Here is a 55096-nt window from a genome sequence, read left to right on the forward strand (position 1 = left end):
CTCCGCCCGATCGCTCGCCGACGCGCAGGCGATCGTCGACAACCTCCGCCAGGGGACCCCATGACAGCCTCGGTAGAGACCGACACCACGGTCATCAAGGCACTGCGGAAACTCCGGGTGCCGGCCACGCAGCGCAACCGCGAGCTCGGACTGCTCCTGTTCGCGACGGTCGTGACGACCGTCGCGGTCGTGCTCGTGCAGCTGGGGACGCGCGGCGAGATCGACCCGACCTTCCTCTCGTACTGCGGCGGCCTCGCCGGTCTGGCGCTCGCGCTGCACATCGTGACCCGCATCTGTGCCCGGGATGCGGACCCGTTCGTGCTCCCGATCGCCACCCTCCTCACGGGCATGGGCGTCGCGATGATCTACCGTCTCGACATCGCCGAGGGGCGTCTGGGATGGGGCTCGCTGGGCTTCCGTCAGCTGGTGTGGGCGGCCATCGCGATCGCGGGCGCGATCCTCATCGTGGTCTTCCTCCGCAACTACCGCGTGCTGTTCCGCTACACCTACGTCTTCGGGCTCAGCGGCATCCTGCTGCTGCTCCTGCCGTTCGTGCCGGGCCTGGGCATCAAGGCGGGTGCCGACGTGTGGGTGTCGATCGGCGGCGTCTTCTCGTTCCAGCCCGGTGAGCTCGCGAAGATCTGCCTCGCCGTCTTCTTCGCCGGCTACCTCGTCCGCACCCGCGAGGCCCTCAGCTCGGTCGGGACGAAGTTCCTCGGCATCACCTGGCCCAAGGCACGTCAGCTCGGCCCGCTGCTGATCATCTGGGGCGTCTCGCTGGGGATCATCGTCCTGCAGCGCGACCTGGGTACCGGCATCCTCATCTTCGGCATGTTCATCGCGATGCTCTACGTCGCGACGGGCAAGGCCAGCTGGGCGATCCTCGGACTCCTGCTGGCCGCTGCCGGAGCCCTCGTCGCCTCGCGGGTTCTGCCGTATGTCGGACTCCGCTTCTCGAACTGGCTCGACGCCTTCAACCCGGACTACATCAACGGCAGCAGCTTCCAGCTCGTGTCGGGGATCTTCGGCCTCGCCCACGGCGGGCTGATCGGCACGGGGTGGGGTCTGGGTCGCCCCGACCTGACACCGCTGGCGCACAACGACTACATCCTGCCCAGCCTCGGTGAAGAGCTCGGTCTGGTCGGCGTGTTCGCGATCCTCGCGCTCTACATGGTGTTCGTCAGCCGCGGCATCCGCATCGGCATCGCCGGTCAGGACGACTTCGGCAAACTCCTCGCGACGGGCCTGTCCTTCACGCTTGCCCTGCAGGTGTTCATCATGGTCGGCGGCGTGACCCGCGTCATCCCGCTCACGGGCCTGACGATGCCGTTCCTCGCGGCGGGTGGATCGTCGCTCATCGCGAACTTCCTCATCATCGCGATCCTGCTTCGGATCTCCGACGCGGTTCGCTCCAGGCCCCGGGTGGTGATCGGATGACCAAGCAACTGCGCCGACTGAGCGTCGTCGTGCTCCTCATGTTCCTCAGCCTCTTCGCGGCGACCAGCGTCATCCAGGTCGCTCTCGCCGGACAGCTGAACGAGAACCCGAACAACCGCCGCACCCTGTACGACTCGTACGCGGTGCAGCGCGGCACGATCTTCGCCGGCGGCACGGCGATCGCGTCGTCCGACCCGAGCGACGACGTCTACAGCTGGATCCGCACCTACCCGGATGCCGAGATGTGGGCGCCCGTGACCGGGTTCATCAACCCCGTCCTCCGCTCCTCCACCGGTCTCGAGTACGCGATGAACGCCGCCCTCGCCGGAACCGGCAGCCGGCAGTTCCTCACCCGCTTCGACCAGATCGTGAGCGGCCAGCCGCCGCGCGGGTCGAACGTGCTCCTCTCGCTCGACCCGAAGGTCCAGAAGGTCGCGTACGACGCGCTCGACGGCCTCGAAGGAGCCGTCGTCGCGATGGAACCCGACACCGGCCGGATCCTGGCGATGGCCACGAGCCCCAGCTTCGACACGAACCTCCTCGCGTCTCACAACAGCTCGGCCGTCAACGCGGCCGACCAGAAGCTCGAGGCCGACCCGCTCCGCCCGCTGACCAACCGCGTCACCCGCGAAACCGAGCCCCCCGGATCGACGTTCAAGCTGGTGGTCGCGTCGGCGGCACTCTCGTCGGGCAAGTACACGCCCGAGTCGGAGTTCGACAACCCCGCGACCTTCACGCTCCCGGGCACCGACAGCATCCTGCACAACTTCGACCGCGGCACCTGCGGTCCCGGCGAGAAGACGACCCTCGCGACTGCGCTGCGGCTCAGCTGCAACATCCCGATGGCTGAGCTCGCCCTCGAGCTCGGCACCGACGCGATCCGCGAAGAAGCGCAGAAGTTCGGCTTCAACTCGGCCTTCGAGATCCCGCTGAACGTCGCGGCCTCGAGCTACCCCGAGGGCTTCAACGAACCGCAGACCGCGCTGAGCGGCATCGGGCAGACCGACGTCCGTGCGACCCCGCTGCAGATGGCGATGGTCGCGGCGGGCATCGCCAACGACGGCGTCGTGATGAATCCGCGCATGGTGGACCGCGTCGTCGCTCCCGACCTGACGGTCCAGGACGAGCCCGCCGACACCGAGTTCGGGCGCGCGGTGAGCCCGGAAGTGGCGAAGACGATGACCGATCTGATGATCGCCAATGTCAAAAACGGCGCCGCGTCGGGTGCGAGAATAGACGGCGTCGACGTCGCCGGGAAGACCGGAACGGCGGAGCACAATCCGGGGGACCCGTACACGCTGTGGTTCACCGGGTTCGCGCCCGCTGAAGACCCGAAGGTGGTCGTCACGGTGATGGTGGAGAACGGTGGTGGGCTCGGCCAGAACGGCACGAGCAACGGGATCGCGGCCCCGATCGCGAAGAAAGTGATTGAGGCGGTGCTGAGCGAATGAGACCGACGCAAGGTGTGAGCTTCGGCGGACGGTACGAACTGGACTCGCGGATCGCCATCGGCGGCATGGGCGAGGTCTGGGAGGCCACCGACCACGTCATCGGACGTACGGTCGCGATCAAGATCCTCAAAGACGAGTACATGGGCGACCCCGGCTTCCTCGAGCGCTTCCGCGCCGAGGCGCGCCACGCCGCTCTCGTCAACCACGAGGGCATCGCCAGCGTCTTCGACTACGGCGAGGAGAACGGCTCCGCCTTCCTCGTGATGGAGCTCGTCCCGGGCGAGGCCCTGTCGACCATCCTCGAGCGCGAAGGCGCCCTGTCGACCGACAAGACGCTCGACATCGTCGCCCAGACCGCATCGGCTCTCCAGGCCGCCCACGCCGCAGGGCTCGTCCACCGGGACATCAAGCCGGGTAACCTGCTGATCACTCCCGACGGCCGCGTCAAGATCACCGACTTCGGCATCGCCCGTATCGCCGACCAGGTGCCGCTGACGGCAACCGGTCAGGTCATGGGTACGGTCCAGTACCTGTCGCCCGAGCAGGCGTCGGGGCACGCGGCATCCCCCGCAACCGACATCTACTCCCTCGGCATCGTCGCGTACGAGCTGTTGGCGGGCCGCCGTCCGTTCACGGGCGAGTCGCAGGTCGCGATCGCGATGGCACAGATCAACGACACCCCGCCGCCGCTTCCCGATACGGTCTCCGAGCCCGTGCAGCGCTTCGTGATGAGCATGATCGCGAAGAAGCCCGACGAGCGCCCCGCGTCGACCTCTGCCGTCGCGCGTGCCGCCGGTGCCCTCCGCCGCGGCGACGTCGCCGGCGCAGCCGCGATCGTCCCCGCCATCGCGGGTGCCGCATCCCCCGACGCCTTCACCCAGCTGCTGACCTCGAACACGGGGTCGGATGCCACGACCCGCCTGCTGCCGTCGTCCGGGGCCGCCGCCGCAGGCGCCGCCGCGGGTGTCGGGACCGGCACGGCCGCACTGGCGACGGAGCAGACCGCGTCCGAGCTGAAGGCCAAGAAGAAGCGCAGCCCGTGGACGTGGCCGCTCGTCGCCCTCATCGCGCTGCTCGCCGTCGTGCTCATCGGCACCCTCATCGCCCTCTTCGGCCCGAAGGAGGGGACGCCCGAGCCCGGCCCGGCCAGCTCCGCTCCGGTCCAGTCGTCCGCGCCGCCCTCCTCTCCGGCGCCGCCGCCCTCGTCCGCTCCCCCGGAGACAACGGCGCCGAACCCCGCCTCGCTCGGTCTCGAAGGCAAATCGTGCGATGAGGCGACCCGGATCCTGAACGACAACGGATTCGACAACGTCAAGTGCGAGGACGGCGACCCCGCTCCCACCGACTCGCAGGTCGGGCAGGTCTACCGCGTGAACCCGACAGGGAATGTCGACGCCGGCGACCTGATCACCCTCCTGAGCTACACGAACGCGCAGCAGATGACGACGCCCTCGGCGCCGAGCATTCAGGGCGGCAACGCTGACGGCACAGTCACCGCAGGGTCCACGGTCCGCATCATGTGGGACAGCTACACCTGCCCCGCCGGTGCCCCGAAGGCGACGAGCTACACGATGACGGTCTCGGGCGGCGTGTTCAACAAGAACGGTGAATCGACCGCGAGCTTCGCGATCGGGGACCGGCCCCAGGAAGTCGTCGTGGACGACAACGGCAGCCAGGCGCTGTCGGTCACCTACACCGTGACGTGCAACGGCGACGGCACCGAGCGCGTCTCGGGAGACTCGGCGGAGGCCGCGGCATCCATCGTTCCGGCCCAGGAGCAGACCCCGCCGCCGGCCGACGGCGGGTCCGACGAGTCCGAGGGCTGATCACGACGGCTTTCAGCAGGCTTTCGAACGCGGTCGGATAGGCTGTCCGGGTTCCATTCCGGGGAGTGAAGTGTCCGTTACATCACGTGTGCTGTCGGGCCGCTACCGAGTCGATGACCTCATCGGCCGGGGTGGCATGGCTTCGGTGTACCGCGGGCAGGATCTGACGCTCGGGCGACCCGTCGCGATCAAGATCCTCGAGCCGGATCTCGCGGCGGACGGTGCGTTCCGCACCCGGTTCCGACTCGAGGCGCAGTCGGCTTCGCGCATGTCGCACCCCGCGATCGTCCGCGTCTACGACGCCGGCGAAGAGACCCGGACGGATGCCGCCGGCCGGCCGCATCCCGAGCCGTACATCGTCATGGAGCTCGTCACCGGGCACTTGCTGAAGGACATCATCAGCGCCGGACCGGTTCCCCTCGAGGACGCCCTCCGGTACACCGACGGCATCCTCGAGGCTCTCGAGTACTCGCACCGCGCCGGCGTCGTCCACCGTGACATCAAGCCGGGCAACGTCATGGTGACCGACGCCGGGCAGGTGAAAGTCATGGACTTCGGCATCGCGCGAGCGGTGTCGGACTCGTCCTCGACGGTGGCCGAGACCACCGCCATCATCGGCACAGCGTCGTACTTCTCGCCGGAGATGGCCAAGGGCGACCCGGTCGACGCGCGCGCCGACATCTACTCCGCCGGCATCGTCCTGTACGAGCTCCTCACGGGCCAGCCGCCGTTCCGCGGCGAGAACCCGATCGCCGTCGCGTACCAGCACGTGTCCGAGGCCCCGGTCGCACCGTCCGAGATCGTCGACACCGTTCCGCGCTCCCTGGACGCCCTCGTGCTGCGCGCCCTGGCCAAGGATCCTTTCCAGAGACCGCAGACGGCGGTCGCATTCCGCGATGCCCTCGCCGCTGCGACCGGTCGCAAGGTGCCCAGCAAGCGTCGGGTCGAGTCCCTCAGCAACGAGCTCTACGGTCCCGACCCGAAGCAGGCTGCCGAGACGGCACGCTCCCTTCGACAGCTGACCAGTGACGACACGATGCGTCGCACGCAGGCGGGTCCTCCGGTCGCGTGGGTCTGGGCGGGCATCGCGATGCTCGCCGTCCTGCTGGTCTCGGTCTTCATCTGGGTCAACAGCATCCGCCCCGAGGAAGGGACGGTCACCCCGAACGCTCTCGTGGTGCCCGACGTCGTGACGATGACGTGGGATCGAGCCGACGAGGTGATCGGCAAGGCCAAACTCGAAGCGCAGCAGGTCGACGAGACGAGCGCCGACGTCCCCGAGGGTGCGGTCATCAGGACGGAACCCATTGCGGGCACGACGGTCGCACCCGGTGATCAGGTGACGGTCTATGTCTCCAAGGGGGTCGAGAAGTCCGCGCTCCCCACCCTCGCGAACCTCACGGTTCCGGAGGTCACCACATCCCTCGAAGAATCCGGGCTGAAGCTCGGCTCCATCACCCGGCGGAACGACCCCAACCTCGCGGCCGACGTGGTGATCAGCGGGTCCGTCAACGGCGTCTCCGTCGCCGCGGGCGACGAGATCCCGAAGGGCACCGCCGTCGATCTCGTCGTCGCGACGGGAACGGTCACGGTGGAGGACTTCGCCCTCAACTACACCGTGGACAAAGCGGTGGAGATCCTGAAATCCGACCAGTACGGCCTGAACCCGGTCGTGCAAGAGGATTCGTCGTGCCCCGCGACCGACCCCCGCATGGTGAAGGTCCAGTCCGCGATCGGTGAAGTCCCGGTCGGCTCCGACATCACCCTCACCACCTGCAGCGGCTGACCGGGAGTCACCCCACGGTGCGATGCGGCGAGAGCCGTGCGCCTCGTTGCGCCGCTCCCGTGACACCGACCCCGTCGAGCCACGTCCCGAGCAGGAGGTAACCGCCCTCGGTCAGTACGCTCTCGGGGTGGAACTGCACGCCCTCGATGGGCAACGAGCGATGGGCGATCCCCATGACCGTGCCCGACGAGGTCCGTGCCGTCACGCGGAGATCGGCGGGGAGCGACTCCTCGAGCACGGCGAGCGAGTGGTACCGGGTGGCGGTGAACGGCTGCGGCATGGCCGCGAACACCCCGACCTCGTCGTGGTGCACGAGGGAGGTCCGACCGTGCATGAGATCCGGAGCGTGGGAGACCACACCCCCGAAGGCGGCAGCGATCGCCTGATGCCCCAGGCAGACTCCGAGAAGCGGGGTCCGCGTGTCCGCGCAGCGACGGACGATGTCGATCGACGAACCCGCCTCCTCGGGGGTCCCCGGTCCCGGGGAGATCATCACGCCGTCGGCCGCGTCCACGCCTGTGCCCGCACCCGCGGCATCCGCCTCGACCACATCGACGTCAGCACCCAGTTCGACGAGGTAGCCGATGAGGGTGTGGACGAAACTGTCGTGATTGTCGACGACCAGAATACGGATGCCCGCGGTCACCCGCCGCCGCCGACGGTGGACTCCTCACTCGGCCACACCGTCTGGAAGACCCACGGGAAGGCGTAGAAGTACAGCAGGTACAGGATGACCGCAGCCACCACGAGCAGAATGAGCACCCGCACCCACCAGGGTCCGGGCAGGACTCGCCACAGCGCGGCGTACATCAGGCACCCACCCCGCCGGTCAACGACGCCGGTGGACCGGCGGATGCAGGAGTGAACTCGTCGAACACGGCGTAGGCGATGATGCGCTCCAAGGAGTTGAGTTTCGGTGCGCAGCTCGTCAGCGTCAGGTACCGCCCGTTCGCCGCGACGCCCTCCTGGTTCGGGACCGGCAGCAGCACCTGGACCTGGCTGGGCTGAACGTACTCGAATGAGCGGAACCGGTAGGTGTACCAGCCGGCCTTGGTCTGGATGACGATCGCGTCGCCGATGACCAGCCTGTCGATCGGGTCGAAGGGGGCACCCGAGGTCCAGCGATGCGCAGCGTACGCGGAGTTCCCCACCTCACCCGGCATGGCGGTGTCGGGATAGTGGCCGATCTCGCCGCGATCCATGATGTCGGGGCGGGTCACACCCGAGGCGATCTTGAACTGCCAGTCCTTGCCGAAGCGGGGAACCTTCATGATGCCGAACACCTCGGCGTGCTTCTGCTCACCGAGGACGGGAACCGCCTGCACGGGGTCGGGTCCTTGGGTCGGGGTGGGGTCGGGCGCGGCCTCGGGGGTTTCCTCCGCCTCGTTCGCCCACTGATCCGCCAGCGCCTGAGCCGCCGCATGCTGTTCGCTCTGCACGATCGCATCGCCGATCCACGTATGCCAGGTGACGTAGAGCAACACGACCACGCCGAGCGTCAGCAGGATCTCGCCGAGGACGCTCCAGACGGTGGCGCGGGGGCGTGGGCGGGATCGACGCGTGCGTCGGGTCTGATGCTCCGTGGGCGAGGAGTCGGTCACGATCGGAGTTTAGCCAGCGAAGGCTGAATCGGGGCTGGCAGGTAGACTTCTCGCCATGGCACGTGGAGACAAGGACGAGGACCGGCTGGTCCAGCCCGAGGGCGAAGCCGCCCCCAACCCGGTCTGGTTCAAGCCGATCATGATCGGTCTGATGCTGATCGGGCTCGTGTGGATCATCGTCTTCTACCTGAGCGGCCAGGCCTTCCCGATCCCGCAGATCGGTCCGTGGAACCTCGCGATCGGGTTCGGGATCGCCTTCGTCGGGTTCTTGATGACCACGCGCTGGCGCTGACCGCCGGCATCCCTCACTCGGAATTACACCGGTGTGGTTCATCCCCAGCCTGGGGATGAATCTGTGGATAACTCAGAGGTACAGCAGCGCCGGGACCGTCGCGGTGACCGCGACGAGGCCGACGCCCACCGCGACGAGCAGTGCTGCCTGCAACGGCTGACGCTTCTGCGAGCGGGTCCTCGAGAAGATGAACCCGATGAGCAGACCCACGAGGCCGCCGCCGATGTGGGACTGCCACGAGACGCCCGATCCCACGAACGAGAACACCAGGTTGATCCCGAGCAGGATCGCGATCGGCAGGATGTTCGCGCCGACGTGTCGGCCGATGATGAGCATGGCCGCGAGGAGTCCCCACACGGCGCCCGAGGCGCCGACGACAGCACTTCCCGGTGCGATGAGTGCGACCAGTGCCGAGCCGCCGATCGCGCTCAGCGCGTAGAGCGCGAGGAAACGCGCCTTGCCGAGCAGCGGTTCGAGGCTCCGCCCGAGTGCCCACAGCGCCAGCATGTTGAGCGCGACGTGGAAGGGGAGCGGGGTCGAATGGACGAACGCGACCGTCAGCATCCGCCACGGCTCGTACGGCGCGGGAGTTTCCGGCACCGCGTACGCGGGGACGAAGGCGAGGGCGTCCGTGACCGCGCCACCCACGACGGGGATGAGCTGGATGACGTACATCGCGAGCGTGAAGATCACGATCGCGTAGGTCACGACGGGGCGGTCGCTGCGCATCTTGCGCGCGAAGCGCCCCGGCATCCGCCTGACCTCCGCCGACCGCGCCCCCTTCTGCTGCTCCGCCAGGCACTCCGGGCAGATGACGCCGACAGGAAGCGGCGTCTGGCACTCGGGGCAGATCGTGCGGAGGCATCGCTGGCAGAGGACGAAGCTCTGACGGTCAGGATGCCGGTAGCAGAAGTTGTCCGGATTGGTCCGGGGGTCGGCGGAGGTCACGAACGGGTCAGGCCTCGGCGATGTCGATCGACGAGATCACGACGGGCTCGAGCGGACGATCCTGGGCGCCCGTGGGGACGGCGCTGATCTTGTCGACCACAGCACGCGATGCGTCATCGGCGACCTCGCCGAAGATCGTGTGCTTGCCGTTGAGCCACGGAGTCGGGTCGGTCGTGATGAAGAACTGCGAGCCGTTGGTGCCCTCGGCCTTGCCGGTGATGGCGTTGCGGCGGAGACCCGCGTTCGCCATGGCCAGCAGGTAGGGCTTCGCGAAGGTCAGTTCGGGGCTGATCTCGTCGTCGAAGTTGTACCCGGGACCGCCGACGCCCTGACCGAGCGGGTCGCCGCCCTGGATCATGAAGCCGGGGATGATGCGGTGGAAGATGACGTCGGTGTAGAGGGGACCCTCGCCGGGCTTGCCGGTGGCGGGGTGCGTCCAGGACTGGGATCCGTCGGCCAGACCGGTGAAGTTCTTGACCGTGCGCGGCGCCTGATCGCCGAACAGGTTGACGACGATGTCGCCGTGGGTGGTGTGCAGTGTTGCGACAGCGGAGTGAATCGGCATACTCATCATCCTCTCACTTGCAACCCCCCGCGCCGGCTGAATGCGTCTGGCAGTATGGACCCACTACGTCCCCGGATGAACCCCGAAAAGGGAGGGCCCCGTGAGCCTCAACCGCAAGACCAAGAAGGAACTCCGCAAGCTGCAGAAGCAGGCAGCGAACCTGTGGGAGTCGCAGCAGGTGCTGGTCGGTCAGGCCGGTGACGTCGCCCGCGAGGCGGGTCGCCAGCTCGGCAAGTACAGCCACGACCACGTCGTTCCTGTCGCCAAGCACTCCTATGAGCGTTACGCCGCGCCCTACGTCGACCGCGGCGTCGAGACGGGACGCAAGGTGCTGAACGGTGCGCTCGTTCCCGCCGCCGGCGCCGTCGTCGGAACCGCTCTGTCGGTGTGGGACGTTGCGAACGACCAGCGCCACCGCATCTCGAAGGGCAAGGGTCTCGGCGGGTTCGACGCCGACTCGTTCCGCAAGAACGCCGCCAAGGCGGGCAAGAAGGCCACGAAGAAGCTGGCGGTTCCGCAGAAGAAGAAGGGCCTGGGTGCCGGCGGCGTCCTCGCCATCATCTTCGGCGTCGCGGCAACCGCCGGCGTGCTCTACGCCGCATGGCAGACGCTGCGTGCCGATGACGAGCTGTGGGTGGCGGACGACCCGCTGCGCGCCCCGGATGCCTGAATCCACGCCCGTACCGTCGGAGCGCGTCGCTGAGGCGGCGCGCTCCCGGTCTTTGTCGGTGGAGTTCGTCGCCCGCCCCGCGGCGGGGAGTCTCGAAGAGGCTGCGACGCTGCTCGGGCTCGCGGCATCCGACATCGTCAAGACCCTCGTCGTGAAGCGGAGCGACGATACCTACCTGTTCGCCCTCGTACCCGGTGACCGGGCGATCTCATGGCCGAAGCTCCGTGCGGTCGTTGGCGTGAACAAGCTGCGCCTGCCCGAACCCGAGCTCGCCCTCGCCGCGACGGGGTTCGAACGCGGCACCATCACCCCGATCGGCAGCACGACCGACTGGCCCGTCTACGCAGACGCCTCGATCGTCGGCAAGCAGATCGCGATGGGCGCAGGCGCCCATGGCTTCAGTCTTTTCGTACACGCGGACGACCTCATCCGCGTGTACGACGCGACCGTCGCGGACATCTCGCAGCCCATGGGCGGGGCGTCGGGCACCGTGAAGTCATGACCTCCGCCGTCTCCTCGACGGTGCCGTCGTCCACCCCTGCGAGGACCTGTATGACGACGACTAGGGCTATCTGAAGGGGTACGGGGAGTTCAACGACGCGATACGGAAGCAGTACGGCGAAGACGCTGTGGCGATCATCGTCGAGCCCGCCGTCGAGACGTCCGTCGACCGGTTCACCACGTCTGAGAGGTCGGGCTCATCATCGTCACGAGATGAGCCCCGCCATCCGCATCGCCGTATCGACCAGCCCGACCCGGGTGAGGGAGGCCACCTCGCTGAGAGGGAACCACGCGGCCTCGTCGGTCGAGCCGTCCTCTTCGTTGCGGAGCTCGCCCCCGACGACGTGTGCGCGGTAAACGATGCGAAGCGCCTGGATCGGTCCGCTGCCGTGGAACCGATCCTTCTCGGCGATCACCTGCGAGTCGGTGCCCAGGATCCCGTCGAGTTCCACGTGGAACCCCGTCTCCTCGAGGACCTCTCGGACCGCGGCATCCATCGGGTCCTCACCGGGATCCAGCCCGCCGCCCGGCATCGTCCACGCCGGTCGCGTCGGGCTGTTCCAGTGGGCGAGAAGAATGCGATCATCGTCGATGATGACGGCGTACGCAGCAACGCGGATGTCCACGCGTTCACCCTAGAGGATCGCCGGTCCGAAGGATCGTGATCTCCGCGCGGCGCGACAGGCGACTGCCTGGGACGCAGGATCCCCAACCGTACGTCCCAGGCCGATGTCGCGACCAGGATCCCAAAGATCCCGCCGCCCGCGCGGGACTCCTGCTCATCGCTGGGCCGAAGCTGCGGGTCATCGGCGCCATCGGCGACACAATCATCGTGCTCACCCGAGCGCAAGCGAAGCGCAACGCCGCCTCAAGATTCGCGCAAGATGACCTCAAGATGGAGCTGGAAAGAGGAGAAAGCCGGGATCCATGGGGATTCCGGCTTTCTGACTGTGGAGCCTAGGAGATTCGAACTCCTGACATCCTGCTTGCAAAGCAGGCGCTCTACCAACTGAGCTAAGGCCCCCGGTGCGGTGACGGTGGGGCTACCAGGACTTGAACCTGGGACCTCTTCATTATCAGTGAAGCGCTCTAACCGCCTGAGCTATAGCCCCGTCGTTGCCGGCTCGCGCCTGCAACCTCCAAGACTTTACCCGACGATGGCACTGTTTGACGAATCCGCGCGAGAGGCGAGCCGCCGCATCCCGCGGTTCTGGTTCACTGGGCTCATGAGCACGACCACCCACACCGAGCCGCAGGGCGCCGGCCTCGGACAACGACTGAACTGGTTGCGCGCCGGAGTACTCGGTGCGAACGACGGGATCGTCTCGGTCGCGGCCGTCGCGGTCGGCGTCGCCGGCGCGACGACCGATCTCGGCCCCATCATCACCGCGTCGTCCGCGGCGCTCGTCGGCGGGGCGATCTCCATGGCCCTTGGAGAGTACGTCTCGGTGAGCAGCCAGCGCGACACCGAGCGTGCGCTGATCGAGAAGGAGAAGCGCGAACTCGCCGAGATGCCCGAACAGGAACTCGCGGAGCTCGCAGAGCTGTACCGCGAGAAGGGATTGTCGGAGGAGACCGCGCGCACGGTCGCGGAGGAGCTCACCGCGCATGACGCACTCGGCGCTCACCTCGACATCGAACTGGGCATCGACCCGGACGACCTCACGAGCCCGTGGCAGGCGGCGGTCTCGTCAGCGATAGCGTTCACCCTCGGCGCGCTGCTGCCTTTCCTCGCGATCGTCCTCCCGCCCGAGGAGTGGCGCGTCCCGACGACGTTCGTCGCCGTCCTCATCGCGCTCGCGCTCACCGGAACGATCTCGGCCCGCCTCGGGGGTGCCGGAAAACGTCGCGCCGTCGTCCGCCTGGTCGTCGGCGGGGCGCTCGCCCTCGCCGCGACCTGGGGTCTCGGCTTCCTGCTGGGCACCTCCGTCACCTGACGGGATGCCGCGGCATCCGACTCAGTTCGAGGTGAAGCCGACGAGCAGACCGCCCGTGACCTTGACCATGAGGTTGTAGATGCCGGCCATGACCGCACCCAGAACCGTCACGACGATGAGGTTGAGGATGGCGACGACAGCGGCGAACGCCATGACCTGGGGCAGGTTGATGACGGAACCGAGCGTGAACGAGTTCTCACCGTTGACCGCGCCGAGCAGCTCGTCGACCTGACCGATCAGGTTCGTCGAGCTGATGACCAGGTAGATCAGGAGCGTCGAGACGACCGTGACGATCGCGAGGGCGACCGCAGCGAGGAACGACAGCTTCACGGCCGACCAGAAGTCGACGTAGACGAGGCGGAGGCGTACCTGCTTGGCGGTCGTCCGGCTCGAGGACTTCTTGGCCAGTTTGTCGGCAACAGAGCTCATGCGTCACTCTCTTCGGTGGTCTCAGGGGCCGTAACGGCTGCGGGATCGGCCGGGGCTTCTGCATCGGCCGTGACGTCGGCCAGTCCTCGTTCGCCGTTGCGGGCGATGGCGAGGATCCGGTCGTCGTCGTCAGGCCGGGCGAAGACCACGCCCATCGTGTCGCGGCCCTTGGCGGGCACCTCGGCAACGGCCGAGCGTACCACCTTGCCGCTGGCAAGAACCACGAGGACCTCGTCGTCGGCGCTGACGATCAGACCACCGGCGAGTTCGCCGCGGTCGTCGTGCAGCTTGGCCACCTTGATGCCCAGACCGCCACGACCCTGCACCCGGTACTGGTCGACGGCCGTGCGCTTGGCGTACCCGCCCTGGGTGACGACGAACACGAAGCCCTCGTCGCGGACGACGGATGCCGAGAGCAGGCTGTCGCCGTCGCGGAAGGACATTCCCTTCACGCCTTCGGTCGACCGGCCCATCGGTCGCAGGGATTCGTCGCTCGCCGTGAAGCGCAGCGACATACCGAGCCGCGAAACGAGGAGCAGGTCGTCGGTCGAGTCGACGAGCATCGCGCTGACGAGCTCGTCGCCGTTCTCCTCGTCCTGACCCCGCAGGCGGATCGCGATGATGCCGCCCTGACGGTTGGTGTCGTACTCGGTGAGCGCGGTCTTCTTGATCTTGCCGTCGCGCGTGGCGAGCACGAGGTACTCGGCGGCGGCATAGTCGCGGATGTCGAGGATCTGCGCGACGTCCTCGCCCGGCTGCAGCGCCAGGAGGTTCGCGACGTGCTGACCCTTCGCATCCCGACCGCCCTCGGGAAGCTCGTAGCCCTTCGCGCGATAGACGCGCCCCTTGGTCGTGAAGAACAGGAGCCAGTGGTGGGTGGTCGAGACGAAGAAGTGCTCGACGACGTCGTCGGCGCGCAGCTGCGCACCCTTGACACCCTTTCCGCCGCGGTGCTGCGACCGGTAGTTGTCGCTGCGCGTGCGCTTGACGTAGCCGTTGCGCGTGACGGTGACGACGATCTCCTCTTCGGGGATCAGGTCTTCCATCGACATGTCGCCGTCATAGCCGTGCAGGATGTGCGTGCGGCGCTCGTCGCCGAACTTCGCGACGATCTCCCCGAGCTCGTCGGCGATGATCCCGCTCTGTCGGTCGCGCGAGTCGAGGATGTCGTTCAGGTCGGCGATCTTGATCTCGAGGTCGTTCGCCTCGTCGACGATCTTCTGACGCTCCAGCGCGGCCAGGCGGCGTAGCTGCATCGTGAGGATCGCGTCGGCCTGATCGGCGTCGACGTCGAGAAGCGACTTCAGGCCCTCGCGTGCCTCGTCGACCGTGGGGGAGCGGCGGATGAGGGCGATGACCTCGTCGAGCGCATCGAGCGCCTTGAGGTAGCCGCGCAGGATGTGCATGCGCTTCTCGGCCTCGCGCAGCCGGTACCGGGTGCGGCGGACGATGACCTCGAACTGGTGCGTCAGCCAGTAGCTGATGAAGCCGTCGATCGGCAGGGTGCGGGGCACGCCGTCGACGATCGCGAGCATGTTCGCGCCGAAGTTCTCCTGCAGCTGCGTGTGCTTGTACAGGTTGTTGAGGACGACCTTCGCGACGGCATCCCGCTTCAAGACGATGACGAGTCGCTGACCCGTGCGATCGCTCGTCTCGTCGCGGATGTCGGCGATGCCGCTGAGCTTGCCCTCGCGCACCAGCGCGGTGATCTTCGCGGCGACGTTGTCGGGGTTGACCTGGTACGGGAGCTCCGTGATCACCAAGCAGGTGCGGTTCTGGATCTCCTCGACGTTCACGACGGCGCGCATCGTGATCGAGCCGCGGCCGGTGCGGTAGGCCTCACGGATGCCCTTGGTGCCGAGGATCTGCGCACCGGTGGGGAAGTCGGGCCCGGGGATGCGTTCGATCAACGCATCGAGGAGCTCCTCGCGGGAGGCATCCGGGTTCTGCAGCGCCCACATCACACCGTCCGCGACCTCGCGGAGGTTGTGCGGCGGGATGTTCGTGGCCATACCCACGGCGATGCCGACCGAGCCGTTGACCAGGAGGTTCGGGAAGCGGGAGGGGAGGACGACGGGCTCACGGGTGCGACCGTCGTAGTTGTCCTCGAAGTCGACGGTGTCCTCGTCGATGTCGCGGACCATCTCGAGGGCGAGCTGAGCCATCTTGGTCTCGGTGTACCGGGGCGCTGCGGCGCCCATGTTCCCGGGGGAGCCGAAGTTGCCCTGGCCGTCGGCCAGCGGGTAGCGGAGCGACCACGGCTGCACGAGGCGGACGAGGGCGTCGTAGATCGCGCTGTCACCGTGCGGGTGGTACTGACCCATGACCTCCCCGACGACGCGAGCGCACTTGGAGTAGCTCTTGTCGGGACGGTATCCGCCGTCGTACATGCCGTAGATGACACGACGGTGCACGGGCTTGAGGCCGTCTTCGACGCGCGGCAGCGCGCGGCCCACGATCACGCTCATCGCGTAGTCGAGGTAGCTCCGCTGCATCTCGACCTGGAGGTCGACCTGGTCGATGTTGCCGTGCTGGTAGCCGGCGTTCGGGTCGGGACGCTCTTCGTCAGCCATGTTCTCTCAGTCTTCGTTCGTCGTCGTCGGGGTGCCGGGGAGGGTGCAGTGGACTCAGATGTCCAGGAACCGCACGTCCTTCGCGTTGCGCTGGATGAACCCGCGCCGGGCTTCGACGTCCTCGCCCATCAGCACGGAGAAGATCTCGTCGGCGGCAGCAGCGTCGTCGATGGTCACCTGACGCAGTGTGCGCGTTTCGGGGTCCATCGTCGTCTCCCACAGCTCCTTGGCGTTCATCTCGCCGAGACCCTTGTAGCGCTGCACGCCGTTGTCCTTCGGGATGCGGCGGCCCGCCGCAGCGCCCTCTCGCAGCAGCGCGTCGCGCTCGGCATCGCTGTACACGTACTCGTGCGGCGCGTTCGACCACTTGAGTCGGTACAGCGGCGGCTGCGCGAGGTACACGAAGCCGGCCTCGACGAGTCCGCGCATGTAGCGGAACAGCAGGGTCAGCAGGAGGGTCGTGATGTGCTGGCCGTCCACGTCGGCATCGGCCATCAGGACGACCTTGTGGTAGCGGGCCTTCTCTATGTCGAAGTCCGGACCGATGCCCGCACCGAAGGCCTGGATCATCGCCTGGATCTCGGCGTTGCCGAGGGCACGGTCGAGCCGCGCCTTCTCGACATTGAGGATCTTGCCGCGCAGCGACAGGATCGCCTGACGCTCGGGGTCGCGGCCCGAGACGGCCGAACCACCGGCCGAGTCGCCCTCCACGAGGAAGATCTCGCTGATCGACGGGTCCTTGCTCGTGCAGTCCTTGAGCTTCTCGGGCATGGAGGCCGATTCGAAGACGCTCTTGCGCCGGGCCGTCTCACGCGCCTTGCGGGCAGCCATACGAGCGGTCGCGGCCTCGATCGCCTTCGTGATGATCAGCTTGGCCTGCTGCGGGTTACGGTCGAGCCAGTCCATGAGCTGGTCGCCGACGACCTTCTGCACGAAGGCCTTCGCCTCGGTGTTGCCGAGCTTGGTCTTCGTCTGCCCCTCGAACTGCGGCTCGGACAGCTTCACCGAGATGACAGCGGTCAGGCCCTCGCGGATGTCTTCGCCGGCGAGGTTCTCATCCTTGTCCTTGAGGAGGCCCTTCTCCTTCGCGTAGCGGTTGATGTACATCGTCATCGCCGCACGGAATCCCTCTTCGTGCGTACCGCCCTCGTGCGTGTTGATCGTGTTCGCGAAGGTGAAGACGTTCTCGGTGTAGCCCGAGGTCCACTGCATCGCGAGCTCGAGCGAGATGTGACGGACCGTGTCCTCGGACTCGATCTCGATGATCTCGTCGTTGATCACCTCGGCCTTGCGGACCTTGTTGAGGTATTCGACGTAGTCGACGAGGCCGCGCTCGTACAGGAAGTCGTCGTGACGCTGGGCCGTCTCGGACCCGCCCTCGGGCAGATCGACGACGTCGAGGGCCTCGGGACGCTCGTCGGTGAGGGTGATGCGGAGGCCCTTGTTGAGGAAGGCCGTCTGCTGGAAGCGCGTGCGCAGCGTGTTGTAGTCGAAGTCCGTCGCCTCGAAGATCGACCCGTCGGGCCAGAACGTGATCGTCGTTCCGGTCTTGTCGCTCTCCTCGCCCTTCGCGAGAGGCGCCTCGGGCTTGCCTCCGCCTGAGAAGGTCTGTCGCCAGATGTGACCCTGGCGCGCGATCTCGACCTCGAAGCGCGTCGAGAGTGCGTTGACGACCGACGAACCGACGCCGTGGAGACCGCCGGAGACGGCGTATCCGCCGCCACCGAACTTGCCGCCGGCGTGGAGAACGGTGAGGACGACCTCGACCGTCGACTTACTCGGATCCGAGGAGTGCGGGTCGACCGGGATGCCGCGACCGTTGTCGACCACCCGGAGGCCGCCGTCCTCGAGGATCGTCACGTGGATGGTGTCGCAGTACCCGGCGAGGGCTTCGTCGACGGAGTTGTCGACGATCTCGTAGACGAGGTGGTGCAGGCCGCGTTCACCGGTCGAACCGATGTACATGCCGGGACGCTTGCGGACCGCCTCGAGGCCCTCGAGCACCTGGATCTCGGAGGCACCGTACTCGGCCGGGATCCGGGCTTCGACGGGAGTTTCGGGGTCTTCGGGAACGGAGTCCGGGGTTTCTGACGTCATCGGTTTCGTGCGCTCCACATCCATCGTTCAGGCCTTCCCTCCAGTCTATCGGAAAGGGGGCCGGATGAGCGGCTGAACGGCGCTGTGAGCGCGCGAAAGCTTCTGGAAGGGTGCCGGACGTGCCTTACCCGTAGGTATCGCGAGGGCCGCGCCCTGGAACGGCTCTGGGGCCCCATTTCCACGAGGGGACGTCCGGGCCTACGAAACGCACGGACTCGACACCCGCCTCGGGGAAGCGCCGGACCAGTTCGGTCACGATCGTCGCCCGCATCAGATGCAGGTTCTTCGCCCATGCCGTCGAATCGCACTGAACCGTGAGGACGCCGTCGCTCAGCGCGACGGGGTCGGCGTGACGCGCGGTCTCCTCACCGGCGACCTCGGCCCACTTGAGAACGAGGTCCTCCTTGGCGAGCTGCACGTCCCACCCGGACTGACGCGTGAGGTCGGCGAGCAGGTCTCCGACGCCCTTCGGATCCCGGCCGGACGTGAACGGCTGGTTCTCGTCGTCGTCGTTCCGGCGCCGCTTCCGGCGCTTCTTCGCCGCGGAGGGTTCGAGCCCGCGCAGTCGCATATATGTCGCGACCGTCTCGGGGATGCCGGCGGGATCAGACATCGGCATCCGTCACGATCGTGCCCGCCTCGACGCGGACCGTCCGCACGCGGAGCGTCTCGGGGACGTCGCCTTCGACGGCGGCGGTGACGATCACCTGTTCGAAGTCGGCGACCACCCCTGCCAGACGGGCGCGTCGATCGGCGTCGAGCTCGGCGAAGACGTCATCGAGGATGACGATCGGGTCACCCAATCGCAGCTGATCGCGCAGGAGCTGCGCCGACGACAGCCGCAGCGACAGCGCGGTCGACCACGATTCGCCGTGCGACGCGTACCCCTTCACGGGAAGTCCGCGCAGCCGCAGGAGCAGGTCGTCGCGGTGCGGGCCGACCAGAGTGACGCCGCGGTCCAGTTCCTGCGCGCGTTTCGCCGCGAGACCGGCGCGGAAGGATGCCGCGATCGCGTCGGCTCCGACGGCCGACCCGCTCTGCGTGACTGCGGCGCCGTCGTCCTCCGGGTCGGCACCGTCGACGGTCAGCGTCCACTCCAGCTCCGGGTCGTGATCGGCACCGGCGATCGCCTCGTACGCATCCCGCATCGGCTGCGCGAGATCCTCCGCCAGCCGCAGGCGAGCGAGGATGATCTCCGTGCCGAGGGAGACGAGCTTGTCGTCCCACACGTCGAGCGTCGTGAGCTGTTCGGCCTTGAGGCTCCGAGCCCGCGCGGATTTGAGCAGCGCCGTTCGCTGCTTGAGCACGCGGTCGTAGTCGGCCAGCACCCCGGTCATGCGGGGAGAGCGCTGGACGAGCAGCTGATCGGCGAAACGGCGCCGCGACGACGGGTCCCCTCGGACGATCTGCAGGTCTTCCGGGGCGAACAGCACCACCTGCGCGTAGCGCGGGAGCTCCGAGGTCCGCACCGAAGAGCCGTTCACGCGCGCCTTGTTCGATCCGGACCGGTTCAGTTGCGCCTCGAGCTGGATCCGGCGGTCGCCGTAGCCGAGGCGAGCGCGGACGAACGCGGCATCCGCTCCGTACCGGACCATCGGCGCATCCTGTGAGACGCGGTGCGACCCGAGCGTCGCGAAGTAGCCGATCGCCTCGGCGAGGTTGGTCTTGCCCTGGCCGTTCCGGCCGACGAAGACGTTCGGCCCGGCGACGAGAGTCACATCGGCCGACGCGTAGTTGCGGAAGTCGACGAGACTCAGATGCTCCACGATCATCAGATCACCCTCCTTCGAGGCACCGACACGCCTCGAGGTGGACGGCCGACGGGATCAGCGCAGCAGCAGGTTCGGCTGCAGCAGGTACTTGAACGTTTCGGGCGTACCCGAGGTCTGCGGCGTGATGAGGACCGGGCTGAGCTTGTTCGCGTTCTCGCTCGACGTGAACGTCACGCGCGTAAACTCGCTCTTCACCGCACCGAGCGCTTCGAGCAGATACTGCGGGTTGAGGCCGAGGGTGACGTCCTCGCCGGCCAGGGTCGCATCGACCGATTCGGTCGCGCGAGCCTGCTCGGTGCCCGCGGCATCCATCGACACGCCCTCGGCGGTGAAGGTGAACCGCAGCGGCGCGGACCGGTCGAGCACGAGCGAGACGCGACGCACCGCTTCGGCGAGCTCGGCGGTGTTGACGACGGCGTAGTGCTCGGTCTGCGCGGGGAAAAGTCGCCGGACCGGGGGGAAGTTCCCCTTGATGAGCAAAGATGTGACGGTCTTGTTGCCCGCGGTGAACGCGATGATCTCTCGATCACCCGATCCCGAGAACGACACCTGGATGTCGCCGGCGTGAGCGAACGTCTTGCCGACCTCGGTCAGGGTGCGGGCGGGAACCAGCGCCGTCGTGGCCTCCTCGCGTGCGACGGCGCCGCTGTCGAAGTTGATCTCGCGGAGCGCGACCCGGTAGCGGTCGGTCGCGACGAGGCTGAGCTCGTTGCCGGTCACCTCGAGCTGGACGCCGGTGAGCACCGGCGTGACGTCGTCGCGGGACGCCGCGAAAGCGACCTGCGCGATGGCCGTGGAGAAGTCGTCGCCCGGGACGAGGCCCGAATCGCCCGAGACCTCGGGTATCGCCGGGTATTCCGCGACGGGCATGGCCGCGAGGGTGAATCGCGCCGACCCGCAGGTCAGGAGGATCTCGCCGTCGGCATCCTGCGTGATCTGGATCGGAGCGTTCGGCAGGCGGCTGGCGATCTCGGAGAGGAGCCGGCCGTGCACGAGGATCGTGCCCGGTTCGTCGACGGTCGCGTCGATCCGCGTACGAGCGGATGCCTCGTAGTCGAATGCGGCCAACGAGAGGCCGTCGTCGGTTGCTTCGATGAGCACACCGGCGAGGATCGGCTGCGGGTTCCGCTGCGGGAGCAGCTTCACCACGAACGACACGGCTTCGCTGAATACGTCGCGGTTGACGTGGAACTTCACGGATGCTCCCTTGACGGCGAGATGGGCCCTCTCATGCTAGTGCCCTACCGAAGCCCCTCCGGAAGCGGTGTGCGGGAAACGGGTCGGGGCCGACGTCACTCGTCGGTGTGATCGGATCGGGTTTCCATTAGATAGTTCTCTGTCTTCTTGTTAACAGGTGTGGAAACTGTGGATAAGTCGGTGGATCCCAGTCGCTGAGCCGGAACCACATCCGTGTAACTTGTGCACTGGCTGCGGAAAGACGCGGGAGAACGTGGACCTTCTCGAATCCGTGTTCAGGGCGTCATCCACAGGCCGACGCCGTTCGTTCACATCTGAGGGCCGTCGCCGCACAGTTATCCACAGGCTTTCCACACTGTGGGAAACCGCATTGTGGGGGCGGCTCGCGAGCGTGTCAAGTACGCCCGGACCGTCGGGCGTGTGCGCCCGTCAGCGACCCGAACGGCCCAGCTGCGACGTGATCTCCGACACCTGGTTGTAGATCGAACGACGCTCTTTCATGAGTTCGCTGATCTTCTTGTACGCATACATCACCGTCGTGTGGTCCCGGTTGCCGAAGAGCTGGCCGATCTTCGGCAGGGACAGGCTCGTCCGCTCTCGGCAGAGGTACATCGCGATCTGTCGCGCGGTCGCGACCGACTGCGACCGGCTCGATCCGTACAGGTCGTCGACGGTGAGACGGAAGTACTGCGCCGTCGCCGAGATGATGTCGGTCGGCGAGATGACATTCGCGTCGTCCTGATCGACGATGTCGCGCAGCACCGTCTGCGCCAACGAGATGTCGAGGTTCGACCGGTTGAGGCTCGCGAAGGCGGAGACGCGGATGAGTGCGCCCTCGAGCTCGCGGATGTTGCTGGAGACCTTCGTCGCGATGTACTCGAGGACCTCGTCCGGCACCTGGAGTCGCTCGGACTGTGCCTTCTTGCGGAGGATCGCGATGCGGGTCTCGAGGTCGGGGGCCTGCACATCGGTGATGAGGCCCCACTCGAACCGGCTCCGCATCCGATCCTCGAAGCCGGTGAGGTGCCGCGGCGGCACGTCGCTCGTGATCACGACCTGCTTGTCGTGGTCGTGGAGCTGATTGAAGGTGTGGAAGAAGGCTTCCTGGGTCTCGGCGCGACCCTGGAGGAACTGGATGTCGTCGATCAGGAGGATGTCGACGTCGCGGTAGCGCGCCTGGAATGCCGACGCGCGGTTGTTCACGATCGAGTTGATGAAGTCATTCGTGAACTCCTCGCTCGAGACGTACCGGACCTTGATCCCTGTGTAGAGGTTGATCGCGTAGTCGCCGATCGCGTGCAGGAGGTGGGTCTTCCCGAGGCCCGAGTCGCCGTAGATGAAGAGGGGGTTGTAGGCCTTGGCCGGAGCCTCGGCGACGGCGACCGCGGCGGCATGCGCGAACCGGTTGGACTGGCCGATGACGAAGTTGTCGAAGGTGTACTTCGGGTTCAGCCGGGTGTCGTTGCGGGATGCCGGTGCCGCCTGCTCGCTGTAGTCCTCGGCGTTCGGGCGGACCGGGGCCGTCGGCGTCGGTGCGAGGGCGGACTGCACGGGAACGGGCGCCGTGAGGTGGGCGTCACCGAGCTCGGGATTGACCACGACGCGGAACGTGCTCGCGGCCGGCTCGGCGTCGACCTGGGCGAGTGCTTCCATGATCGGTCCGCGCAGGCGCTTGTTGAACTGTCCGGCGGTCAGATCGTTGGGCACATCGAGATAAAGAGTCCCGCTCATCACGCCCTGGGCGACCGCGAGGTTCACGAATCCGTGCAGCTGCGGGGTGACGCGGTCGTCACGAGCGAGGACGTCGAGCACAGCGGTCCAGACGGGGACATCTGGAAGTTCGTGCTCGGACATGACCCTCCCGGGGGTGTGGACAATGGTGTGTACGGGACTGTGCACAACCTGTGGATAAGTGTCCGGATCACGCTAGTCATCTGGGCAGCGCAAGGCAAAACCCACTGTAGAACCGGCCCGCGTGTCGTCGCCAGCGGCCCTCGGCGAGCGGTGGATAATGGCCGGTCGGTGTGACGAGTTTGGGATCTCAGGAATCTCGACGTATCCTAGGTCGGTTGACTTGCGCCTTTTCGGCGTGGGTCCCCCATGTACCTGTGTCCCCGGTCTCGAGCGTTCGGGTGACCCCGCCTTTCCGGAGTGATCTTCATGAGCAAGCGCACGTTCCAGCCCAACAACCGCCGCCGCGCCAAGAAGCACGGCTTCCGTGCCCGCATGCGCACCCGCGCCGGCCGCGCCATCCTTTCGGCTCGTCGCTCCAAGGGGCGCACCGAGCTCTCGGCCTGACGCCACGCGGTGCTGGCACGCGGGAATCGCATCACCCGCGGGGCGGACTACCGTTCCGTCGTCCGCGGAGGTTCTCGCTGTGCGGCAGCGCACACCGTGACCCATGTGGTCAGCACGTCTGAGCAGCGCCCCCCACGCTTCGGCTTCATTGTGAGCAAGCGCGTGGGGGGCGCTGTCGTGCGCAACACCGTGCGGCGCCGGCTCAAGGCGATCTGCGCTGAGGCCCTGCCGGACGTCCGTCCGGGTGCCGATGTGGTGATCCGCGTGCTGCCCTCTGCGGCATCCGCTGAGTACTCGGCGCTCCGCACCGAGGTCGTCCGGTGTCTCGAGCGGAAGGCCGCCGCGTGAGTTCGGCGCCTCTCCCCTCGTACACACGAGGAGAAGCGGTGTGGGATGCCGCGGCACTGCCGGCATCCCTCCTTCTCGTTCCGCGCAACGCGGTGATCGGTCTCCTCCTCGGATACCGCGCCACCATCTCCCAGACGTACGGCGATGTGTGCAAGTACTATCCCTCGTGTTCGGCCTACGCACTCGGTGCGGTGCAGCAGCACGGCGTCATCAAAGGGTCGGCACTCGCGGCCACCCGTCTCGCGCGATGCCACCCCTGGGCAGCGGGCGGCATCGACGATGTTCCCGCCCACACGCACTTCCGGCACGACTTGACTTCGCACGGCTTCGTCGTGCCCCGCAGAAAGGACTGATCCTTGGTGGATCTCTTCGCCGCCGCGGCGACCCTCCCGCCGCTTCCGAACCCGACGACCCCGAAACCGGGCGGCACGGACTTCTTCAGCGTCATCCTGTGGCCGTTCAAGTTCGTCGTCGAGGCGATCCTCGTCTTCTGGCACTGGATCTTCACGTCCATCGGGATGCAGCCGGATGCCGGCCTGACCTGGGTTTTGTCGATCGTCGGCCTCGTCATCGTGGTGCGCGCCGCGCTGATTCCGCTGTTCGTGCGGCAGATCAAGAGCCAGCGCAAGATGATGGAACTCGCGCCCGAGATGCGCAAGATCCAGGAGCGCTACCGCGGAAAACGGGACCAGCTCTCGCGGGAGGCCATGAGTCGCGAGACCATGGCGATGTACAAGAAGCACGGCACGACGCCGCTGTCGAGTTGTCTGCCGCTCCTGGTGCAGATGCCGATCCTGCTCGGCATGTTCTACACGCTGAGCGAGGTCAAGCGGCACGCCGAGTGGGGTGTGGGTGGAACCGGTCTGCTCAACGCCACACTGACGCGCGAGTTCTACAACGCTGAGCTCTTCGGCGTCGCGCCCCTGCACGTCAACATGATCGATGCGATCAATACGGATCAGACAGCGACGGTCGTGATCCTCGTGATCCTCGTGATCCTGATGATCCTGTCGCAGTTCTTCACCCAGTTGCAGATCATCTCGAAGAACCTGTCCCCCGAGGCGAAGACGGGCCAGGCGTACCAGATGCAGCGCATCATGCTGTACGTCCTCCCCCTCGCCTTCATCTTCTCGGGTGTGTTCTTCCCCCTCGGCGTGGTCATGTACTGGTTCACGTCGAACATCTGGACCATGGTCCAGCAGTTCATCGTCATTCGGAACCTGCCGACCCCCGGGTCGGAGGCGGCGAAGGCGCGTGAGGAGCGTCTCGCGAAGAAGGGCAAGGCGCTCGACGCCACCGGCAAGGTCATCCCGATGGCCAAGTACGAGGCCGAGCAGCAGCGTCTGCTCGAAGAGGCGGAGCGCGCCAAGGCGGCCGCTCCCAAGCGTCAGCAGCCGGTGAGCAAGAACCGCGCCAAGAAGCAGGCTCAGAAGGGCAAGCAGGACAGCTCGTCCTGACGAGGACTGAAGGATTCACGATGACCACCACTGACAACACCGCCGGCGCCCGCCCCGCGCCCACCGTCGACGAGCTCGAGCAGGAAGGCGACATCGCGGCGGACTTCGTCGAGGGGATCCTCGACATCGCCGACATCGATGGCGACCTGACGCTCGACGTCCGTGCCGGTCGTGCCTACGTCTCGGTCGAGAACGAGCAGGCCGACGCACTCTCGCTGCTCGCCGACCCGGACACGGTCCAGGCGCTCCAGGAACTGACCCGGATCGCCGTCCAGACGAAGACCGGTCGCTTCTCGCGGCTCATCCTGGATGTGGGAGGGTCCCGCGACGCGCGTCGCGGCCAGCTGCAGAAATTGGTCGAGCGAGCTCTCGAGCGTCTCGACGACGGTGCCTCGCAGGCATCTCTTCCGCCGATGTCCAGCTACGAGCGGAAGCTCGTCCACGACATCGCTGCGGAGCACGGGCTCGTGTCCGAGTCGTACGGTGAGGGTGCAGACCGCCACACGGTTCTTCGCCGTGGCTGATGTTTCACGTGAAACACCCGAGACGGAGCCGGGATCTGCGGCGTCCGTCTTCGGTGATCGAGTGGACCTTGCACGACGGTTCACCGCCGCGCTGATCGCGCAGGGTGAGGAGCGGGGGCTCATCGGGCCTCTCGAACTCCCCCGGATCTGGACCCGCCACATCCTGAACAGCGCGGTCGCGGCACCTCTGTTCACGGGTGGGTCCCGCGTCGGTGACATCGGTTCGGGTGCGGGATTGCCGGGTCTGGTCCTCGCGATCGCCCGACCCGATGTGAACTGGGTCCTCATCGAGCCCATGGAGCGTCGTGTTGCTTGGCTGACCGAGCAGGCGCAGGATCTTCAGCTCGAGAACGTCGAGATCGTCCGCGGTCGCGGTGAGGAGTGGTCGGAAGGATCGGTTCTGGATGCCGTGACGGCGCGCGCGGTCAGTGCGCTCCGGACCCTGATTCCGATCACCGCGCCCTTGGTCCGTGACGGTGGTGAGCTCATTCTTCTCAAGGGCGCGAACGCTGCGAACGAGATCGCCGCTGCCGAGAAGACCATCCACAGATTCCGCCTCTCGAACGTCCGGGTGGAGCCGATCGGTGAGGGCATGGTCGAGGAGCCCACCCGCGTGATCCGCGCCACGGTTCGCTGATCAACCGTTTCACGTGAAACATCGGATCAGCGAGGCGGACCGCAGACCTGTTTCACGTGAAACATCCACACTGGATACGGCGCTTCGTTTCACGTGAAACATCACGACCGTCCGTCGTCGGGGGAGGCCTCGACTACAGTGGGATGGTCCTCGACACGACAGGAGTAACAGGTGCCGGATTCGGAGAACACGACCTCTCCCGCACCCTTCTCTTTCGACGACAGTCCGATCGCCCGAGAGTTGGCTGATCTGACGTCGCGACGGAAGGCCCTGGCCGCCGTCGAGGTCGAATTCGATGGGACCACCCGCGTTCTGACCGTGTCGAACCAGAAGGGCGGGGTCGGCAAGACCACGACGACGGTGAACCTCGCGGCGGGACTCGCGTCGGTCGGAGCTCGGGTCCTGGTCCTCGACTTGGATCCGCAAGGGAACGCGTCGACGGCTCTCGGCATCCCGCACAGCGCGGACGTGCCGAGTATCTACGACGTACTCATCGACGAAGAGCCGCTCGCCGACGTCATCCAGGTCAGCCCGGAGTCCCCCAACCTGCTCTGCGCGCCCTCGACCATCCACCTGGCCGGCGCTGAGATCGAATTGGTGTCGCAGGTCGCCCGTGAGCACCGCCTGCGAACCGCTCTCGAAACCTATCTGAGCGAGAATCACGTCGATTTCGTCTTCATCGACTGCCCGCCGTCCCTCGGACTGCTCACGATCAACGCTTTCACGGCGGCAACCGAAGTCCTGATCCCCATTCAGTGCGAGTACTACGCGCTCGAGGGCCTCAGTCAGTTGCTCGGCAGTGTCTCGATGATCCAGAAGCACCTCAACACCTCCCTCCATCTGTCGACGATCCTGTTGACGATGTACGACGGCAGGACGCGTCTCGCCCAGCAGGTGGCCGATGAGGTGCGCGAACACTTCCCGGAACGGGTCCTCAAGACCGTCATCCCGCGGTCGGTCCGTGTCTCCGAGGCACCGAGCTTCGGACAGACCGTCATCGCTTACGACGGACAGTCCGCCGGCGCCGTCGCCTACCGCGAGGCGGCGGTGGAGATCGCGCGACGCGGCAACGAGCAGAAATCAGAAGAAGGAGCCCGCTGATGGCGAAGCGAACTGGACTCGGCCGAGGCATCGGTGCCCTCATTCCGACGCAGGATTCCTCGGAAGCCCGTCCTGTCGACGTGTTCTTCCCGGGCGCATCGCTGTCGGACGCGAAGACCGACGCATCCGAGCCGCAGTCGTCTGCACCGGAGGAGACGGACCCGGACTTGGTCGCCGTGCCTGGGACTCGACTGATCGAGGTCGACCCGAATGCGATCGTCCCCAATCCTCGTCAGCCGAGGACGAATTTCGACGCCGACGATCTCGCGGAACTCGTTCACAGTGTCCGTGAGTTCGGCGTCCTGCAGCCGGTCGTCGTCCGGCGCAATGAGGACGGCGAGTACGAGCTCATCATGGGTGAGCGGCGTACGCGTGCTGCGAGGGAGGCGGGCCTCACGGCGATACCCGCCGTCCTGCGCGAGACAGAAGACGAGAACCTCCTGCGCGACGCGCTGCTGGAGAACCTCCACCGTTCCCAGCTGAATCCGCTCGAGGAAGCCTCCGCGTATCAACAGCTCCTCGAGGATTTCGGCATCACGCAGGAGGAGCTCGCCACCCGCATCGGTCGCTCTCGTCCGCAGATCAGCAACACGATTCGCCTCCTGCGTCTGCCCGTCCCGGTGCAGCAGCGCGTCGCCGCCGGGGTGCTGAGCGCGGGTCATGCGCGCGCCATCCTTTCGGTCGACGACGTCGACACGATGCAGCGACTCGCGGACAAGATCGTGAACGAGGACTTGTCGGTGCGTGCGGCGGAAGCCGCGGCGAAGTCCATCGGCAACAGGGTGCGGCCGCTTCCCAAGGCGGGAACGCGCCGTGCCCACCTGGATGACGTTGCCGAGCGCCTCGGGGACCGGCTCAACACGAAGGTCAAGATCGCTCTCACGGCTCGTAAAGGCCAGATCAGCATTGATTTCGCCACGATCCAGGATCTCAATCGGATCCTCGGTGAACTCGGTGAAACGGAGTTCGGGGCTTCCTGATCCCGACCCGGCTCGGCCCTGCGCTCGAGGTCGGCGCGTAGGCTGGAGAGGTGAGTGACCGTCCCAACCTCCCTCGTCGGGCCAGCCTCGAAGTGCTGCGCGCGGAGGCCTCGGACGAACTCTCGGTGCTGGTCGAGGAGCGCATTCGCGACGGTGAGGACCCCTGGGCCTTCATGGAGGAACTGCCGACGGTCGACGAGCTCGTCGTCCTGACACTTCGTGCCGAGAACATCGCTGCCGACGGAGGTCAGCGTCCGACCGAAGCTCGCAACTACCGCGTCCTGCGTCAGATCGCGCTGGACTACCCCGCCCTCAGTGCCGCCGTCTGGCGCTTGCTCGGCAGCGAGCCGCACCGAACCTGGAACGTCTCCGTCCGCGCGTCGTGAATGTTCCACGTGAAACATCCACGCTCACCTGAGAGAGCTACGGTCGGCTCGTGTCCCGATCCGTCCGCTTCGGCGATCTCGACATCCGCGGCGAGCAGGATCTGACCCGCGACCGGGTCGCGGCATCCCTTCGAGACCGAGGAATCCCCGCTGTGGTCGGCGTCGACGGGGAGCGGATCCTCGTCCGGGTGGCGGTGGATGCCTCGCGTCGCGTCGTCGTGGTGGGTACCGACGGTGGCCTCACCGCCGTCGAGCCCTCGCCGATCATCGCCGGACTGGCGGAGGAATGGTGCGCCGACGTGACGTTGGAGCAGGGGCCGGCTGTACTCGCGACATCGGCTTGCGGAGGGCGCCGGGGCAGAACGTCCGCTCGCGGAGCGGTGGAGGATGTCCCGGTCGCGGTGCTGGTCGTGGGCGGGATCGTCCCGATCGACCCGAAACGGAGACGAGGCCTCGCGGCGCAGCTCGAGTGCTCCCTCAGTGTGCTGCCGGCAGGGGATATGCACCTCGTGCAGACCCACGGGGAGGCTCAGATGGACTGGCCGTCCGCGCAGCGCCCCGTCGTGAGGCTGACGAAGACAGCCGTGGCGCTCACGGTCGAGGTCTACAGCAGAGCCGCTCTCGACGACGAGCCCGCGGAAGCACGCTGGGCGATGCGCGGCATCCCGGATCTCACGCTGTCGTGGCGAACGCGCTGGGAGCCCGTGCTGACAGGGGTCGGCGAGATCGCCGAGGTGCAGCGCATGATGGGACGCGCGGATGTCACGTCGAGCACATTCCGCGGCGAGAGGGACCCGCAGCCGGCACTCGCAGAACTGGGCGCGGATGCCGCCGCCCTCGACACGCTGCGGGAGCACCCGAATGACGACACGCTCCTCGGCGCCGTCGTGTCGACCCTGGCGCTCCCTACGCAGACGACGACGCTCCTGCGGGGGAGAGCGGTGATCGACGACCTTCCGGGCGCGCAGCACATCGAGCGCACGAGCATGGGACGCGCGGTGTGGGATCAGACCCACTCGACGGGGGCCTCGTTCTGGACGCGTGTTATCCGGCGACTGCGCGGCAGTCGACCCGCAGACGACGAAGGACCCGGCGACCGGGGTCGCGCGGGTCCTTCGTGAAGCGGTATCTCAGCCGATGTAGTCGGCGAGGTCCTGCTGGAGGGCGAACTTCGGCTTCGCACCGATGATCGTCTTCTCGACCTCACCCTTGTTGAAGACCTTCATCGCCGGGATCGACGTGATCTGGTACTGCATGGCGAGCTGCGGGTTCTCGTCGACGTTGAGCTTCAGAACCGTGATCTTCTCGGGGTTCTCGGTCTGGATCTCGTCGAGGATGGGCCCGACCATGCGACAGGGTCCGCACCACTCGGCCCAGAAGTCCACCAGAACGGGGCCTTCGGCGTCGATGACGTCCTGCTGCCAGGTGCTCTCGCTCGTTGCCTTGGCGGTCATATGTCTGTCTCCTTAGGGGTCGACACGATCGTGTCAGTGGGGAAAACGCAGCGAATGCCGCGATTGTTCCGCGTTCAGGCCGCGTCGGCCTCGGCGTCGGGGCGGTCGTCGATGATCGAGGCGTCCGCGGCCGGGGCACCGGCGTCGCCGCGGGCGGCGAGGTAGTGCTCGAGGTCGAGGGCCGCGACCGTGCCGCTGCCGGCGGCGGTGACCGCCTGGCGGTAGGTCGGGTCGATGACGTCGCCCGCAGCGAAGACACCGGGAACAGACGTCTTCGAGGTGCGACCGTCGACCCAGACCGTGCCGTGCTCGGTGATGTCGAGGACGTTGTGCACGAGGTGGGTGCGCGGGTCGTAGCCGATGGCGACGAACACACCGTCGAGAGCGAGGTCGCGCTCGGAGCCGTCGACGGTGTCGCGGAGACGCACGCCGGTCACGGCATCCTCACCCAGCACGTCGATGACCTCGCTGTTCCAGACGAACTCGATCTTCTCGTTCGCGTGGGCGCGGTCCTGCATGATCTTGGAGGCGCGGAGCTCGCCGCGACGGTGGATGACGTAGACCTTCGAGGCGAACTTGGTGAGGAAGGTCGCCTCTTCCATCGCCGAGTCGCCGCCGCCCACGACAGCGATGACCTTCTCGCGGAAGAAGAAGCCGTCGCAGGTCGCGCAGTAGGAGACGCCACGACCCGACAGACGGGTTTCGCCCTCGATGCCGATCTTGCGGGGAGCCGAGCCGGTGGCGAAGACGATCGCCTCGGCCTGGTGGGTCTCGCCGCGTCCCAGGGTCACGCTCTTGATGTCGCCCGAGACGTCGAGCGAGACGACGTCGTCGTAGACGACCTCGGCGCCGAACTTCTCGGCCTGCTCCTGCATCTTGGCCATGAGATCCGGACCCATGACACCCTCGGGGAACCCGGGGAAGTTCTCGACCTCGGTGGTGTTCATCAGCTCACCGCCGGCCTCGACCGAACTCGCGACCACGAGGGGCGACAGGTTCGCGCGGGCTGCGTAGATGGCCGCGGTGTACCCCGCGGGGCCCGAGCCGATGATGATGACCTTGCGCACGATGAATCCCTTCTCCATCGGGGCGAAATCGCTCGCCCCGACACGTCCAACCAATGGTAGCCGCGTGGCATTCCGCGTCGCCTGGGGACGCGCGTTCGGGTCAGCGGCCGGGCAGGAAGCGGCGAAGGGCGCGGCCCGCCGTCGCGAGTTCGGGAGTGCGGAAGGCGGCCAAGACGGCGGCGTACACGGCCAGGGTCACGCCGCCGATGAGGGCGGCGCCGAGGAAGCCCGTAAGGCCGTTCGTGGTGGTCCACCCCGAGACACCGCCGGACCAGAGGAAGGCACCGACGCCAGCGGCGAGGGCGGGAACAGCCGCGAGCATGAATCGTGCGACGGCGCGGGCCGCGCCGCCCAGGCCGAGCGGCCCGATCTTGCGGCGGAGGAGCGTCACGGCGAGCGAGAACTGCACGATGTTCGCCACGGACTGCCCGAGCGCGATCGCGACCGCCAACCAAGCGAGCGGGAGCAGCCCGGCGCCCACGAGCGCGCTGGCGGTGAGCGCGGAGGCGACGACGAGAACCGCCTGGACGAGGGTGTACACGAACGGTGTGCGCGTGTCCTTCAGGGCGTAGAACGTGCGCTGGAGCCCGAACTGGAACGACAGCGGCAGCAGTGCGACGAGGTAGGCGCCCAGGACGGCGGCGAAGGTGACTGCCTTGTCGGGGGAATCGGCGAAGATCCGCGACAACGGGACGATCGCCGCGACCATGGCGGCGAGGACGCCGACCATGAAGATCCCCACCGTGCGCGTCAGCGAGGCGAGGTCCCGGGTCACCTCGTCGGTGCGGCCTTCCGCGACGTGCTCGCTGAGGCGCGTGTAGTAGGGCGTACCCAGGGACAGGACGATGACCGAGAAGGGCAGCATGAACAGGAGCCACGCGAACTGCAGGCTCGCATTCGCGGCGCCGGTGCCGGAGGCTGCGCCGACGATGTTGACCTGGAAGACGCCCGCCACCTGGCCGACGACGACCATCAGGAAGGTCCAGCCTGCGAGGCGGCCGATGTCGCCGAGCCCGAGTCCGCGCCAGTGGAAGTCGGGCCGCACGCGCAGACCCGCTCGGCGCCAGAAGAAGAGCAGGATGACGGCCTGGAGGACGATCCCAGCCGTCGCGGTTCCCCCGAGCACCGCCACCATGCCGGGCGTCCAGCCGGTGACCTCGGTGTGGGGGCCGAACATCCAGATGAACGCACTGAACCCGAGGATGGACACGACGTTGTTGACGATGGGCGACCAGGCGTACGGACCGAACACGCGGTTAGCGTTGAGGATCTCGCCGACGAGGGCGTACAGGCCGTAGAACAGCACCTGCGGGATGCACCAATAGGCCAGCGCGAGGGTCAATGCCTGCTGCTCGGGTGAGAACCTGCCGCCGTAAAGGAAGATCAGCACAGGGGCGCCGACCACCGCGATGGCGGTGACGACGGTCATGACGACCATCCCCAGCGTCAGGAGCTTCGAGACGAACGCATCCCCCCGGTCGTCGTGGGTGCGGACGGCCTTGACGATCTGGGGCACGATCACGCCGGCGAGCAGGCCCGACGAGATCAGGTTGAAGACGGTGTTCGGGAGCGCATTGGCGACCGCGAACGCGTCCGCGGCGCCGCCGGCGACGACGGGAAGCGCCGCAGCGAGCGCGATGTTGCGGATCAGCCCGGTGATTCGCGACGCCATGGTCCCGGCGGCCACGGTGGCGCTCGCGCGGCCGAGGCTGGCCATCAGGCGTCCACCGGCATCCGTCGACGTCGTCGGATCGTGCGGACGACGCCGAACACCAGAAGGGCGCTCACGAGACCTCCGAGGATGATGATCGAGACGGACTCCCACTCGGCGCGCACGGAGACGTCCACGGTCTCGCTCGGGCCGATGTCGACACCCGCCGGAGTGCGCAACTGCAGATCGACGGATGACTCGCCACTGCCGACGAGCGCCGATACGGGGATCGCCACCCGGCTGGTCTGCTGAGCGCCGACCTCCACCTCGGTCGACGACTCGATCACGAGACGGGCGTCACCGGGCGAGGCGAGCAGATCCAGACGCGCCGGCCAGGGGAGGTCGTTGCGGACCGTGAAGACGAGAGGGGCGGACGAGCCCGCGAGCGTGATCGGACCGCCCAGGACCAGGGCGACCCCGTCGGTCCAGCTGGCGATGCGTTCGCGCTGGGCTTGGACCGCGGCATCCCAACCCTCACGGTCGTCGAGCCAGGCGTTGCCGAGCAGCTGCAGTTCCGTGGCGCGCTCAGAGGACGCGAGGAGCGCGGGATCCTCCAGGACACCGGAGATGCGCCGCAGGCCGGGCTGAGCGGCGAGGAACTCGTCGATCATCGCCACCCGGTCCTCGTCGGGTGCGACGGAGGTGAGCCGGACGGGGGCAGGCTTCTCGGCGAGCAGACCGTTCAGATCGGTCCCGGTCCAGCCGGGGAGCGCCGTCGCCGCGACGATCGCATCGCGGAGGGCGGCTTCGGTCCGGCCGCCGGCGCGGTCCACCGTGACCAGGAGGGGACCTGCGGGGGCACTCAGCGCGGCACGGGCCGTGTACTCGGCGAGGGCGCTGTCGCGGGCGGTCTCGCCGGCAGACGTCGACGCCTGCGCGAGCAGCGCGGACAGATCCTGGTTGTAGACGAGAAGGTCGGCGCCGTCGGCCGTGGCGTGGGCCGCGGCATCCGATCGCACGACCGAGCTCGGAAGGAGCGTCACGGGTGCGTCCTCGGTGCCGGTGAGTGCGCCGAGGGTCGACGCTGTCTCGGCGCCGGCCGTGCCGGTCGCCGGCCAGAAGACGGCATCACGATCGGCTCCGACGTCGAACAGCTCGTCGAGCGTGGGAAGCGGAGCTGCGCTGGGGGTCGGCGACGGTGCGGGACTCGCGTCGCCGGCGGCAGCGCCGGCAGCAGCGAAGTTGGCGGCATCGAGGTACGCCGCGTAAGAGGTGAGCCGAGCCGGGGCCTCCGCACCCGCGCCGACCTGGGCCGCGAGGTCGGCGTCGCCGTACTGCAGGGCGAAGCGGTCATTCGGCAGGGACATGAGCTCGTCGAGCCACGCCACGGCGTCGGCAGGGGCGGCGGAGCCGAGCGCGCGGATCGATGCGGTTATCGCCGGGTCGATCGCGAGGATCGCATCGGTGCCCGCCACCGCATCGAGCAGGTTGCGGAGGTCCCCGCCGTCCTCGGTGAGCTCCTTGAGTGCGTCGGCACTGAGCGACCCGCTCGACTGCGCGCCGGCCGTGACGGGGACGACGACGCCGACCTGCTTCGCCGCCTCGCCGGTGCGCGGGACGACGATGACGGTGCGGGCCCGGAGGTTCTCGGCGCCGGCGCGGTAGACGACGCGCGCCGGGTACACCCCGGGCTTCAGATCGTCGAAGATCTCGTCGTCGGTGTTCACGGAGACCGATCCGGATGCCGACTGATCGGCCGCGACCCCGGGTACAGCGGTCTCGCCGACGGCCTCGAAGGGGACCGCGGCGGTGCCGCTGTCGAGCCACGAGCCGAGGGCGCCGCCGGTGGTCAGCGGCCGGGTGCCCAGCTCGAAGGTCGCCTCGCCCTCGGTGAGCGCTTCCGTGCCCGGATTGTCGGCGGTGACGGTCAGCGTGAGGGATCCGGATGCCGGGAGGATGCCGTCGTTCGACGGTGCCAGCACCGCGCTCGGGGACTGATCGTCGTCCGGGCCCTCCACGGCCGCGAAGGCCACCGGGGCGGGGGCGCTCAGAGCGATGGCGGCGGACGCAGCCGTCGCCGCGCGGAGCCAACGGGACCGGCGCGGCGGACGTCGGCCCGGAACAGGCGAGATGAAGGTCATTGAAGAGGTCGATTCCTGTGCGATCCATGACCGCACCATCGGGAGCGATTCTAGGGTCACCGCCCTGCAGAGCCCCTGATTGGGCACGAGGGCCGGTTGAATGGGAGGGTGAGCGACTCCCGGCATCCCGACCCGTCTTCGATCGTCGCGCTCCGCGCTGACCTCGCCGCGGCAGGCTACACGGCCGATGCGGTCCGGGCGGCGTGGGGACCGCTCGCGGACGACGCGATCGGCCGCGGGCTGCTCGCTCCCGCCCGCCGGGCTCTATCGGAGCGCACCGATGCGCTGGCCGTGCTGAGCAGGCTGCTCTTCCTGGGCGACCCGGCGTCCGTCGCCGATGTCGACGCCGCCCTGCCCACCGCCGGGGCGGCGGGCCTCGCGCGGCTGGATCTCGCGCGCGTCGATGGCGACATGGTCGCGCCGACGGCCCTGTTGCGGCCGCAGGACTATGCGGATGCCGGGGGTTCCGGTCAGTGGTGGATCGCGAGCGACCTCGACGAGGCGGCCCTCGGCGGCGCGCTCCCGACCGGACACGTGCTGGGGGTCGGCGGTGCATCCCTCACGCTCGCGGGACTGCAGCTCGACACCCCGGCGCAGCGCGTCCTGGATCTCGGGACGGGGTGCGGCATCCAGGCCCTCCGCGCCCGGCGGAGCGCGCCGCACGTCGTCGCCACGGACGTCTCTGAGCGGGCCCTGCGGTTCACTCTGCTCAACGCGGCCCTCAACGACGTCGACGGCGTCGAGGTGCGTCACGGGAGCCTGTTCGAACCGGTCGCGGGCGAGGAGTTCGACCGTGTCGTGTCGAACCCGCCGTTCGTCATCACCCCGCGCGTCGCCGGCGTGCCCGAGTACGAGTACCGCGATGCCGGTTTCGCGGGCGACGACCTCGTCGCGGCGTTCGTGTCGGGCGTGGGCGGCGTCCTCGCCCCCGGCGGCACGGCGCAATTGCTCGGCAACTGGGAGTACCGGGAGGACGCCGACGGTCTCGAGCGCGTGCGGGCGTGGATCGCGGCATCCGCTCACCCGCTCGACGCGTGGATCGTGGAACGCGAGCGTCTCGACCCGCTCGCCTACGCGGAGCTGTGGGTGCGCGACGGCGGCACGACCCCCGGCAGCCCCGACTACGCGCGCCTCATCGACGCATGGCTCGCCGACTTCGCGGAGCGCGGCGTGACCTCGGTCGGGTTCGGATACCTGCTGCTGCGGCGGACGCCGATCGGGATGCCGCCCCTCGCCCGCTACGAGCGGGTCACCCAGCCGGTGGGTGGTGCACTCGGGACCCACCAGGGCGAGGCGCTCGCCGCCTGGGATCGCCTCGGCCTGCTCGACGACGACGCGCTCGCCGAGACGACGGTGATCGTGAACCCCGACGTCACCGAGGCCCGGCACCACCGCCCGGGCGCGGAGGAGCCGTCGGTCATCGAACTCCGCCAGGGCGGCGGATTCGGCCGCGTGCTGAACGTGGACCCGGCACTCGCGGCGCTCGTGGGGGCATCCGACGGCGACCTGCCGCTGGGCGTCCTCATCGACGCGATCGCCGACCTGCTCGAGGTGGATGCCGCGGCTCTCCGCGCCGACCTCCTGCCGCGCGTGCGCGAGCTCGCGTTCACCGGGTTCCTGCGCCTGGCCTGACCGCGGCCGGGGCGCGGGGTGTTCGCCGATGCAAGGTATCGGCGCCGACACGCCGCTGACGGATGCCGCAGCTCGGAGTGTCGCGCGGAGACTATTGCATCCGCGCACAGCGGACGCACCTCGTCCGCGCACCCACCGGGGCCCCCGGTGCCGGTCGGTAGGCTCGTAGACATGCTGAACATGGCCGACGGTCTCGCGCGCCTGGGCGCGCTCGCGGAGGCTCCCGTCTCGGCCGCGCTCGCCCGTGCGTTCGCGGATGCCGGATACGAGCTCGCGATCGTCGGCGGACCCGTCCGCGACGCGCTGCTCGGCCGCAGGGTGAACGACCTCGACTACACGACGAACGCGCGCCCCGACGACATCCTGCGCATCGTGAAACCCCTCTCGACGGCGACGTGGGACATCGGTCGCGCGTTCGGCACGATCGGTGCGAAGGTCCGCGGCGAGCAGGTCGAGATCACGACGTACCGGGCCGACAGCTACGACGGCACGACCCGCAAGCCCACCGTCGAGTTCGGCGACACGCTCGAGCAAGACCTGGTCAGGCGTGATTTCACGGTCAACGCGATGGCGCTGCGGATCCCCGGTCCCTCCCTCGTCGACCCGACCGGCGGCGTCGAGGACCTCGTCGGCGAGTCGCTCCGCACTCCGACCGACCCCGACGTCAGCTTCGGCGACGACCCGCTCCGGATGCTGCGCGCGGCGCGCTTCGCGAGCCAGCTCGGCATGGACGTGCATCCGGCCACCCTCGAGGCCATGACCCGCCTGGCACCGAGCCTGTCGATCGTGAGCCCCGAGCGTGTGCAGGGCGAGCTGGCGAAGCTCCTCGCGACCGACGCGCCGGACCGCGGCATCCGTCTGCTCGTCGACACCGGCCTCATGGAACTGTTCCTGCCCGAGGTCCCCGCGCTGCGCCTCGAGGTCGACGAGCACCACCACCACAAGGACGTCTACGAGCACTCGCTCACCGTGCTCGCACAGGCGATCGACCTCGAGAAGCAGCGGCATCCGGGTCAGGTGCCTGACGTCACGCTGCGCCTCGCGGCGCTCCTGCACGACATCGGCAAGCCGGCGACGCGCAAGCTGGAGCCGGGCGGCGCCGTGAGCTTCCATCACCACGACGTCAAGGGCGCCCGCATGGCACGCAAGCGCCTGCAGGCCCTCAAGTTCGACGGCGCGACGACGGATGCCGTGTGTCAGCTCATCGAGCAGCACCTGCGCTTCTTCGGGTACGCCGAGGGCGCCTGGACCGATTCGGCCGTCCGACGCTACGTCCGCGACGCGGGTGAGCAGCTCGAACGGCTGCACATCCTCACGCGGGCAGACGTGACCACGCGGAACAAGCGCAAGGCGGGTCGCCTGCGCTCGGCCTACGACGACATCGAGACGCGGATCGCGCAGCTCGCCGAGCAGGAGCAGCTCGAGGCGATGCGCCCGGCGCTCGACGGCAACCGGATCCAGGAGGTCCTCGGCATCCGTCCTGGCCGAGAGGTCGGCGAGGCGTACCGGTTCCTGCTCGACATCCGTCTCGACGAGGGTGTCATCGGACCGGAGGTGGCGGAGCAGCGCCTGCGCGACTGGTGGGCCGCGCGAGCCTGACTCATTCGGCGTCGTCGGGCTCGAACACGTGCTCGATCGACGTCTCGAACAGACGCGCGATGCGGAACGCGAGCGGCAGACTCGGATCGAAGCGGCCGCGCTCGATCGAGATGATCGTCTGACGCGAGACCCCGAGTTCGTCGGCGAGGCGCTGCTGCGACCACCCGCGGTCCTGGCGCAGTGCGGGGAGCGTGTTCTGCACGAGGTCAGCCGCGGTGCCGCGCGACGAGGTAGCGGACGCTGAAGCCGCCCATCGCGACGAGAAGGACGCCGATGAGGGCGATGAGCACGTCGATCCGGATGCCGGTGATGGCGAGGAACGCCGTGCCGAGCCCGACGATGAGGAGGATGTCCGAGAAGGCACCCTGCGCGGCCTTGTCGTACCAGGCGCCTTCGACGGACTCCTCGGGCCGGTCGATCGCGCCGCGCAGCGTGTTGCGATCGACCAGGAACGCCCAGACCAGGCCGACGAGCGCGGGGAGGGTGACGACCGTGAAGCCGATGCCCACGACGAAGGGCGGAGTGGGGGCATCCCACATCGCGGCGGCGATGACGCCGACCACCACGGCCAGCACGAGGCCGGCCGGGATCGCGATCGCCATCGCGGGGGTACGGCTGCCGCCGCGAAGGCGGCCCCACCGGGTGCGGCCCTGTTCCTGCGTCGCGTGCTCCACGAAATCCCCCTTGCGTCAAGTGACCTTTACGTAAAGCAACCTTTACATACGCGGCCGGCGGCCGCAAGCGGAGCTCGGTGGCCTATGGGGAGGGCTCCCCATAGGCCGCCTCGACGCTTCTCGTTAGGGTTGGGTCTCGACAGATGGGAGCTCGAGATGGACGTTCTGCTCGACCGCCAGCGGCTGCGAGACGCTCGCGATACGTTGACGAACGCCGAGAACGCCTTCAACGATGCGTCGAAGATCAACGACTCGCTCGAGTCCGCCATCGACACCCCTCACGGCAAGAGTTCCCTGCGCGACAGGGTCGGCTGGTTCGAGTCGAACTGGTCGGGCAACCGCGAAGACCTGACCGAGATGATCGCGAACGTCCGCGAGGGTCTGTCATCGATCCTCTCCGGCTGGGATCAGTGGGAAGAGGACGCCTCGGCGCAGCTCGAGCAGATGGGGTCGGAGGGCGGCAACTGATGTCCCTTCTCTACTCATCGCCCGACGGTCACGAACTCCGGCAGTTCGCGGGACAGCCCGACGTCATCATCGCGACAGCTGCGGACTACACTTCCCTCGGCGAAGCGATGGCGACCACGGCGGACACGCTGCGCGACATCGGCGATTCGCAGATCAGTCTCGGAACCGACCGCCTGAAGTCCGACGCCGAGAAGTTGGAAGGCGATCTCCGGAAGGCCGCCGTCCGGTACGAGCAGACCGGCACGGCGCTGGAACCGTACGGCCCCGCACTCGCCGAGGCGCGACACGCGTACGACATCCATCACGCCGCGATCGACGCGGCGATGCAGGCGTACCGCACCGCGTTCAACGAGAGTCTCGCACCCGCCTCTCCGCTCGATACGGACGCCGAGGCCGATGACGGTCCGACGCCTGCCGACCGGCTCGACGACGCCGAGGAAGAACTCCGGGCTGCGTGGCAGCCCTTCGATACGGCCTTCGCGCTGTGGGAGGAGGCGTACGAGAAAGCAGCGGACGGCGTCGCGCAGGCGATGGATGCCGCCGACAACGACGACGGCAAGTGGGACTGGATCGCCGACGCTCTGCGCATCATCGGCTATGCCATCGTGGTGCTCGCCGTCGTGGCGCTCTTCGTGGTCTCGAGCCCGTGGTCGACCATCCTGCTGGCGACGACGATCGCACTCTCGGCGGTTCACCTCGCCGGTACGGCCTATCTCTATGCGAACGGGAAGGCGACGCTGTCCGACCTGCTCTGGAGTGCGTTCGGATTGGTGACCGCCGGCGCCGGCGGCATCCTGGCGCGCGGAGTCAACGCCGCCGCCGCTCCCGGAAGCCGCATCCTCAGCGCCTCCAACATCGCCCAGGACCTGCCCGTGTTCACACGCGGGGCGCGGGGATTCTCGATGCCGCGGCTTCCCTCCGGACTGAGCGTCAATCCGTTCTCCACCCTCATGCGAGGGCAGAGCTGGTCGATTCTGAACAAGTGGGGCGGCAGCCTCACGCAGTGGGCCTCCACTCCCGCGCGGAGCGGCACGATCGCTGCGGCGTGGGGGGACATGGTGGTCGAGGCCGTTCCCCGCATCGGCGCGCGCGGGTGGGCGAGCCTCGGCAACTGGATCGCCGGTACGGGCGCGGGAGTCTTCACGAGCACACCGTTCTACACGCCGGTGGGACGCCGGTGACGGGCGAGCGGCGCGACGCAGGTTTCACCGACCTGTCGCCGGTCAGTCGCAACCGTTCACGGCTCCCGCGCCGGGCGGGAAGCCTGCGCCTCGTCTTCACGCTCTGTGCGATGTTCGCCGCCGCCCAGTTCCTCGTCCCGCTCGTCGCGCGTCTCGCTCTCAACGGTGGACGAGTGTGGCCCACCGACCAGGTTCACTCGCTGTGGGGATCGGTGATCGACGAGCGCGTGCTCAGCGTGCCGGCATGGCTGACGATCGCCACGGGCGCGGTGGGAATGGTCGCCGCCGTGTCGTACCTCGTCGCAGCCCGCCGTGACGCCGGCCCCGACGCGCCGTACGTCAGCCTCGTCTCGGTACTCGTCTTCGGGATCTTCCCGTGGGCGATCGCTGCGCTGGATGAGGACCCGACAGGAGTCATCCGCACCCCGGGGTCCGACGGCTATCTCATCGGATGGCATTGGGTTCTGTCGCCGCTGGCGCTCGTCGTCCTGCTGTGGGGGATCGTCGTCTCCGCGCAGTCGAGCAGGGAGGCGCGTCGGCGTCGTGAACGAGGGCGTGCGCTTCGCGCCGCCGCTCGGGGCGAGAGCGGTGACGCCCGGTGAATCTGCGCGCCGAGCTCGGTTCTTCGCCGGCACCTGCCGGATACACGATGTTGACGCCCCCCGATTGGGGTCGCTTCCCGGCGACGCCGGAGGGCCGCGATCAGTTGACCGCCCTCCTGACCTCGCGCTTCAAGGCAGTCGGCCGCCCCGACCTCGACGCGGAGACGCGATCCATGGTGCGCCGGCAGTGGCAGACGCTCGCTGCGACCAATGTGATGGAGATCTTCCTGCCGGTCGAACCCGCGCGCGAAGGGGCCACGCCGATCAGCATCGCCGCGTCACCCTGGGTCGGACAGGGGGACTTCGAGACCGACCTGCGCGGGCGGGCGGGGTCGGAACGTCCCGTGTCGAAGATCGATCTCCCCGAGCTCGGGACGGTCTTCCGGTGGGAGAACGAGCGGTCGGGGCCGGAAGGGATGGAGGGCTTGCGGGCACGCGAGATCGCCTATGTCATGCCCTTCCCGGGTGATCGACCGACGCGAGGGGTTCTCCTGATGGCGTCGGTGGCCCATATCGGAGTCGAGGAGTCGGGGCCTGCGCTCGACGCCTTCACAGTCCTCACCGACGCCATCGTGTCGACCTTCCGCTGGCGGTACGTGTGAGCGAACTCCCACCCGGATGGCTCCCGATCCCCTTCGCGGTCTCGCCGGAGGTGTCCTCCGAGATGGCGGCGGAGATCCTCCGGGCGAGCGGGGCGACGCCGTCGGGCGACGCCGACGTCGGCGCGGCCGTCGCGAACCTCCGCGCCGCGATCGAACGCCTGCCCGTCTCGGCGGCTACGAGAGCCCGCCTGTGGCATGGTTTCGGTGACATCGCCTCCGGCGTCGTCGCCGACCTCTCCGTCGAGGAGGTGTCGGCACCAGGGCGCTATGCCTCCGAGACGGCGCGATTCGCGCGGGCCGATGCGCAGCGCCGTGTCGTCTCCGAGGACGGCACCGTCGCATCCCTGTCCGCCGTGGCCGCCGATGCAACCGGGGAGATCGGATTCCTCCTTCGCGTGCAAAGCCCTCAGGGGCACCACGTCCGCGTGGTGGACGTACTCGATCGGGATCTGCGCGCGATCGGAGCGGTGTGGGACGACGCGGTCACCATCGCGCGTGGCTGAGCGCGGAGCGTCAGGGCCGTAGGCGCCTCGCGGCCGCCAGGTCGATGACGAAGAGTGCAGCTCCCTGGATGATGACGGCGAGGCCGTGTCCGCGGGCCTCGGCGACGCTCAGGCGGCCCCCGAAGGTCGGCGTCCGCACCGCGAGGTGGGCACCCGTCGCCATGTAGCCCACGTCGAGGGCGGCGTTGGCGAGGAGGATGCGGCGCAGCATCGGCTTCTTCGGGATCTCACTCCGTTGACGGGTGAACAGCGCGAGGGCGACGTCGATCGCCCCCCACATGAGTGTCTGCACGCCGAAGGCGCGTGTACGTCTCGGGAGTGCGAGAGCGCCGCCGACGAGGACGGATGCCGTGCCCCACCGCGCGAGCCGATCGACGACGGTGCCGGTGACGCTCTTCGCTGATGCCATTCCCCCATGATGGCGCGGTCCTGGCCGGATGCGGGCGGAACCGCGCCATCAGGAGTGTTCACGCAGCGCGGGATGCCGCGAGGGTGCGACCGGCGTCGACCGCCGCCCGTTCTGCTCCAGCCTTCAGCTCTGCGGCCGCGTCCGTGAACGCGTCCAGAGCCGGATTGACGCCGACGAGCGTGAACGGGCGGTGGACGACCGTGAGGTCGAGACCCCAGACATCCTCGAACACGCGCCGGAGCCATCCCGTCGAATGATCCCACCCCTCCTTCGGACTGCCGGGCTCGTAGTTGCCGCCGAGCACCGTCACGAGCGTTGCTGCCTTGCCGCGCAGCGCCGTACCGGTCGGATCGATGCGCGGGTCCGTGTAGGCGAGGTCGAACCAGGTCTTCACGTGCTGCGAGACGCCGTAGTTGTACAGGGGAACGGTGAACAGCAGGGCATCGGCGCCGATCAGTTCGTCCGCCAGCTGCGTGCGGAGCGCGACCGCCTCACGGTGGCCGTCGGTCTGCGCCTCCGCAGGGGTGAACCCCGACGTGACCGAGTCCCGCCAGGCGGTGGCGGGGACGGGATCTGCGGCGACGTCGCGCCGTACGACGGTGCTCGAGGGGTGGGCGGCGAGCCATTCGGCCTCGACGAGGTCGCCGAGCTCACGGCTGGATGATGTGGCGGGCAGGATGCTGGCATCCAGGCGGAACAGGGTCATTCGCTTCTCCGATCAGAGTCACTATGGAAAACAAAGCGGCTTCGCGAACGCTAGCACACGTACGATGGGGGCATGGCAGAGACCCACGACGCGCGCCAGTGCGACGCCGCGGTCTCGCATGCGTTCTCGGTGCTGGGCAAGCGCTGGAACGGGATGATCCTCGATGTCCTCGGCGCGGGAGAGCTCTCGTTCTCGGGGCTCCGTCGCGCGGTTGCGGGCATCAGCGACGCCGTCCTGTCGGATCGCCTCTCCGAGCTCTCGGACGCGGGCCTCGTCGCCCGTCGTGTCGAGCCGGGACCGCCGGTCGCCGTCACCTACGCGCTGACCGAGGCCGGGTGCCGACTCGTGCCGATCCTGACCCAGCTCGGGGAGTGGGCGGACGGCAACCTCACCCGACGCTGAACCTCCTCCGTCGTGCGCGCACGCGAGAACGCCCCCCGTCCGACGGACGAGGGGCGTTCCGGCTGTGTGCGATGGGGATCAGTTGCAGGCTTCGCTGATCTCCTTGGCGGCGTCGGTGAAGCCCGTGATGCCGTCGGTCAGCTCGTTGGCTGCCGCCTGGAGGGCGGTGTTGTCCTTCGCGTCGACCGCGTCGCTGATCTTGACGAACGTCTTCTCGAAGTCGTCCCACGCCGACGAGTACGACGCGTAGGCCGCGGAGACCTCGGTGTTCGTGATCTTGCCCGAGATCTCGTCGATGCGGGTGCCGATCTTCGTGAACATGTCGCGTGCAGCCGAGGTGTCGCCCGACTGGACCGCGGACGAGAGCTCGCCGCTCGCGCCGTTGACCTCGGTGTTGAGGTCGCTGAGCTCGGTCTGAAGGATCTGGCAGGCGTCGGTCTTGCTCTGGTCTCCGGCGGGCGCCTCGGCCGCGGGCGACTCAGCCGCGGGGGACTCGGCGGCGGGTGAGCTGACCGGCGCGGGGTTGGTGGTGGTCCCCGACTCGGACGAACCGCAGCCGGTCAGTGCGAAGAGGGCGATCGTGGCGACGGCGAAGCCCGTCGACAGGGTGGTCTTGCGCGACATGTGAGGTCTCCTTGGTGTGCGAAGAGCGGGGACACGCACCAGGATGAAGCGCCCCCCGACGATCGACCACGATAGCCGAGTCTCACGAACCGCCCAGCCAGTGGACCGGGAGCGACGCGTGTGGTAGCCGGGGCGGCGATCGTCGGGAACCGTTCACCCTGCCGCCACCTGCCGGACACGCCCGCTTGTTTGGATCGCGGCGTGTCCTCTCCGATCGTGACCGTCATCCTGCCGGCCAAAGACGCCGGGCCGTACATCGGCACGACTGTGACGACCCTCGGGCGCCAGTTCGAGGATCCGGGACGGGTGAGGCTGGTCGTCATCGACGACGGCTCGACGGACGACACCCGCGTGCAGGTGCAGCATTTCGCCCGAGACATGCCCCACGTCGAGGTGATCTCCAACCCGCAGCCCGTCGGACTCGCCGCAGCCCGGAACCAAGGTCTCGAGCGAGTGGACACCGACTACTTCTGTTTCGTCGACGGCGACGACTGGATGCACCCGGAGCGGCTCGAGAGCCTCGTCGACTCGATGCGTCGCCTGGATTGCGACTTCGTCCGAACCGATCACGTCACCGACACGGACGGCCGCCGGCGCCTCATGAAAGCTCCCTTCGCCTGGCGCGGGCGCGTCGCCGATCCTCGGGACGCGATCCTCCCCGCGGACGAGACGACCATGGTCGACTACCCCTATGCCTGGGCGGGTATGTTCCATCGCCGAGTGATCGACCAGGGGCTGGCGCACTTCGAGCCGGGACTGTTCACCGCGGAAGACCGGCCGTGGATCTGGCGCCTGCACCTGAAGGCGGCCTCGTTCGCGGTCGTCGATGCGCCGGCGATCCTCTACCGGCGCGGCGTGACGACCTCCCTCACGCAGGTGCTCGACCGCCGCCAGCTCGACTTCCTCCCCGCCTTCGCGGAGGCCATCCGCGTGGTCGAACAGGATCGCGAGGCCGACCGCTTCCTCCCGAAGATCGCGACCACCACGATGTCCGTCTGCGCGTATCACCTCTTCCGTGCTCGGGCGATGTCGACAGCGGACCGCACGGCGCTGCGCCACGGCATCCGGGATCTTCTTCGGGCGATCCCCGGGGACCAGATCGACCCGGCGCTGCTGCGCCTCTCCGACCGTCGCCGCCGCATCCTTGCGCGCCTCGTGCGCGAGGTGCGCACCGCATGACCCAGATCTTCGTCCTCAATTCGGCGTACGGTCTCATGACGGCCGTGGCGGCGATGGATGCCGGTGCCATCCCGGCCTCCGCGTCCGGCCGCATCCTCGTCGCGGTGAACGCCGCGATCGTCCCCGAAGCCGGCCACGGAATCGGGGACGCCCCTCACCTGGCGACGTTGCGCGCGCGATTCGACCGCGTCGTCGACCTCAACGAGCTTCTCGCCCCCGAGCGTCCGCCGCACTGGCGCACGACCGTCGCGGAGGCCGCGGTCCTGGGGAGGCTACTGCGTCAGGCGTGGGAGATCGGCGAGGGTGAGGTCGAGCTTTACCTGCAGAGCCCGCAGGTCGCTCCCTCGCGCGTGTTCATCGACGTCTTCGAAGGGGCGCCGGTGTCGATCATCGGCGACGGTCTCATGACCTACTCGCCGATTCGTGACAAGTGGCCGCATTCGGTCGCCGGCCGAGTCGTGGGCGTTGTCTACGCCGACGCGGTCCCCGGCGTCGAGCCGCTGCTGTTCGCCGGGACGCCGCGCGTGCCCGTCGCCGCGTCGGCACTGCGTTCCGTGGTCGAGGAGGTTTCCGCGGCCACGGTCGATCCGGATGTCGACGCGTTGACCGAGGTGCCCCGTCCTGCGCTCGTGCTGGGCCAGTATCTGTCGGCGCTCGGGCTCATCTCGCCCGCCGAGGAGGCACAGATGCAGCGCGACATGGTCGACCGAGCGCTCGCCTGGTCGCCGGGTGCGATCGTCTTCAAGCCGCATCCTTCGGCCACCCCCGCGCTCATCGACGACCTGGCGGCGCATGCGGCGAGCCGCGGCATCCCTCTGACGGTGTTCCGCGGCGGTACTCCCGCCGAAGTGCTCGCGCTCCGCCTGCCGTTCGTCGGTGCGGTGGCGGGGTTCTCGACGGCTCTGCCGACCCTGCACACGCTGGCCGGGCTGCCGATCGCAGCCGTCGGGACGGAGCTGCTGCTCCAGCGGCTCACTCCCTTCGAGAACGGCAACCGCATCCCGGTCACGATCATCGACGCCCTGACGCGGCCCGATTCCCCCTACGACGCGAGCGGGATGCAGTTGCTCGTCGACGCCGTCGGCTACGCCATGCAGCCGGTCATCGCGGCGCCGCTGCGCGATCGAGCCGAGGAGTTCCTGGCCGAAGCGCCCGCCGCGGAACGCGAGCGCTACTTCGCTCGGACCCGCTTGGGCGCGCTGGGCCTTCGGGGCGGTACGCCCCCCGGACTGCTCGCTCGTGCGCTCGCGCCTCGCGGCGGGGCATCCCGCGTCGTCGAGATGCAGTTGGCGATCCGCGGTGCGCAGCGCCGCGGGAAACGCGCGTGGAAAGCCCTGCGAGGAGGATGACCGTGACCGACGCCGTCGAGACAGTGGCCATCATCCCCGCGCGCGGCGGGTCCAAGGGCGTGCCGGGGAAGAACGTCGCCCGTGTCGGCGGCATCCCCCTCGTCGCCCGGGCGGTGCGGGCCGCGCGGGATTCGGGGGTCATCGACCTCGTCGTCGTGTCGACCGACGACGAGGCGATCGCATCGGCCGCTCGCGGTGCCGGTGCCCGGGTCGTCGACCGACCGGCGCAGATCTCCGGTGACACCGCGACGTCCGAGAGCGCGGTCCTGCACGCGCTCGACGCGCTGGGCGCCGACGGCATCACCCCTCGCGTGACCGTCTTCCTGCAGGCGACGAGTCCCTTCATCCCCAGCGACGTCCTCGCCGATGCCGTCGCGCTCGTCCGCGACGGCCGGGCGGACTGCGCGTTCTCCGCGCGCGAGAGTTACGAGTTCGTCTGGCGACGGGATGCCGACGGTGCTGCGGCCGCGATCGGCCATGACGCGGCGCGTCGCCCCCGGCGGCAGGACCGTGAGCCGCACTACGTCGAGACGGGGGCGTTCTACGTCTTCACGACGGAGGGGTTCCGCAAGGCGGGACACCGCTTCTTCGGTCGCACCGAGATCGTCGAGGTCCCTGCGGGGTCGTCGATCGAAATCGACGACCCCGACCAGCTGCGGGTCGCCCAGGCGCTGGCGCGCCTCGTCGCTCCCGCCGAGCCCGTGACCGCGACGGTGGTCGTGACGGACTTCGACGGCGTCCACACCGACGACAGCGCGTGGGTGGATGCCGCCGGCACGGAGCACGTGCGGGTGAGTCGCTCCGACGGGATGGGCGTCGCGCTCCTTCGTCGAGCCGGAGTGCCGATGCTGATCCTCTCGACCGAGCAGAACGCCGTCGTCCGCGCTCGCGCCGAGAAGCTGCGGGTCGACGTCGTGCACGGCGTCGAGGACAAGGCGTCCGTCCTCCGAGAATGGGCTCTCGAGAGCGGTGTCGACCTCGCCGACATCGCGTATCTCGGCAACGACGTGAACGACCTCCCGGCGATGGCCCTCGTCGGCTGGCCCATCGCGGTCGCCGATGCGCACGCGGAGGTCCTGGCGGCCGCGCGCGTCGTCCTGACCCGCCGCGGCGGTGACGGTGCCGTGCGCGAACTCGCCGACCGCATCCTCGCGGCCCGCTGACCGCACACACCCGTCAGCCAGTCGTCCGGTCCGGGCCATTCGGGGTTCATCCGTCATTCACAGTCGGAACTCACGCTGAGGGGAGTAACGACGAAAGGACTCGCCATGACGGTGACCATCGGAAACCATGTACTCGGCGGCGGACACCCGGTGTACGTCATCGCCGAGATCGGCCTCAACCACAACGGCGATGTCGACCTCGCCAAGCGGCTGATCGACGTCGCCGCGGACGCCGGCGCGAACGCGGTGAAGTTCCAGAAGCGCACCCCGGAGATCGCCACTCCGGTGCACATGCGCGACACCCCGCGCGAGACGCCGTGGGGGACCATGACCTACCTCGAGTACCGGTACCGCGTCGAGTTCGACCGCGACCAGTACATCGAGATCGGCGACCACGCCACGATGCGGGGGCTCGACTGGTTCGCTTCGCCGTGGGACGTTCCGAGCGTCGACTTCCTCGAGGACCTGGGCGTCGTCGCCCACAAGGTCGCTTCGGCGAGCCTCACCGACCTCGAGCTCCTCGAGGCCCTGCGCGCCACCGGGAAGCCGGTCATCCTCTCCACGGGGATGTCGACCATCGATCAGATCGATCGCGCGCTCGAGGTGCTCGGCACGGACCGCACGGTTCTGATGCACGCCACATCGACCTATCCGATGGAGCCCGAAGAGGCGAACATCAAGATGATTGCGTCGCTGCGCGACCGGTACGCCGGCATCCCCGTCGGGTACTCGGGGCACGAGCGCGGTCTGCAGATCTCGCTCGCCGCCGTCGCCCTCGGCGCCGTCGCCGTCGAGCGGCACATCACCCTCGACCGCACGATGTGGGGATCCGACCACGCTGCGTCCCTCGAGCCCACGGGGCTCGAGCACCTCGTCCGCGACATCCGCGTCATCGAGACGGCCCTCGGCGATGGTGTGAAGCGCATCTACGACGGCGAACTCGCCCCGATGGCGAAGCTGCGCCGCGTCCCGGCATGACGATGCAGGGTGACCGTCACGGGCGACTGCGCGTCGTCGCGATCGCCGATGCCGATTCCTTCGTGAAGTGGTCGGCGGCTCTCATCGACTCCGCGCCGTCGGTGGACCCCCATCTCGTTCTCGTGCAGACGCCGCTCGTGGTGAGCGTCGCGCAGGAGCACGCGGCTCTGGCGGGCACCGGCATCCGTCCCGAAGCGGTCACCCGCGTCGCCTACAACGAGCTCCCCGGTTGGCTCGCCACGGATCGGCCCGACGTCGTCGTCATCGCAGGACGCGGACCGTTCGTCCGCCTCGTGATGCGGCAGATCGATCGGGTCGCTCCGCGGCCGGTCGTCGTCTCGGGTCTGCCCGGCATGTCGATCCCCGCGCAGCGCGGGGCCGCGCTCTACCGGCGTCACTGCGATCTGATGGTCCTGCACTCCAAGCGCGAGCTGCGTGCCTTCCGGCAGCTCGCCGGCCGGCTCGGAGTCACGATGCGCTTCGGTCTCGCGACCCTTCCGTTCGCCCGACCGGCGGCGGAGGCGACCGGTGGAACGGACCTCGTCTTCGCTGCGCAGGCGATCGTGCCGCGCGAGCCGGAGGAGCGTCGGCAGCTCGCCGAACTGTTGCGGGCCGCGGCGCTCGCCGACCCGACCCGGCGCGTCGTCCTCAAGCTCCGTTCGCGACCCGAACTCGGCGAGGTCGAGACGCACTTCGAGCGCACCGAACTCACCGACCTGCTCCGCGACCGACCCGACAACCTCGTGTTCTCGCACGAGCCGATGTCGCGGGCGCTGGAAACAGCCGAGGGGCTCGTGACGGTCAGCTCCACCGCCGCCATCGAAGCGATGGCGATGGGCGTTCCCGTCATCGCGCTCACCACGTTCGGCGTCTCGAAGACCTATCTCAACACCGTCTTCAGCGGGAGCGGGGTGCAGGGGAGCGCCGAGGACGTCATCGCACGGCGGTTCCGGCATCCTCACCCGGGGTGGCTCGCCGACAACTATTTCCACGACCCGAGCGAGTCCACGTGGTGGTCCGACGTCGAACGCCTCGTCGACACGCGCAGACGAGGCGTGCTGGCGCCCCGCTTCGTACCGACCGCTCGCGGTGGTGCGCTGCACGAAGCGTGGCAGCGCAAGGCCGTGCTCGGTTTCGAGGAACGTTCGCTCCTCGGGGCGGTCGCGCTCGCCGTCGGGGCTCCGCTGGTCTGGGGGATCCTCACTGCCCGGAAGGTCCTCGGCAGACGCGGCGCGGAGTCCTGGTCCGATGACGGCAGCGACATCACGGTCACCCCGGCGCGGTATCAGGACCCGATCGTCCGCCCGCGTCGGTCGGTCCTCGCCACCGTCATCGACTGAAGATCGCGTCCAGCACGCCGCTCTGCAACGCGATCCATCCGACCGCGATCGCCCCGCCGATGAGGATCGTCGCCCACGGAACGGCCGTCTTCAACCGGCGGCCGCCCGGGGCGACACCGGGCGGCGGGCGCAACGCCTCGACCGGCGGCGCGAACGGCAGAGCGCCTGCGGCGGCTGCGAGCGGAGCGGATGCCGGGGCCCCGGCGGCGGGCATCGCGAGTCGATCGTCGCGCCACCGCTCCCACTGGGCGAGCTTGTCCATGAGCGCGCCGACGACGGAGAACAGCCATCCCCACGTCCGCGGGTCGAGGGTCGAGAAGTCGCGTTTTCCGTAGAGGAACAGCCAGTCGTCGACGATCTCGACGTCGAGCTGGGCCGCATTGTCGATGAAGCGGGCCATGATGTCGGGCGTGAACAGGTAGAGCGCATCCCGCTCGTAGCCCTGGGGGCAGTAGAGCGAGAAATACCTGTCGAAATCGCCTTCGAGGCTCAGCCGCTGATGCCGGTCGAAGGTCTGCGGCAGGTTCGTTCCGAGGAAGGTGTTGTTGCCCTCGGCATCCAGCACGATGTGGGGCAGCGGTGCGCCGAGCCGGATCGCGACGTAGCCCCATCGGTGCGTGGTCCGGTTCTTGCCTGATCCCGTCGTGTAGCGGTAGTTGCCGAACTCGACCACGCGAGGCTGCTCGCCGCGGAGGATGTCCGTCGCCGTCCGAGAACTGCCGAGGGAGAAGATCATCCCCGGAAGAGGAGGATCGGATGCCTGGGGGAACCAGGTCATCCCGTTCGCCCGGGCGAAGTGGTCGAGGCGGTACCAGCGCACCCCGCCGTTGCGATAGGCCCTCACGATGAGGGCGGTCACCCCGACCGCGATGAGAGCGACGACGAGGATGATCCCGATCGAGCCGGCGGCATTCGGCGGGGAGCCCTCGAAGAACGGGGCGAAGACGAGGCGGAAGATGAGGTTGACGACGATGAGACCGAAGACGCCCACGACCCCGACGACGAGGCATCCCGCTGCCCAGCCCGCGGTCTTGGGAGCGCGGCCCGACGCGAGCAGCTGCTTCCGGTAGGCCCGCGCCGTGGCGCCGTCGACGGGGTCGGTGAGGGGGCGGGCGTCGAAGGCGGGGGTGCTCACCATGCGGCCACCGTACCGAAGACGCCACCCCGCGGGAGATCCTCCTCGCGGGGTGGCGCCGGGTGCCGCCGTGTGTCAGGCCGCGTGCTGCGCCCGCACGTCGACGACCCAGGTCACGCCGAAGCGGTCGGTGAGCATGCCGAAGCCCGCGCTCCAAGGGGAGGCGGCCAGTGGCTCGATGACGGTGGCACCGTCGGCGAGGAGCGCCCAGCGGGCGGCGACCTCGTCGAGGGTGTCGCCCTGCAGCGAGACGAAGAATGCGCGGTCGGTGATGGTGGCGCCGTTCTCGCGGTGCGTGGATCCCGCGACGGCTTCGGGACCGCGCGGCTGTCCGGGGACGTCGTACGCCATGAGGCGGAAGCCGTCCGCCGCGACGAGGAGGCCGAAGACGACCTTGTCAGCGCCGGGCGCCTCGGCCGGCATGCCGACCTGGGCGTAGGTCGTCACCGAGACGGTGCCGTCGAACACCCGGCCGTAGAACTCGAGCGCTGCCTGGGCGTCGCCGCGGAAGTTGAGGTGGGTGGTGGTGGAGAGGGTCATGGTCGTCCTTCGGTCGGAGGCTTACTGCCGATAACCACTCTTCGCCGCATAGAGGACCGTTTCTGTCCGCTTCTGCGTCAGGATGGAGGCATGTCGTCGCCGTCGCACCGGATGCTGGACCTGCTGTCCGTCCTGCAGTCCCGCCGCGACTGGGGCGGGCAGGAACTGGCGGACCGTCTGGGCGTGACGGTCCGAACCGTGCGCCGCGACGTCGACCGGCTGCGCGAGCTCGGATACGCGATCAGCGCCGCGAGGGGTCCGTACGGCGGATACCGGCTCGCTCCCGGCGATGAGCTCCCACCCCTTCTCTTCGACGAGGAGCAGGCGGTGGCGATCGCCGTCGCGCTGCAGTCGGCATCCGGTGTCGACATCGCGGATGCCGCTGCCCGGGCCCTCGCCACGATGCGGCAGGTCATGCCCTCGCACCTGCGTCACCGCATCGACGGAATCCGGTTCGCGGCGGGACCGACGGCAGAGCAGGTCGAGGTCGGGGCGCTCGAGGGAGTGAGCGTCGCCGCGAGGGAGCGGCGGACGCTGCGCGTCGAGTACGGCGACGACGCGGATCGTCCCACCCGGCACATCGAGCCGCACGCCGTCGTCGCGCAGGACGGCCGCTGGTACGTCGTCGCCTGGGACCGGGATGCCTCGGACTGGCGCATCCTCCGGCTCGACCGGCTGCGCCCTCGGCACGGCGGCGGTATTCCCTTCGAGTCGCGCGAGATCCCGACGGGCGATGCGCGGACGTATCTCGCCGCTCGCTTCAAGGGATCCACGACGGCGGACCGGTGGCCCGTGACGGGAGAGGTCGTCCTGCCGCTCCCGCCGCGGAGGATCGCGCCGTGGCTCGGCGACGCCGAGCTGGCGGAACGTGCGGACGGCTCGTGCCTCGTCCGGGTCGGGTCGTGGTCGTGGGCGGGCGTTCTCGCATGGGCGCTGCGCTTCGACGTCCCCTTCGAGGTCGTCGGGCCGCCCGAGCTCGTCGAGGCGGCGGCCGCGACGGCACGTCGGATCGCGGCGTCGGTGGCCCTGCCGCCCGATTCCGCGGCAGGGCCGGGCATCCGCTAGACTGTTGTGGTTGTCCGCCTGCGCTCGTGCGCGGAATCAGCGGACACGTGCATCAACCCTCCTGATGCCGGGAAACGCCCGGCATCCGTTCTAGTCCGAAGGAGGTGGGTTAGTGACGCACATCCACCAGTACGAACTCATGGTCATCCTCGACCCCGAGATCGACGAGCGCCAGGTCGCTCCCAAGCTCGACGGTTTCCTCAAGGTCATCACCGCAGACGGTGGCACCATTGACAACGTCGACGTGTGGGGCAAGCGCCGTCTCGCCTACGAGATCCAGAAGAAGAACGAGGGCATCTACGCCGTCGTCAACTTCACGGGTACCAGCGAGGCCACGAAGGAGCTCGACCGTCAGCTCAAGCTGAACGAGCAGATCATGCGTACCAAGGTCCTCCGCGCCGAGGAGGCGATCGCTCAGGTCGCCGCCGAGAAGGAGCGCGCTGAGGCCAAGGCCGCCCGCAAGGCTGCGAAGGCTTAAGGCTCATGGCCGGCGAGACCATCATCACGGTCGTGGGAAACCTCACGGCAGACCCCGAGCTGCGCTACACGCAGAACGGCCTGCCCGTCGCGAACTTCACGATCGCATCGACGCCGCGCAGCTTCGACCGTCAAGCCAACGAGTGGAAGGACGGCGAAGCGCTGTTCATGCGCGCGTCGGTCTGGCGCGAGTTCGCTGAGCACGTCGCAGGCTCGCTCACCAAGGGCATGCGGGTCGTCGCGACCGGCCGCCTGAAGCAGCGCTCCTACCAGGACCGCGAAGGCAACAACCGCACGGCGATCGAGCTGGAGGTCGACGAGATCGGCCCCTCGCTCCGCTACGCGACCGCACAGGTCACCCGCGCCGCGTCCAGCGGTGGCAATGGTGGCGGCGGTGGCGGCAGCTTCGGCGGCGGTCAGCAGCAGTCGCGTCCGCAGGTTCAGGCAGACGAGCCCTGGGCGACGCCCGGGTCTTCGGCGCCCGACGCCTGGAGCGCGCCCGGGACGAGCTACGGCGACGACACCCCGTTCTGATTCGAATTCCGGATGCCGCGGGCCGTGGCATCCACATCTCTTAAGGAAGACACATGGCTGGAAAGGCAACCGGCGATCGCCGCAAGCCGCGGAAGGGCGCGAAGAACGCCGCTCCCGCGAAGGCGATCCGCGTCGGCGTCATCGACTACAAGGACGTCGCGACGCTTCGCAAGTTCATTTCGGAGCGTGGAAAGATCCGCGCCCGTCGTATCACCGGAGTCTCGGTGCAGGAGCAGCGTCTGATCGCCAAGGCGATCAAGAACGCCCGTGAAATGGCGCTCCTGCCCTACGCCGGCGCTGGCCGGTAAGGAGTACCGACATGGCAAAGCTGATTCTCACGAACGAGGTCGCCGGGCTCGGTAGCGCTGGCGACGTCATCGAGGTCAAGAACGGGTACGCCCGCAACTACCTCATCCCCCAGGGCTTCGCTGTGGCCTGGACCCGCGGTGGCGAGAAGCAGGTGGCGTCGATCCGCGCCGCCCGCGAGTCCCGCGCGATCCACGACCACGAAGAGGCTGTGGCGCTCAAGAACACGCTCGAGTCGAACACGGTCAAGCTGACCGTCAAGGCCGGCGCGGAAGGCCGCCTGTTCGGTTCGGTCAAGCCGGCCGACGTGGCCGACGCCGTCAAGGCCGCCGGTCTCGGTGACCTCGACAAGCGCAAGATCCACATCACCTCGCCGATCAAGGCCGTGGGCGAGCACGAGGCGACCGTTCGCCTGCGTGACGACCTCACCGCTGTGATCACCCTCCAGGTGGTCGCCGCCAAGTAATCCTGGCGCGCGGTTCGGATGCCGCGGTTCCCTCCC

General features: G+C 68.4%; 61 protein-coding genes and 2 tRNA genes (1 of these 63 running past the window's edge). 37 read left to right on the plus strand and 26 right to left on the minus strand.

Going from position 1 to position 55096, the window contains the following annotated elements; all coding sequences use genetic code 11:
* From BBA86_RS13350 to pknB, 5 genes are all read left to right on the plus strand, one after another.
* Positions 1 to 64, plus strand: partial view of a PP2C family protein-serine/threonine phosphatase gene (locus BBA86_RS13350; RefSeq protein WP_065571999.1) — the final stretch only. 1166 nt of this gene lie to the left of the window's left edge; the window shows 64 of its 1230 coding nt (coding positions 1167–1230); its start codon lies off the left edge, out of view; its stop codon occupies positions 62 to 64.
* Positions 61 to 1437 (plus strand): FtsW/RodA/SpoVE family cell cycle protein, encoded by a 1377-nt coding sequence (locus tag BBA86_RS13355; protein ID WP_065572000.1) that lies wholly within the window; start codon positions 61 to 63, stop codon positions 1435 to 1437. The genes BBA86_RS13350 and BBA86_RS13355 overlap by 4 nt, the downstream gene beginning before the upstream one ends.
* Entirely contained in the window at positions 1434 to 2888 is a 1455-nt protein-coding gene (locus tag BBA86_RS13360; protein WP_065572001.1) for a peptidoglycan D,D-transpeptidase FtsI family protein, read from the plus strand. Before BBA86_RS13355 ends, BBA86_RS13360 begins: the two co-directional genes overlap by 4 nt.
* Complete coding sequence (locus BBA86_RS13365) at positions 2885 to 4714, plus strand: protein kinase domain-containing protein (RefSeq protein ID WP_065572002.1); 1830 nt, start codon at positions 2885 to 2887, stop codon at positions 4712 to 4714. Before BBA86_RS13360 ends, BBA86_RS13365 begins: the two co-directional genes overlap by 4 nt.
* Before the next feature lie 88 nt (positions 4715 to 4802).
* Positions 4803 to 6500: a Stk1 family PASTA domain-containing Ser/Thr kinase gene (gene pknB, locus BBA86_RS13370; RefSeq protein ID WP_189318487.1), complete on the plus strand. Its 1698-nt coding sequence runs from the start codon at positions 4803 to 4805 to the stop codon at positions 6498 to 6500.
* Between the two features lie 7 nt (positions 6501 to 6507).
* Here the strand turns inward: pknB and BBA86_RS13375 are convergent, their stop codons facing one another.
* The 3 genes from BBA86_RS13375 to BBA86_RS13380 are packed head-to-tail and all read right to left on the minus strand — an operon-like array spanning position 6508 to position 8101.
* On the minus strand, positions 6508 to 7146 hold the full coding sequence (locus BBA86_RS13375) for an anthranilate synthase component II (protein WP_065572004.1): 639 nt from the start codon (positions 7144 to 7146) through the stop codon (positions 6508 to 6510).
* Positions 7143 to 7310: a DUF4175 domain-containing protein gene (locus BBA86_RS14475; protein ID WP_141677883.1), complete on the minus strand. Its 168-nt coding sequence runs from the start codon at positions 7308 to 7310 to the stop codon at positions 7143 to 7145. The genes BBA86_RS13375 and BBA86_RS14475 overlap by 4 nt, the downstream gene beginning before the upstream one ends.
* A complete protein-coding gene (locus tag BBA86_RS13380; RefSeq protein ID WP_065572005.1) occupies positions 7310 to 8101 on the minus strand; it encodes a class E sortase in 792 nt (263 codons plus the stop codon). The genes BBA86_RS14475 and BBA86_RS13380 overlap by 1 nt, the downstream gene beginning before the upstream one ends.
* 55 nt (positions 8102 to 8156) lie before the next feature.
* Between BBA86_RS13380 and BBA86_RS13385 the strand changes: the two genes are divergently transcribed.
* A complete protein-coding gene (locus BBA86_RS13385; protein WP_065572006.1) occupies positions 8157 to 8393 on the plus strand; it encodes a cell division protein CrgA in 237 nt (78 codons plus the stop codon).
* 72 nt (positions 8394 to 8465) lie between these two features.
* Here BBA86_RS13385 and BBA86_RS13390 read toward each other — a convergent pair whose 3' ends face one another.
* Complete coding sequence (locus BBA86_RS13390; protein WP_223247104.1) at positions 8466 to 9341, minus strand: rhomboid family intramembrane serine protease; 876 nt, start codon at positions 9339 to 9341, stop codon at positions 8466 to 8468.
* A gap of 7 nt (positions 9342 to 9348) precedes the next feature.
* A complete protein-coding gene (locus BBA86_RS13395) occupies positions 9349 to 9906 on the minus strand; it encodes a peptidylprolyl isomerase (protein ID WP_065572007.1) in 558 nt (185 codons plus the stop codon).
* 100 nt (positions 9907 to 10006) lie between these two features.
* On the opposite strand from BBA86_RS13395, the gene BBA86_RS13400 reads away from it, so the two are divergent.
* Both BBA86_RS13400 and BBA86_RS13405 read left to right on the plus strand, forming a co-directional pair.
* Entirely contained in the window at positions 10007 to 10576 is a 570-nt protein-coding gene (locus BBA86_RS13400) for a DNA helicase (protein ID WP_065572008.1), read from the plus strand.
* Positions 10569 to 11078 (plus strand): aminoacyl-tRNA deacylase, encoded by a 510-nt coding sequence (locus BBA86_RS13405; protein ID WP_065572009.1) that lies wholly within the window; start codon positions 10569 to 10571, stop codon positions 11076 to 11078. The genes BBA86_RS13400 and BBA86_RS13405 overlap by 8 nt, the downstream gene beginning before the upstream one ends.
* Positions 11079 to 11283: 205 nt before the next feature.
* Here the strand turns inward: BBA86_RS13405 and BBA86_RS13410 are convergent, their stop codons facing one another.
* The 3 genes from BBA86_RS13410 to BBA86_RS13420 all read right to left on the minus strand — a co-directional run bounded on the left by BBA86_RS13410 (position 11284) and on the right by BBA86_RS13420 (position 12189).
* Positions 11284 to 11703, minus strand: a complete 420-nt coding sequence (locus BBA86_RS13410; protein ID WP_065572010.1) for an NUDIX hydrolase — start codon at positions 11701 to 11703, stop codon at positions 11284 to 11286.
* A 325-nt stretch (positions 11704 to 12028) separates the two neighbouring features.
* A tRNA-Ala gene (locus BBA86_RS13415) sits at positions 12029 to 12101 on the minus strand.
* Positions 12102 to 12115: 14 nt separating this feature from the next.
* A tRNA-Ile gene (locus BBA86_RS13420) sits at positions 12116 to 12189 on the minus strand.
* A gap of 114 nt (positions 12190 to 12303) precedes the next feature.
* Here BBA86_RS13420 and BBA86_RS13425 point away from each other — a divergent pair.
* Complete coding sequence (locus tag BBA86_RS13425; protein WP_065572011.1) at positions 12304 to 13014, plus strand: VIT family protein; 711 nt, start codon at positions 12304 to 12306, stop codon at positions 13012 to 13014.
* A 21-nt stretch (positions 13015 to 13035) separates the two neighbouring features.
* On the opposite strand, the gene BBA86_RS13430 is transcribed toward BBA86_RS13425, so the two are convergent.
* The 7 genes from BBA86_RS13430 to dnaA all read right to left on the minus strand — a co-directional run bounded on the left by BBA86_RS13430 (position 13036) and on the right by dnaA (position 22936).
* A complete protein-coding gene (locus BBA86_RS13430; RefSeq protein ID WP_065572012.1) occupies positions 13036 to 13443 on the minus strand; it encodes a DUF3566 domain-containing protein in 408 nt (135 codons plus the stop codon).
* Complete coding sequence (gene gyrA / locus BBA86_RS13435) at positions 13440 to 16016, minus strand: DNA gyrase subunit A (protein WP_065572013.1); 2577 nt, start codon at positions 16014 to 16016, stop codon at positions 13440 to 13442. Before gyrA ends, BBA86_RS13430 begins: the two co-directional genes overlap by 4 nt.
* Before the next feature lie 54 nt (positions 16017 to 16070).
* Entirely contained in the window at positions 16071 to 18113 is a 2043-nt protein-coding gene (gene gyrB, locus BBA86_RS13440; RefSeq protein WP_065572326.1) for a DNA topoisomerase (ATP-hydrolyzing) subunit B, read from the minus strand.
* A 124-nt stretch (positions 18114 to 18237) separates the two neighbouring features.
* Entirely contained in the window at positions 18238 to 18732 is a 495-nt protein-coding gene (locus BBA86_RS13445; protein ID WP_065572014.1) for a DUF721 domain-containing protein, read from the minus strand.
* Positions 18719 to 19885: a DNA replication/repair protein RecF gene (gene recF / locus BBA86_RS13450; RefSeq protein ID WP_065572015.1), complete on the minus strand. Its 1167-nt coding sequence runs from the start codon at positions 19883 to 19885 to the stop codon at positions 18719 to 18721. The genes BBA86_RS13445 and recF overlap by 14 nt, the downstream gene beginning before the upstream one ends.
* A gap of 54 nt (positions 19886 to 19939) precedes the next feature.
* Positions 19940 to 21082 (minus strand): DNA polymerase III subunit beta, encoded by a 1143-nt coding sequence (gene dnaN, locus BBA86_RS13455; protein WP_065572016.1) that lies wholly within the window; start codon positions 21080 to 21082, stop codon positions 19940 to 19942.
* A gap of 429 nt (positions 21083 to 21511) precedes the next feature.
* Positions 21512 to 22936, minus strand: coding sequence for a chromosomal replication initiator protein DnaA (gene dnaA, locus BBA86_RS13460; RefSeq protein WP_065572017.1), 1425 nt, complete (start codon positions 22934 to 22936; stop codon positions 21512 to 21514).
* Positions 22937 to 23242: 306 nt separating this feature from the next.
* Here dnaA and rpmH point away from each other — a divergent pair, with 306 nt between their 5' ends.
* The 10 genes from rpmH (at position 23243) to BBA86_RS13510 (ending at position 29934) form a co-directional block, all read left to right on the plus strand.
* Entirely contained in the window at positions 23243 to 23380 is a 138-nt protein-coding gene (gene rpmH, locus BBA86_RS13465; RefSeq protein WP_064002918.1) for a 50S ribosomal protein L34, read from the plus strand.
* 9 nt (positions 23381 to 23389) lie between these two features.
* Positions 23390 to 23728 (plus strand): ribonuclease P protein component, encoded by a 339-nt coding sequence (rnpA, locus tag BBA86_RS13470; RefSeq protein ID WP_083199601.1) that lies wholly within the window; start codon positions 23390 to 23392, stop codon positions 23726 to 23728.
* 38 nt (positions 23729 to 23766) lie between these two features.
* Positions 23767 to 24081 (plus strand): membrane protein insertion efficiency factor YidD, encoded by a 315-nt coding sequence (gene yidD, locus BBA86_RS13475; RefSeq protein ID WP_065572019.1) that lies wholly within the window; start codon positions 23767 to 23769, stop codon positions 24079 to 24081.
* A 6-nt stretch (positions 24082 to 24087) separates the two neighbouring features.
* Positions 24088 to 25185 carry a membrane protein insertase YidC gene (gene yidC, locus BBA86_RS13480; protein WP_065572020.1) on the plus strand — a complete coding sequence of 366 codons (1098 nt, stop codon included), beginning with the start codon at positions 24088 to 24090 and terminating at the stop codon, positions 25183 to 25185.
* 20 nt (positions 25186 to 25205) lie between these two features.
* Complete coding sequence (locus BBA86_RS13485; protein WP_065572021.1) at positions 25206 to 25709, plus strand: protein jag; 504 nt, start codon at positions 25206 to 25208, stop codon at positions 25707 to 25709.
* The gene (gene rsmG, locus BBA86_RS13490) at positions 25675 to 26346 is read left to right on the plus strand and encodes a 16S rRNA (guanine(527)-N(7))-methyltransferase RsmG (protein ID WP_065572022.1); all 672 of its coding nucleotides are present in this window, start codon (positions 25675 to 25677) and stop codon (positions 26344 to 26346) included. Before BBA86_RS13485 ends, rsmG begins: the two co-directional genes overlap by 35 nt.
* A 171-nt stretch (positions 26347 to 26517) precedes the next feature.
* Positions 26518 to 27447 (plus strand): ParA family protein, encoded by a 930-nt coding sequence (locus tag BBA86_RS13495; protein ID WP_065572023.1) that lies wholly within the window; start codon positions 26518 to 26520, stop codon positions 27445 to 27447.
* A complete protein-coding gene (locus BBA86_RS13500; protein WP_065572024.1) occupies positions 27447 to 28427 on the plus strand; it encodes a ParB/RepB/Spo0J family partition protein in 981 nt (326 codons plus the stop codon). Before BBA86_RS13495 ends, BBA86_RS13500 begins: the two co-directional genes overlap by 1 nt.
* Positions 28428 to 28477: 50 nt before the next feature.
* The gene (locus BBA86_RS13505) at positions 28478 to 28813 is read left to right on the plus strand and encodes a tryptophan synthase subunit alpha (RefSeq protein WP_065572025.1); all 336 of its coding nucleotides are present in this window, start codon (positions 28478 to 28480) and stop codon (positions 28811 to 28813) included.
* Between the two features lie 50 nt (positions 28814 to 28863).
* Positions 28864 to 29934, plus strand: coding sequence for a hypothetical protein (locus tag BBA86_RS13510; protein ID WP_065572026.1), 1071 nt, complete (start codon positions 28864 to 28866; stop codon positions 29932 to 29934).
* Between the two features lie 9 nt (positions 29935 to 29943).
* Here the strand turns inward: BBA86_RS13510 and trxA are convergent, their stop codons facing one another.
* The 4 genes from trxA to BBA86_RS13530 all read right to left on the minus strand — a co-directional run bounded on the left by trxA (position 29944) and on the right by BBA86_RS13530 (position 35165).
* Positions 29944 to 30267, minus strand: a complete 324-nt coding sequence (gene trxA, locus BBA86_RS13515) for a thioredoxin (RefSeq protein ID WP_018187790.1) — start codon at positions 30265 to 30267, stop codon at positions 29944 to 29946.
* A 74-nt stretch (positions 30268 to 30341) separates the two neighbouring features.
* Entirely contained in the window at positions 30342 to 31334 is a 993-nt protein-coding gene (trxB, locus tag BBA86_RS13520) for a thioredoxin-disulfide reductase (RefSeq protein WP_189318473.1), read from the minus strand.
* 100 nt (positions 31335 to 31434) lie between these two features.
* Positions 31435 to 33051: a murein biosynthesis integral membrane protein MurJ gene (gene murJ, locus BBA86_RS13525; RefSeq protein WP_065572028.1), complete on the minus strand. Its 1617-nt coding sequence runs from the start codon at positions 33049 to 33051 to the stop codon at positions 31435 to 31437.
* Complete coding sequence (locus tag BBA86_RS13530; RefSeq protein ID WP_223247105.1) at positions 33051 to 35165, minus strand: DUF6049 family protein; 2115 nt, start codon at positions 35163 to 35165, stop codon at positions 33051 to 33053. The genes murJ and BBA86_RS13530 overlap by 1 nt, the downstream gene beginning before the upstream one ends.
* Positions 35166 to 35234: 69 nt before the next feature.
* On the opposite strand from BBA86_RS13530, the gene BBA86_RS13535 reads away from it, so the two are divergent.
* Both BBA86_RS13535 and BBA86_RS13540 read left to right on the plus strand, forming a co-directional pair.
* Positions 35235 to 36758 (plus strand): methyltransferase, encoded by a 1524-nt coding sequence (locus BBA86_RS13535; protein ID WP_065572029.1) that lies wholly within the window; start codon positions 35235 to 35237, stop codon positions 36756 to 36758.
* A 171-nt stretch (positions 36759 to 36929) separates the two neighbouring features.
* A complete protein-coding gene (locus BBA86_RS13540) occupies positions 36930 to 38357 on the plus strand; it encodes a CCA tRNA nucleotidyltransferase (protein ID WP_065572030.1) in 1428 nt (475 codons plus the stop codon).
* 1 nt (position 38358) lies between these two features.
* Here the strand turns inward: BBA86_RS13540 and BBA86_RS13545 are convergent, their stop codons facing one another.
* Both BBA86_RS13545 and BBA86_RS13550 read right to left on the minus strand, forming a co-directional pair.
* Complete coding sequence (locus BBA86_RS13545) at positions 38359 to 38559, minus strand: helix-turn-helix transcriptional regulator (protein WP_065572031.1); 201 nt, start codon at positions 38557 to 38559, stop codon at positions 38359 to 38361.
* Positions 38560 to 38563: 4 nt separating this feature from the next.
* Positions 38564 to 39031, minus strand: a complete 468-nt coding sequence (locus tag BBA86_RS13550) for a hypothetical protein (RefSeq protein WP_065572032.1) — start codon at positions 39029 to 39031, stop codon at positions 38564 to 38566.
* A 156-nt stretch (positions 39032 to 39187) separates the two neighbouring features.
* Between BBA86_RS13550 and BBA86_RS13555 the strand changes: the two genes are divergently transcribed.
* The 5 genes from BBA86_RS13555 (at position 39188) to BBA86_RS13575 (ending at position 42387) form a co-directional block, all read left to right on the plus strand.
* Positions 39188 to 39499, plus strand: a complete 312-nt coding sequence (locus BBA86_RS13555; RefSeq protein WP_065572033.1) for a hypothetical protein — start codon at positions 39188 to 39190, stop codon at positions 39497 to 39499.
* Positions 39499 to 40680, plus strand: a complete 1182-nt coding sequence (locus tag BBA86_RS13560; RefSeq protein ID WP_065572034.1) for a hypothetical protein — start codon at positions 39499 to 39501, stop codon at positions 40678 to 40680. The genes BBA86_RS13555 and BBA86_RS13560 overlap by 1 nt, the downstream gene beginning before the upstream one ends.
* 110 nt (positions 40681 to 40790) lie before the next feature.
* On the plus strand, positions 40791 to 41282 hold the full coding sequence (locus BBA86_RS13565) for a hypothetical protein (RefSeq protein ID WP_141677885.1): 492 nt from the start codon (positions 40791 to 40793) through the stop codon (positions 41280 to 41282).
* A gap of 47 nt (positions 41283 to 41329) precedes the next feature.
* Positions 41330 to 41884 carry a hypothetical protein gene (locus BBA86_RS13570; RefSeq protein ID WP_141677886.1) on the plus strand — a complete coding sequence of 185 codons (555 nt, stop codon included), beginning with the start codon at positions 41330 to 41332 and terminating at the stop codon, positions 41882 to 41884.
* Positions 41881 to 42387: a hypothetical protein gene (locus tag BBA86_RS13575; protein ID WP_065572037.1), complete on the plus strand. Its 507-nt coding sequence runs from the start codon at positions 41881 to 41883 to the stop codon at positions 42385 to 42387. Before BBA86_RS13570 ends, BBA86_RS13575 begins: the two co-directional genes overlap by 4 nt.
* Positions 42388 to 42397: 10 nt before the next feature.
* Here BBA86_RS13575 and BBA86_RS13580 read toward each other — a convergent pair whose 3' ends face one another.
* Together BBA86_RS13580 and BBA86_RS13585 are read right to left on the minus strand one after the other, a co-directional pair.
* The gene (locus BBA86_RS13580; protein WP_065572038.1) at positions 42398 to 42796 is read right to left on the minus strand and encodes a DUF6992 family protein; all 399 of its coding nucleotides are present in this window, start codon (positions 42794 to 42796) and stop codon (positions 42398 to 42400) included.
* Positions 42797 to 42854: 58 nt separating this feature from the next.
* Positions 42855 to 43502 (minus strand): FMN-dependent NADH-azoreductase, encoded by a 648-nt coding sequence (locus tag BBA86_RS13585; RefSeq protein WP_065572039.1) that lies wholly within the window; start codon positions 43500 to 43502, stop codon positions 42855 to 42857.
* Positions 43503 to 43574: 72 nt separating this feature from the next.
* On the opposite strand from BBA86_RS13585, the gene BBA86_RS13590 reads away from it, so the two are divergent.
* A complete protein-coding gene (locus BBA86_RS13590) occupies positions 43575 to 43904 on the plus strand; it encodes a winged helix-turn-helix transcriptional regulator (RefSeq protein ID WP_065572040.1) in 330 nt (109 codons plus the stop codon).
* A gap of 78 nt (positions 43905 to 43982) precedes the next feature.
* Here the strand turns inward: BBA86_RS13590 and BBA86_RS13595 are convergent, their stop codons facing one another.
* Positions 43983 to 44528, minus strand: a complete 546-nt coding sequence (locus BBA86_RS13595) for a hypothetical protein (RefSeq protein ID WP_065572041.1) — start codon at positions 44526 to 44528, stop codon at positions 43983 to 43985.
* A 201-nt stretch (positions 44529 to 44729) separates the two neighbouring features.
* Between BBA86_RS13595 and BBA86_RS13600 the strand changes: the two genes are divergently transcribed.
* From BBA86_RS13600 to BBA86_RS13620, 5 genes are all read left to right on the plus strand, one after another.
* Positions 44730 to 45707, plus strand: a complete 978-nt coding sequence (locus BBA86_RS13600; protein WP_223247106.1) for a glycosyltransferase family 2 protein — start codon at positions 44730 to 44732, stop codon at positions 45705 to 45707.
* Complete coding sequence (locus tag BBA86_RS13605; RefSeq protein WP_065572043.1) at positions 45704 to 47056, plus strand: polysialyltransferase family glycosyltransferase; 1353 nt, start codon at positions 45704 to 45706, stop codon at positions 47054 to 47056. Before BBA86_RS13600 ends, BBA86_RS13605 begins: the two co-directional genes overlap by 4 nt.
* Positions 47053 to 48219: an acylneuraminate cytidylyltransferase gene (locus BBA86_RS13610; RefSeq protein WP_065572044.1), complete on the plus strand. Its 1167-nt coding sequence runs from the start codon at positions 47053 to 47055 to the stop codon at positions 48217 to 48219. Before BBA86_RS13605 ends, BBA86_RS13610 begins: the two co-directional genes overlap by 4 nt.
* Positions 48220 to 48324: 105 nt before the next feature.
* A complete protein-coding gene (locus BBA86_RS13615; RefSeq protein WP_065572045.1) occupies positions 48325 to 49197 on the plus strand; it encodes an N-acetylneuraminate synthase family protein in 873 nt (290 codons plus the stop codon).
* The gene (locus tag BBA86_RS13620; protein ID WP_065572046.1) at positions 49194 to 50537 is read left to right on the plus strand and encodes a DUF6716 putative glycosyltransferase; all 1344 of its coding nucleotides are present in this window, start codon (positions 49194 to 49196) and stop codon (positions 50535 to 50537) included. Before BBA86_RS13615 ends, BBA86_RS13620 begins: the two co-directional genes overlap by 4 nt.
* On the opposite strand, the gene BBA86_RS13625 is transcribed toward BBA86_RS13620, so the two are convergent.
* Together BBA86_RS13625 and BBA86_RS13630 are read right to left on the minus strand one after the other, a co-directional pair.
* Positions 50527 to 51672, minus strand: a complete 1146-nt coding sequence (locus BBA86_RS13625; RefSeq protein WP_065572327.1) for a hypothetical protein — start codon at positions 51670 to 51672, stop codon at positions 50527 to 50529. The two genes, BBA86_RS13620 and BBA86_RS13625, sit on opposite strands and share 11 nt — an antisense overlap.
* A 75-nt stretch (positions 51673 to 51747) precedes the next feature.
* Positions 51748 to 52212 carry a VOC family protein gene (locus tag BBA86_RS13630; protein ID WP_065572047.1) on the minus strand — a complete coding sequence of 155 codons (465 nt, stop codon included), beginning with the start codon at positions 52210 to 52212 and terminating at the stop codon, positions 51748 to 51750.
* Positions 52213 to 52302: 90 nt separating this feature from the next.
* Between BBA86_RS13630 and BBA86_RS13635 the strand changes: the two genes are divergently transcribed.
* From BBA86_RS13635 to rplI, 5 genes are all read left to right on the plus strand, one after another.
* Positions 52303 to 53277 (plus strand): helix-turn-helix transcriptional regulator, encoded by a 975-nt coding sequence (locus BBA86_RS13635; RefSeq protein WP_065572048.1) that lies wholly within the window; start codon positions 52303 to 52305, stop codon positions 53275 to 53277.
* 112 nt (positions 53278 to 53389) lie between these two features.
* Entirely contained in the window at positions 53390 to 53755 is a 366-nt protein-coding gene (rpsF, locus tag BBA86_RS13640; RefSeq protein ID WP_262981988.1) for a 30S ribosomal protein S6, read from the plus strand.
* Positions 53756 to 53760: 5 nt separating this feature from the next.
* Positions 53761 to 54288, plus strand: a complete 528-nt coding sequence (locus tag BBA86_RS13645; protein ID WP_018187767.1) for a single-stranded DNA-binding protein — start codon at positions 53761 to 53763, stop codon at positions 54286 to 54288.
* 53 nt (positions 54289 to 54341) lie between these two features.
* The gene (gene rpsR / locus BBA86_RS13650; protein WP_005054609.1) at positions 54342 to 54596 is read left to right on the plus strand and encodes a 30S ribosomal protein S18; all 255 of its coding nucleotides are present in this window, start codon (positions 54342 to 54344) and stop codon (positions 54594 to 54596) included.
* An 11-nt stretch (positions 54597 to 54607) separates the two neighbouring features.
* On the plus strand, positions 54608 to 55060 hold the full coding sequence (rplI, locus tag BBA86_RS13655) for a 50S ribosomal protein L9 (protein ID WP_065572049.1): 453 nt from the start codon (positions 54608 to 54610) through the stop codon (positions 55058 to 55060).
* Positions 55061 to 55096 lie beyond the last annotated feature (36 nt).

Source organism: Microbacterium oleivorans (genome assembly GCF_001691565.1).
Lineage (GTDB): Bacteria > Actinomycetota > Actinomycetes > Actinomycetales > Microbacteriaceae > Microbacterium > Microbacterium oleivorans_B.

Coding starts and splice junctions, on each gene's coding strand:
- BBA86_RS13355 (WP_065572000.1), top strand. CDS start 61: ATGACAGCCTCGGTAGAGACCGACACCACGGTCATCAAGGCACTGCGG.
- BBA86_RS13360 (WP_065572001.1), top strand. CDS start 1,434: ATGACCAAGCAACTGCGCCGACTGAGCGTCGTCGTGCTCCTCATGTTC.
- BBA86_RS13365 (WP_065572002.1), top strand. CDS start 2,885: ATGAGACCGACGCAAGGTGTGAGCTTCGGCGGACGGTACGAACTGGAC.
- BBA86_RS14475 (WP_141677883.1), bottom strand. CDS start 7,310: ATGTACGCCGCGCTGTGGCGAGTCCTGCCCGGACCCTGGTGGGTGCGG.
- BBA86_RS13385 (WP_065572006.1), top strand. CDS start 8,157: ATGGCACGTGGAGACAAGGACGAGGACCGGCTGGTCCAGCCCGAGGGC.
- BBA86_RS13395 (WP_065572007.1), bottom strand. CDS start 9,906: ATGCCGATTCACTCCGCTGTCGCAACACTGCACACCACCCACGGCGAC.
- BBA86_RS13405 (WP_065572009.1), top strand. CDS start 10,569: ATGCCTGAATCCACGCCCGTACCGTCGGAGCGCGTCGCTGAGGCGGCG.
- BBA86_RS13425 (WP_065572011.1), top strand. CDS start 12,304: ATGAGCACGACCACCCACACCGAGCCGCAGGGCGCCGGCCTCGGACAA.
- BBA86_RS13430 (WP_065572012.1), bottom strand. CDS start 13,443: ATGAGCTCTGTTGCCGACAAACTGGCCAAGAAGTCCTCGAGCCGGACG.
- gyrA (WP_065572013.1), bottom strand. CDS start 16,016: ATGGCTGACGAAGAGCGTCCCGACCCGAACGCCGGCTACCAGCACGGC.
- gyrB (WP_065572326.1), bottom strand. CDS start 18,113: ATGACGTCAGAAACCCCGGACTCCGTTCCCGAAGACCCCGAAACTCCC.
- BBA86_RS13445 (WP_065572014.1), bottom strand. CDS start 18,732: ATGCCGATGTCTGATCCCGCCGGCATCCCCGAGACGGTCGCGACATAT.
- recF (WP_065572015.1), bottom strand. CDS start 19,885: ATGATCGTGGAGCATCTGAGTCTCGTCGACTTCCGCAACTACGCGTCG.
- dnaA (WP_065572017.1), bottom strand. CDS start 22,936: ATGTCCGAGCACGAACTTCCAGATGTCCCCGTCTGGACCGCTGTGCTC.
- rpmH (WP_064002918.1), top strand. CDS start 23,243: ATGAGCAAGCGCACGTTCCAGCCCAACAACCGCCGCCGCGCCAAGAAG.
- BBA86_RS13485 (WP_065572021.1), top strand. CDS start 25,206: ATGACCACCACTGACAACACCGCCGGCGCCCGCCCCGCGCCCACCGTC.
- BBA86_RS13500 (WP_065572024.1), top strand. CDS start 27,447: ATGGCGAAGCGAACTGGACTCGGCCGAGGCATCGGTGCCCTCATTCCG.
- trxA (WP_018187790.1), bottom strand. CDS start 30,267: ATGACCGCCAAGGCAACGAGCGAGAGCACCTGGCAGCAGGACGTCATC.
- murJ (WP_065572028.1), bottom strand. CDS start 33,051: ATGGCCAGCCTCGGCCGCGCGAGCGCCACCGTGGCCGCCGGGACCATG.
- BBA86_RS13530 (WP_223247105.1), bottom strand. CDS start 35,165: ATGGTGCGGTCATGGATCGCACAGGAATCGACCTCTTCAATGACCTTC.
- BBA86_RS13540 (WP_065572030.1), top strand. CDS start 36,930: ATGCTGAACATGGCCGACGGTCTCGCGCGCCTGGGCGCGCTCGCGGAG.
- BBA86_RS13555 (WP_065572033.1), top strand. CDS start 39,188: ATGGACGTTCTGCTCGACCGCCAGCGGCTGCGAGACGCTCGCGATACG.
- BBA86_RS13560 (WP_065572034.1), top strand. CDS start 39,499: ATGTCCCTTCTCTACTCATCGCCCGACGGTCACGAACTCCGGCAGTTC.
- BBA86_RS13565 (WP_141677885.1), top strand. CDS start 40,791: ATGTTCGCCGCCGCCCAGTTCCTCGTCCCGCTCGTCGCGCGTCTCGCT.
- BBA86_RS13570 (WP_141677886.1), top strand. CDS start 41,330: ATGTTGACGCCCCCCGATTGGGGTCGCTTCCCGGCGACGCCGGAGGGC.
- BBA86_RS13580 (WP_065572038.1), bottom strand. CDS start 42,796: ATGGCATCAGCGAAGAGCGTCACCGGCACCGTCGTCGATCGGCTCGCG.
- BBA86_RS13585 (WP_065572039.1), bottom strand. CDS start 43,502: ATGACCCTGTTCCGCCTGGATGCCAGCATCCTGCCCGCCACATCATCC.
- BBA86_RS13590 (WP_065572040.1), top strand. CDS start 43,575: ATGGCAGAGACCCACGACGCGCGCCAGTGCGACGCCGCGGTCTCGCAT.
- BBA86_RS13595 (WP_065572041.1), bottom strand. CDS start 44,528: ATGTCGCGCAAGACCACCCTGTCGACGGGCTTCGCCGTCGCCACGATC.
- BBA86_RS13605 (WP_065572043.1), top strand. CDS start 45,704: ATGACCCAGATCTTCGTCCTCAATTCGGCGTACGGTCTCATGACGGCC.
- BBA86_RS13610 (WP_065572044.1), top strand. CDS start 47,053: ATGACCGTGACCGACGCCGTCGAGACAGTGGCCATCATCCCCGCGCGC.
- BBA86_RS13615 (WP_065572045.1), top strand. CDS start 48,325: ATGACGGTGACCATCGGAAACCATGTACTCGGCGGCGGACACCCGGTG.
- BBA86_RS13620 (WP_065572046.1), top strand. CDS start 49,194: ATGACGATGCAGGGTGACCGTCACGGGCGACTGCGCGTCGTCGCGATC.
- BBA86_RS13630 (WP_065572047.1), bottom strand. CDS start 52,212: ATGACCCTCTCCACCACCACCCACCTCAACTTCCGCGGCGACGCCCAG.
- BBA86_RS13635 (WP_065572048.1), top strand. CDS start 52,303: ATGTCGTCGCCGTCGCACCGGATGCTGGACCTGCTGTCCGTCCTGCAG.
- BBA86_RS13645 (WP_018187767.1), top strand. CDS start 53,761: ATGGCCGGCGAGACCATCATCACGGTCGTGGGAAACCTCACGGCAGAC.
- rpsR (WP_005054609.1), top strand. CDS start 54,342: ATGGCTGGAAAGGCAACCGGCGATCGCCGCAAGCCGCGGAAGGGCGCG.
- rplI (WP_065572049.1), top strand. CDS start 54,608: ATGGCAAAGCTGATTCTCACGAACGAGGTCGCCGGGCTCGGTAGCGCT.